Source organism: Muribaculum sp. An289 (genome assembly GCF_002159555.1).
GTDB lineage: Bacteria > Bacteroidota > Bacteroidia > Bacteroidales > UBA932 > Merdivivens > Merdivivens faecigallinarum.
Window position 1 is genome coordinate 1 of the sequence record NZ_NFIV01000012.1, and the last position, 49,350, is coordinate 49,350.

General features: G+C 47.6%; 61 protein-coding genes, 1 tRNA gene and 2 pseudogenes. 30 read left to right on the plus strand and 34 right to left on the minus strand.

What is annotated here, in order from left to right; translation table 11 throughout:
• On the plus strand, window positions 1-199 hold a 199-nt coding region (locus B5F83_RS10720), incomplete at its 5' end, for a hypothetical protein (RefSeq protein WP_204207371.1).
• Window positions 200-238: 39 nt separating this feature from the next.
• A complete protein-coding gene (metK, locus tag B5F83_RS08925; RefSeq protein WP_087279864.1) occupies window positions 239-1,501 on the plus strand; it encodes a methionine adenosyltransferase in 1,263 nt (420 codons plus the stop codon).
• A 37-nt stretch (window positions 1,502-1,538) separates the two neighbouring features.
• Here metK and smpB read toward each other — a convergent pair whose 3' ends face one another.
• Complete coding sequence (gene smpB / locus B5F83_RS08930; RefSeq protein WP_087279867.1) at window positions 1,539-1,988, minus strand: SsrA-binding protein SmpB; 450 nt, start codon at window positions 1,986-1,988, stop codon at window positions 1,539-1,541.
• 270 nt (window positions 1,989-2,258) lie between these two features.
• Here smpB and miaA point away from each other — a divergent pair, with 270 nt between their 5' ends.
• Entirely contained in the window at window positions 2,259-3,197 is a 939-nt protein-coding gene (miaA, locus tag B5F83_RS08935; protein WP_239383853.1) for a tRNA (adenosine(37)-N6)-dimethylallyltransferase MiaA, read from the plus strand.
• Window positions 3,194-6,232 (plus strand): AsmA family protein, encoded by a 3,039-nt coding sequence (locus tag B5F83_RS08940; RefSeq protein WP_087279870.1) that lies wholly within the window; start codon window positions 3,194-3,196, stop codon window positions 6,230-6,232. The genes miaA and B5F83_RS08940 overlap by 4 nt, the downstream gene beginning before the upstream one ends.
• Window positions 6,233-6,477: 245 nt before the next feature.
• Here the strand turns inward: B5F83_RS08940 and B5F83_RS08945 are convergent, their stop codons facing one another.
• Window positions 6,478-7,431, minus strand: a complete 954-nt coding sequence (locus B5F83_RS08945) for an NAD-dependent epimerase/dehydratase family protein (protein WP_087279872.1) — start codon at window positions 7,429-7,431, stop codon at window positions 6,478-6,480.
• Between the two features lie 134 nt (window positions 7,432-7,565).
• Here B5F83_RS08945 and B5F83_RS08950 point away from each other — a divergent pair, with 134 nt between their 5' ends.
• From B5F83_RS08950 to B5F83_RS08965, 4 genes are read left to right on the plus strand one after another with little or no spacing between them, the layout of a single operon-like run.
• Complete coding sequence (locus B5F83_RS08950) at window positions 7,566-8,561, plus strand: QueG-associated DUF1730 domain-containing protein (RefSeq protein ID WP_087279875.1); 996 nt, start codon at window positions 7,566-7,568, stop codon at window positions 8,559-8,561.
• Complete coding sequence (locus B5F83_RS08955) at window positions 8,558-9,502, plus strand: GSCFA domain-containing protein (protein ID WP_087279878.1); 945 nt, start codon at window positions 8,558-8,560, stop codon at window positions 9,500-9,502. The genes B5F83_RS08950 and B5F83_RS08955 overlap by 4 nt, the downstream gene beginning before the upstream one ends.
• Window positions 9,503-9,531: 29 nt before the next feature.
• Window positions 9,532-10,776: a phosphoglycerate kinase gene (locus tag B5F83_RS08960; RefSeq protein ID WP_087279881.1), complete on the plus strand. Its 1,245-nt coding sequence runs from the start codon at window positions 9,532-9,534 to the stop codon at window positions 10,774-10,776.
• A gap of 19 nt (window positions 10,777-10,795) precedes the next feature.
• Window positions 10,796-11,629, plus strand: coding sequence for a M64 family metallopeptidase (locus tag B5F83_RS08965; protein ID WP_087279884.1), 834 nt, complete (start codon window positions 10,796-10,798; stop codon window positions 11,627-11,629).
• Here the strand turns inward: B5F83_RS08965 and B5F83_RS08970 are convergent.
• The 3 genes from B5F83_RS08970 to pyrH all read right to left on the minus strand — a co-directional run bounded on the left by B5F83_RS08970 (window position 11,595) and on the right by pyrH (window position 14,024).
• Window positions 11,595-12,674: a chorismate mutase gene (locus tag B5F83_RS08970; protein WP_239383854.1), complete on the minus strand. Its 1,080-nt coding sequence runs from the start codon at window positions 12,672-12,674 to the stop codon at window positions 11,595-11,597. The genes B5F83_RS08965 and B5F83_RS08970 overlap by 35 nt on opposite strands.
• 3 nt (window positions 12,675-12,677) lie before the next feature.
• A complete protein-coding gene (gene frr, locus B5F83_RS08975; protein ID WP_087279887.1) occupies window positions 12,678-13,241 on the minus strand; it encodes a ribosome recycling factor in 564 nt (187 codons plus the stop codon).
• Between the two features lie 75 nt (window positions 13,242-13,316).
• On the minus strand, window positions 13,317-14,024 hold the full coding sequence (gene pyrH, locus B5F83_RS08980) for a UMP kinase (protein ID WP_087279890.1): 708 nt from the start codon (window positions 14,022-14,024) through the stop codon (window positions 13,317-13,319).
• Window positions 14,025-14,135: 111 nt separating this feature from the next.
• On the opposite strand from pyrH, the gene B5F83_RS08985 reads away from it, so the two are divergent.
• The 6 genes and pseudogenes from B5F83_RS08985 to B5F83_RS09010 all read left to right on the plus strand — a co-directional run bounded on the left by B5F83_RS08985 (window position 14,136) and on the right by B5F83_RS09010 (window position 19,490).
• Window positions 14,136-14,798, plus strand: coding sequence for a succinate dehydrogenase cytochrome b subunit (locus B5F83_RS08985; protein WP_087279893.1), 663 nt, complete (start codon window positions 14,136-14,138; stop codon window positions 14,796-14,798).
• A 219-nt stretch (window positions 14,799-15,017) separates the two neighbouring features.
• Window positions 15,018-15,593: a sugar O-acetyltransferase gene (locus tag B5F83_RS08990; RefSeq protein WP_087279896.1), complete on the plus strand. Its 576-nt coding sequence runs from the start codon at window positions 15,018-15,020 to the stop codon at window positions 15,591-15,593.
• A 218-nt stretch (window positions 15,594-15,811) separates the two neighbouring features.
• Window positions 15,812-16,228: pseudogene (locus tag B5F83_RS08995) on the plus strand (cupin domain-containing protein); the annotation flags it as partial.
• A 17-nt stretch (window positions 16,229-16,245) separates the two neighbouring features.
• Complete coding sequence (locus tag B5F83_RS09000; protein ID WP_143822516.1) at window positions 16,246-16,530, plus strand: hypothetical protein; 285 nt, start codon at window positions 16,246-16,248, stop codon at window positions 16,528-16,530.
• Window positions 16,531-16,538: 8 nt separating this feature from the next.
• Window positions 16,539-17,366, plus strand: a complete 828-nt coding sequence (locus tag B5F83_RS09005; RefSeq protein WP_087279902.1) for a carboxymuconolactone decarboxylase family protein — start codon at window positions 16,539-16,541, stop codon at window positions 17,364-17,366.
• 294 nt (window positions 17,367-17,660) lie between these two features.
• Complete coding sequence (locus B5F83_RS09010; RefSeq protein WP_158094206.1) at window positions 17,661-19,490, plus strand: aminopeptidase P family N-terminal domain-containing protein; 1,830 nt, start codon at window positions 17,661-17,663, stop codon at window positions 19,488-19,490.
• A 123-nt stretch (window positions 19,491-19,613) separates the two neighbouring features.
• Here B5F83_RS09010 and B5F83_RS09015 read toward each other — a convergent pair whose 3' ends face one another.
• The 23 genes from B5F83_RS09015 to rplP all read right to left on the minus strand — a co-directional run bounded on the left by B5F83_RS09015 (window position 19,614) and on the right by rplP (window position 31,762).
• Entirely contained in the window at window positions 19,614-21,116 is a 1,503-nt protein-coding gene (locus B5F83_RS09015; RefSeq protein WP_087279909.1) for a glutamine synthetase family protein, read from the minus strand.
• Window positions 21,117-21,136: 20 nt separating this feature from the next.
• On the minus strand, window positions 21,137-21,649 hold the full coding sequence (gene rplQ / locus B5F83_RS09020) for a 50S ribosomal protein L17 (protein ID WP_087279911.1): 513 nt from the start codon (window positions 21,647-21,649) through the stop codon (window positions 21,137-21,139).
• The gene (locus tag B5F83_RS09025; RefSeq protein ID WP_087279914.1) at window positions 21,636-22,658 is read right to left on the minus strand and encodes a DNA-directed RNA polymerase subunit alpha; all 1,023 of its coding nucleotides are present in this window, start codon (window positions 22,656-22,658) and stop codon (window positions 21,636-21,638) included. Before B5F83_RS09025 ends, rplQ begins: the two co-directional genes overlap by 14 nt.
• A 36-nt stretch (window positions 22,659-22,694) precedes the next feature.
• A complete protein-coding gene (gene rpsD, locus B5F83_RS09030) occupies window positions 22,695-23,303 on the minus strand; it encodes a 30S ribosomal protein S4 (protein ID WP_087279918.1) in 609 nt (202 codons plus the stop codon).
• A 33-nt stretch (window positions 23,304-23,336) separates the two neighbouring features.
• Window positions 23,337-23,729 (minus strand): 30S ribosomal protein S11, encoded by a 393-nt coding sequence (rpsK, locus tag B5F83_RS09035; RefSeq protein ID WP_087279921.1) that lies wholly within the window; start codon window positions 23,727-23,729, stop codon window positions 23,337-23,339.
• Window positions 23,730-23,743: 14 nt separating this feature from the next.
• Window positions 23,744-24,124, minus strand: a complete 381-nt coding sequence (gene rpsM / locus B5F83_RS09040) for a 30S ribosomal protein S13 (RefSeq protein ID WP_087279924.1) — start codon at window positions 24,122-24,124, stop codon at window positions 23,744-23,746.
• A gap of 31 nt (window positions 24,125-24,155) precedes the next feature.
• Complete coding sequence (ykgO, locus tag B5F83_RS09045) at window positions 24,156-24,272, minus strand: type B 50S ribosomal protein L36 (protein ID WP_087279927.1); 117 nt, start codon at window positions 24,270-24,272, stop codon at window positions 24,156-24,158.
• Between the two features lie 12 nt (window positions 24,273-24,284).
• Window positions 24,285-24,503 carry a translation initiation factor IF-1 gene (gene infA / locus B5F83_RS09050; RefSeq protein WP_087279930.1) on the minus strand — a complete coding sequence of 73 codons (219 nt, stop codon included), beginning with the start codon at window positions 24,501-24,503 and terminating at the stop codon, window positions 24,285-24,287.
• 19 nt (window positions 24,504-24,522) lie between these two features.
• A complete protein-coding gene (gene map / locus B5F83_RS09055) occupies window positions 24,523-25,293 on the minus strand; it encodes a type I methionyl aminopeptidase (RefSeq protein WP_087279933.1) in 771 nt (256 codons plus the stop codon).
• Window positions 25,294-25,322: 29 nt separating this feature from the next.
• Window positions 25,323-26,663: a preprotein translocase subunit SecY gene (gene secY, locus B5F83_RS09060; protein WP_087279936.1), complete on the minus strand. Its 1,341-nt coding sequence runs from the start codon at window positions 26,661-26,663 to the stop codon at window positions 25,323-25,325.
• Window positions 26,664-26,673: 10 nt separating this feature from the next.
• Window positions 26,674-27,120 carry a 50S ribosomal protein L15 gene (gene rplO, locus B5F83_RS09065; RefSeq protein WP_087279939.1) on the minus strand — a complete coding sequence of 149 codons (447 nt, stop codon included), beginning with the start codon at window positions 27,118-27,120 and terminating at the stop codon, window positions 26,674-26,676.
• 17 nt (window positions 27,121-27,137) lie between these two features.
• Window positions 27,138-27,317, minus strand: coding sequence for a 50S ribosomal protein L30 (gene rpmD / locus B5F83_RS09070; protein WP_087279942.1), 180 nt, complete (start codon window positions 27,315-27,317; stop codon window positions 27,138-27,140).
• Window positions 27,318-27,328: 11 nt separating this feature from the next.
• Window positions 27,329-27,847, minus strand: a complete 519-nt coding sequence (gene rpsE, locus B5F83_RS09075) for a 30S ribosomal protein S5 (protein ID WP_087279945.1) — start codon at window positions 27,845-27,847, stop codon at window positions 27,329-27,331.
• Window positions 27,848-27,854: 7 nt separating this feature from the next.
• Entirely contained in the window at window positions 27,855-28,217 is a 363-nt protein-coding gene (rplR, locus tag B5F83_RS09080) for a 50S ribosomal protein L18 (protein ID WP_087279948.1), read from the minus strand.
• Between the two features lie 14 nt (window positions 28,218-28,231).
• Entirely contained in the window at window positions 28,232-28,795 is a 564-nt protein-coding gene (rplF, locus tag B5F83_RS09085; protein WP_087279951.1) for a 50S ribosomal protein L6, read from the minus strand.
• Between the two features lie 20 nt (window positions 28,796-28,815).
• Window positions 28,816-29,211 carry a 30S ribosomal protein S8 gene (gene rpsH, locus B5F83_RS09090; RefSeq protein ID WP_087279954.1) on the minus strand — a complete coding sequence of 132 codons (396 nt, stop codon included), beginning with the start codon at window positions 29,209-29,211 and terminating at the stop codon, window positions 28,816-28,818.
• Between the two features lie 73 nt (window positions 29,212-29,284).
• Window positions 29,285-29,554, minus strand: coding sequence for a 30S ribosomal protein S14 (gene rpsN / locus B5F83_RS09095; protein WP_087279957.1), 270 nt, complete (start codon window positions 29,552-29,554; stop codon window positions 29,285-29,287).
• A gap of 10 nt (window positions 29,555-29,564) precedes the next feature.
• Window positions 29,565-30,164, minus strand: a complete 600-nt coding sequence (gene rplE / locus B5F83_RS09100) for a 50S ribosomal protein L5 (RefSeq protein ID WP_087279960.1) — start codon at window positions 30,162-30,164, stop codon at window positions 29,565-29,567.
• The gene (rplX, locus tag B5F83_RS09105; RefSeq protein WP_087279962.1) at window positions 30,164-30,481 is read right to left on the minus strand and encodes a 50S ribosomal protein L24; all 318 of its coding nucleotides are present in this window, start codon (window positions 30,479-30,481) and stop codon (window positions 30,164-30,166) included. Before rplX ends, rplE begins: the two co-directional genes overlap by 1 nt.
• Window positions 30,482-30,493: 12 nt before the next feature.
• On the minus strand, window positions 30,494-30,859 hold the full coding sequence (gene rplN, locus B5F83_RS09110) for a 50S ribosomal protein L14 (protein WP_087279965.1): 366 nt from the start codon (window positions 30,857-30,859) through the stop codon (window positions 30,494-30,496).
• A gap of 2 nt (window positions 30,860-30,861) precedes the next feature.
• Window positions 30,862-31,116 carry a 30S ribosomal protein S17 gene (gene rpsQ, locus B5F83_RS09115; protein ID WP_087279968.1) on the minus strand — a complete coding sequence of 85 codons (255 nt, stop codon included), beginning with the start codon at window positions 31,114-31,116 and terminating at the stop codon, window positions 30,862-30,864.
• 14 nt (window positions 31,117-31,130) lie between these two features.
• A complete protein-coding gene (rpmC, locus tag B5F83_RS09120) occupies window positions 31,131-31,325 on the minus strand; it encodes a 50S ribosomal protein L29 (RefSeq protein WP_087279971.1) in 195 nt (64 codons plus the stop codon).
• Window positions 31,326-31,342: 17 nt separating this feature from the next.
• Window positions 31,343-31,762 carry a 50S ribosomal protein L16 gene (gene rplP, locus B5F83_RS09125; protein WP_087280006.1) on the minus strand — a complete coding sequence of 140 codons (420 nt, stop codon included), beginning with the start codon at window positions 31,760-31,762 and terminating at the stop codon, window positions 31,343-31,345.
• 275 nt (window positions 31,763-32,037) lie between these two features.
• Here rplP and B5F83_RS09130 point away from each other — a divergent pair, with 275 nt between their 5' ends.
• Complete coding sequence (locus B5F83_RS09130; RefSeq protein WP_087279974.1) at window positions 32,038-32,718, plus strand: DUF4294 domain-containing protein; 681 nt, start codon at window positions 32,038-32,040, stop codon at window positions 32,716-32,718.
• On the opposite strand, the gene B5F83_RS09135 is transcribed toward B5F83_RS09130, so the two are convergent.
• Genes B5F83_RS09135 through B5F83_RS09150 form a run of 4 tightly spaced genes read right to left on the minus strand, consistent with a single transcriptional unit; the run spans window position 32,658 to window position 35,375 of the window.
• Entirely contained in the window at window positions 32,658-33,404 is a 747-nt protein-coding gene (locus B5F83_RS09135; protein ID WP_087279977.1) for a UDP-2,3-diacylglucosamine diphosphatase, read from the minus strand. The two genes, B5F83_RS09130 and B5F83_RS09135, sit on opposite strands and share 61 nt — an antisense overlap.
• A gap of 5 nt (window positions 33,405-33,409) precedes the next feature.
• Window positions 33,410-34,207 (minus strand): undecaprenyl-diphosphate phosphatase, encoded by a 798-nt coding sequence (locus tag B5F83_RS09140; protein WP_087279980.1) that lies wholly within the window; start codon window positions 34,205-34,207, stop codon window positions 33,410-33,412.
• Window positions 34,207-34,491, minus strand: coding sequence for a DUF3098 domain-containing protein (locus B5F83_RS09145; protein WP_087279983.1), 285 nt, complete (start codon window positions 34,489-34,491; stop codon window positions 34,207-34,209). The genes B5F83_RS09140 and B5F83_RS09145 overlap by 1 nt, the downstream gene beginning before the upstream one ends.
• Window positions 34,492-34,508: 17 nt before the next feature.
• Window positions 34,509-35,375, minus strand: a complete 867-nt coding sequence (locus B5F83_RS09150; protein ID WP_087279986.1) for a permease-like cell division protein FtsX — start codon at window positions 35,373-35,375, stop codon at window positions 34,509-34,511.
• Between the two features lie 83 nt (window positions 35,376-35,458).
• Here B5F83_RS09150 and B5F83_RS09155 point away from each other — a divergent pair, with 83 nt between their 5' ends.
• Window positions 35,459-36,310, plus strand: coding sequence for a glycogen/starch synthase (locus B5F83_RS09155; protein WP_087279989.1), 852 nt, complete (start codon window positions 35,459-35,461; stop codon window positions 36,308-36,310).
• Entirely contained in the window at window positions 36,291-37,874 is a 1,584-nt protein-coding gene (locus B5F83_RS09160; RefSeq protein WP_087279992.1) for a hypothetical protein, read from the plus strand. Before B5F83_RS09155 ends, B5F83_RS09160 begins: the two co-directional genes overlap by 20 nt.
• A 172-nt stretch (window positions 37,875-38,046) precedes the next feature.
• Here B5F83_RS09160 and B5F83_RS09165 read toward each other — a convergent pair whose 3' ends face one another.
• Complete coding sequence (locus tag B5F83_RS09165) at window positions 38,047-38,286, minus strand: acyl carrier protein (RefSeq protein WP_087279995.1); 240 nt, start codon at window positions 38,284-38,286, stop codon at window positions 38,047-38,049.
• A 165-nt stretch (window positions 38,287-38,451) separates the two neighbouring features.
• On the opposite strand from B5F83_RS09165, the gene B5F83_RS09170 reads away from it, so the two are divergent.
• A tRNA-Leu gene (locus tag B5F83_RS09170) sits at window positions 38,452-38,537 on the plus strand.
• 1,078 nt (window positions 38,538-39,615) lie between these two features.
• Here B5F83_RS09170 and B5F83_RS09175 read toward each other — a convergent pair.
• Window positions 39,616-39,810 carry a hypothetical protein gene (locus B5F83_RS09175; protein WP_087279997.1) on the minus strand — a complete coding sequence of 65 codons (195 nt, stop codon included), beginning with the start codon at window positions 39,808-39,810 and terminating at the stop codon, window positions 39,616-39,618.
• Window positions 39,811-39,944: 134 nt separating this feature from the next.
• Here B5F83_RS09175 and B5F83_RS09180 point away from each other — a divergent pair, with 134 nt between their 5' ends.
• The 12 genes and pseudogenes from B5F83_RS09180 to B5F83_RS09240 form a co-directional block, all read left to right on the plus strand.
• The gene (locus B5F83_RS09180; RefSeq protein WP_087280511.1) at window positions 39,945-40,826 is read left to right on the plus strand and encodes a hypothetical protein; all 882 of its coding nucleotides are present in this window, start codon (window positions 39,945-39,947) and stop codon (window positions 40,824-40,826) included.
• Between the two features lie 85 nt (window positions 40,827-40,911).
• Window positions 40,912-41,337, plus strand: a complete 426-nt coding sequence (locus B5F83_RS09185; protein ID WP_239383856.1) for an Arm DNA-binding domain-containing protein — start codon at window positions 40,912-40,914, stop codon at window positions 41,335-41,337.
• Window positions 41,338-42,347: 1,010 nt separating this feature from the next.
• Window positions 42,348-43,187 carry a hypothetical protein gene (locus B5F83_RS09190; RefSeq protein WP_143822517.1) on the plus strand — a complete coding sequence of 280 codons (840 nt, stop codon included), beginning with the start codon at window positions 42,348-42,350 and terminating at the stop codon, window positions 43,185-43,187.
• A gap of 11 nt (window positions 43,188-43,198) precedes the next feature.
• On the plus strand, window positions 43,199-43,621 hold the full coding sequence (locus B5F83_RS09195; RefSeq protein ID WP_143822518.1) for a hypothetical protein: 423 nt from the start codon (window positions 43,199-43,201) through the stop codon (window positions 43,619-43,621).
• On the plus strand, window positions 43,618-44,421 hold the full coding sequence (locus tag B5F83_RS09200) for a hypothetical protein (protein ID WP_087280718.1): 804 nt from the start codon (window positions 43,618-43,620) through the stop codon (window positions 44,419-44,421). Before B5F83_RS09195 ends, B5F83_RS09200 begins: the two co-directional genes overlap by 4 nt.
• 194 nt (window positions 44,422-44,615) lie before the next feature.
• Window positions 44,616-44,882, plus strand: a complete 267-nt coding sequence (locus tag B5F83_RS09205; protein ID WP_143822519.1) for a hypothetical protein — start codon at window positions 44,616-44,618, stop codon at window positions 44,880-44,882.
• Between the two features lie 8 nt (window positions 44,883-44,890).
• Window positions 44,891-45,310, plus strand: coding sequence for a hypothetical protein (locus tag B5F83_RS09210; protein WP_087280724.1), 420 nt, complete (start codon window positions 44,891-44,893; stop codon window positions 45,308-45,310).
• A 114-nt stretch (window positions 45,311-45,424) separates the two neighbouring features.
• Window positions 45,425-45,835, plus strand: coding sequence for a hypothetical protein (locus tag B5F83_RS09215; RefSeq protein ID WP_087280728.1), 411 nt, complete (start codon window positions 45,425-45,427; stop codon window positions 45,833-45,835).
• Between the two features lie 164 nt (window positions 45,836-45,999).
• Window positions 46,000-46,314: a nucleotidyltransferase domain-containing protein gene (locus B5F83_RS09220; protein ID WP_087280748.1), complete on the plus strand. Its 315-nt coding sequence runs from the start codon at window positions 46,000-46,002 to the stop codon at window positions 46,312-46,314.
• Window positions 46,311-46,742 carry a HEPN domain-containing protein gene (locus tag B5F83_RS09225; protein ID WP_087280732.1) on the plus strand — a complete coding sequence of 144 codons (432 nt, stop codon included), beginning with the start codon at window positions 46,311-46,313 and terminating at the stop codon, window positions 46,740-46,742. Before B5F83_RS09220 ends, B5F83_RS09225 begins: the two co-directional genes overlap by 4 nt.
• A gap of 328 nt (window positions 46,743-47,070) precedes the next feature.
• Window positions 47,071-48,471, plus strand: a complete 1,401-nt coding sequence (locus B5F83_RS09230; protein ID WP_087280734.1) for an ATP-binding protein — start codon at window positions 47,071-47,073, stop codon at window positions 48,469-48,471.
• Window positions 48,472-48,687: 216 nt separating this feature from the next.
• Window positions 48,688-48,861, plus strand: a pseudogene (locus B5F83_RS09240) (transposase); the annotation flags it as partial.
• Between the last annotated feature and the right edge of the window lie 489 nt (window positions 48,862-49,350).

Genomic DNA, 49,350 nt, shown 5'->3' on the forward strand with positions numbered 1-49,350 from the left:
TCTTGATTTTCCCGTAAAAATATTTGCAAATATCACAGGAATGCCTACCTTTGCCGCGTTTTTGAGGCAGAATATGCCTGAATGTGGACAGATTTGGCTGCTTGCAACCACGGTAAAAAATGCTAAAACGGGGGATGTCCGCGATGAGCGCACATCGTCATGCGAAAAGGATTTTCAAGCGGCCTTATTTTTACGATAAGGGCGCTTTAATTTTTTTATAATATTATAGGTATAGATTATGGCATATCTTTTTACATCCGAATCGGTGTCTGAAGGGCACCCGGACAAAGTCGCGGACCAGATTTCCGACGCGATACTCGATGAATTTTTAAGACAGGACCCTAACTCGAAAGTGGCTTGCGAAACATTCTGCACCACCGGCCTCGTCGTAATCGGAGGCGAAGTCAGGTCTGAAGCATACGTGGACATACAGAGCGTGGCCAGAAGGGTCATAAACCGGATAGGCTACAACAAGGCGGAATACATGTTCGACGCATATTCATGCGGAATACTCTCGGCCCTGCATGAGCAGAGCCCCGACATCAACAGGGGTGTCGTAGCCAGGGACGAGCAGGAACAGGGTGCCGGAGACCAGGGCATGATGTTCGGTTACGCCTGCACGGAAACCGCCGAGTACATGCCTCTGCCGATAGCCCTGTCGCATCAGGCACTTCGCATCCTGGCGCAAATCCGGAGGGAAGGCAACGAGATGAAATACCTCCGCCCGGACGCCAAGTCCCAGTTCACCGTCGAATATTCGGAAGACGGGAAACCGCTGCGCGTACATACCATAGTGATATCGACCCAGCATGACGAATTCATCAAGGACGATGATGCGGAAATGCAGAGGATAATCAGGAAGGATGTCGAGAACGTACTTCTTCCGCGCCTTATCGGCTCCCTTCCGGAGCAGACCGCAGCACTCTTCAAAGACGGCTACATACTCCATGTAAACCCTACCGGGAAATTCGTCATCGGAGGCCCGCACGGGGACACCGGCCTTACGGGCAGGAAAATCGTGGTGGACAGCTACGGAGGAATGGCGGCCCACGGAGGCGGAGCGTTTTCGGGTAAAGATTCGAGCAAGGTCGACCGCTCGGCAGCATACGCCGCAAGGTACATCGCCAAAAACATGGTGGCAGCCGGCGTTGCCGACAGGATGGTAGTCCAGATAGCATACGCCATAGGCGTGGCAAGGCCGCTCAGCATCTTCGTGGACACATACGGAACCTCGAAAACAGGAAAGAGCGACAGCGAAATCGCGGAAATGATAGGCAGAATCTTCGACCTGAGACCGTCCGCAATAGTGGAAAAATTCCAGCTTCTCAATCCGATATACGAACCGACGGCGGCCTACGGGCACTTCGGAAGGGAACCTTATCGGGCAAATGTGGAGTTCAGCAAGCCTGACGGAGAAAAATACGTCAAGGAAGTACAGTTCTTCGGATGGGAACTTCTCGACTCCGTAGACATGATAAAGGAAGCATTCGGACTTAAATAAAAGGAAAAACCGGCCGGGCTGTCTTAGTGCAGTCCGGTCAGTTCATTTCCATGGAACGCTTCAAATCTTTTTCTTTGATTGCCTGGCGTTTGTCATACTCGCGCTTGCCTCGGGCAAGTTCTATATGCAGCTTCGCATAGCCTTTTTCAGAAATGAACAGACGTGTGGCCACTATCGTCAGGCCTTTCTCCTTGACGGCCCGTTGCAGTTTCCTCAGCTCTTTCCTGGTAAGGAGCAGTTTCCTGTCCCGGCGAGGGTCGTGCTTCCCCCAGCTCCCCCACCAGTATTCGGCGACATGCATGTTCTTGACGAACAGTTCGTTGCCCGAAAAATAGCAATAACTGTCCACCAGCGATGCCTTGCCCATCCGGATGGACTTAATCTCCGTACCGGTAAGCACAATTCCCGCCGTAAATCCTTCGAGAAATTCATACTCGAAAGAGGCCCGCTTATTTTTAATCTCAACCTTGCTCTTGGCCTTTCCCATAAATCCAGAAATAAATCGGTGCAAAAATACAAAAAACGGCCCCGTTTTCAAAAATAAAGGAAGACACATCCGGAAAAGAAAGGAAGAAAAGAAAGGAGGATGCATCGAAACATCCTCCCCAAAAATCATGAACCTTTTATTTATGAAAAATTTACCTTTTAGGACTTTACAGCCCGGAAACATATTTTGCAAAATTCTTGCCGAAAAGGAACACTAAAATTTTTTCGTAACCCTCAAAAATATTATCTTTGAATTTTAATAGATTACATTATGTCTGCCAAAGAAATAGCGATGTCCTACCTCGGCCAGTTCCGTAACGGGGAGTATGATTTGCTTGCCGTGATAGGCCCTACGGCCTCAGGGAAAACCGGATTCGCCGTAAAGGTGGCCCGCGAAATCGATTCGCTGTGCGGGAAGGGCTGCGCCGTGATACTTTCCGCCGATTCGAGGCAGGTATACAGGGGCATGGACATCGGTACCGGCAAAGACCTCGAAGAATACGGGGAGATACCTTACCGCCTGATAGACATTGCCGATGCAGGAAGCCAATACAACATATTCGAATACCAGAGGGATTTCGAAAGGGAATATTCAAAGGTGCTCCGCGAAGGAGGAATCCCGATACTATGCGGAGGTTCCGGACTCTATATCGAAGCCGCCACCTGCGGTTACTCGCTCCCGGAAGTCCCGCCCGATCCGGCGCTCAGGGAAGAACTTGAGAAGAAAGATACGGACAGCCTCATAGCCATGCTCGCATCCATGAAGACTCTGCACAATTCGACAGACTACGATACGCGGAAAAGGCTCATACGCGCGATAGAGATAGCCGTATACGAGCAGTCGCACCCTGTGGACAGGACACATTTCCTTCCCAAAAATTGCAGATATGCAGGCATTTCCGTCAGCAGGGAGGAGCGCAATGCAAGAATCGACAGCAGGCTCGAAAAACGGCTCGGCGAAGGCATGGTGGAAGAAGTGGAAAGGCTGCTGCAAAGCGGCATCCCTCCGGAAAACCTCATTTATTACGGGCTCGAATACAAGTTCATAACCCTTTACCTGACGGGGAAGATGGAGTATGAGGAAATGAAAGGGAGACTGCGCATTGCGATACACCAGTTTGCGAAACGTCAGATGACCTGGTTCCGGGGGATGGAACGCCGCGGAATCCCGATAGAATGGATTGAAACCGAAAAACAGTGCCATATATGAAACGGGTGATTTTAAAAATTTTCCTATGGATTGTCGGCATAATCGCCTTCTTGACGATTGCCGCCGTAATAGCGATAAACATCATATTCAAGCCTTCCGTAATTATCGGCATGGCCAAGGACCTGTCAGCGGAATATCTGAACGGACGGCTTGACATCAAGGATGCGGATGTTTCGGTTTTCTCAACATTCCCGCATCTCGCTTTCAGGCTGGATTCGGTCGAGATAGACAATGCAGCCGGAGAAAGGCTCGTTTCGGCCGACAGGATAGCCGTTGCCGTAAACATAAAAAAATACATGTCCCACAAAAGGCTTGCGATAGAGCACCTCGGAATCTACGGCCCGTATATTTCATATAAGACCGACTCTACCGGAAGAAACAATTGGGACGGACTGTTCAACATGAAGGAGAGCGATGAAGGCGGCGACAGCAGCCGGATTTTCAACTCGTTGAGCAGCAGCAACCTGAAAGTCGAAAGGGCGACCGTTTCATACGACGACGGGCAGGCCGGAGACTTCATTCACATCAAGGGGCTCGACATTTCGCTCAAAGGCGGTGCGGGCAAAAGGGGAGCCGGAGGCAGGGCCTCGATAAAAGCCGGGAGCATAACCGCAAGGACCGGCGGAATCGTAGCCATGAACGACAAGCAGGCGAGCATAGAAACGAGGCTCGGTTTCAAGAGGGATTCTATGATATGCCGCTTTTCCGACACCCGGATAAGGTTCGGGGAGATAGGTTTCGGAGGACGTGGAACCCTCATCTTTGAAAACGGAGGAGGCGTCACTGTCGACATAGACTACGGGCTGAAGATAAGTTCGCTGACAGAGCTCCTCGAAATGATACCACAGGATATAATTCCGGATGCAGGCAGCGCCAAGGTCAAAGGAGAAGTTTTCTGTTCTGGAAATATCAAGGGCGAATATGCCGAAGGACGGTTTCCTGTAGCTGAAGGCCGGTTTTTAATCAAGGACGGGGCCATTGCATACAAAGGCATGCCTTCCTCGATTGACGAGCTCGACATGAGATTCGAATACCTGCTGGATGCGAATAAGGAAGAAGACTCGTTCGTAAAACTCGACACTATCGTGGTAAAGGGCGGCGGGATAAACATTTCCGGGAAAGGCCGTTTCATAAAACTTCTTGAAAACCCTGTATTCTTCAGCCTCGTCAAGGCCGATGTGGATTTGAAAAGGCTGTACGACATCTTTCCTTTCGCTCCGGGAATCGATTTGAAAGGCTATATAGACATGAACCTTGCCGCCGGTTTCAGCGCACAGGCCATCTCCGACGGGGACTTCGGAAGAATCAAGGCCGGAGGGCGGTTCGGCGTGGACTCATTAAGGGTAATCATCCCTTCCGACAGCCTTTCGGTACATATCATGAGATTCCACGGGAAACTCGGTTCCAACATGAGGAACGAAGCCTCTCTCCAGGGGATAGACCGCCTCAGGGGGGACATCTCGGCCGACAGCGTACTTATCCGTGCAAAAAGAGGGTTCCGTCTTTTCACCGACACGCTCAGCGTGGACCTGAGCACTTCACCGCTGCGTGATTCCAACATGGTGGCCACAGTATCCGCCGGCATAGAAACGGGACTGTGCAGGATTTTCCTGCGCGACACCCTTTTCCTCGGGGCTAAAGCCCTGTCCGTCAAGGCCGGCATAGAACCGGTACCGTCCCATCCGAGAATACCCCGCGTGAATGCCCGTATCCATGCCGATTCGGTAAGGGTAAGATACATACAGAACAGATTCGGGCTTACTTCGGCAGACATAGACCTGTCGCTCACACGCCTCGGGCGCAAAAGGGAAGGAAAAACCATCTGGGTACCGAGAGGGACCGTGGACATGACGGGGTTCAGGATGTTCACCCCATCCTTCCCTATCAGGATTGCCGCCGACAAGGCGACCGTAATTTTCGACCGTGAAGGGATAAAATTCGACAAGGGGCTGTTCCGTATCGGGCACTCGGACCTGCAAATGAACGGGGCCATAACCAATCTCTGGCGCGGAATGTTCAGGAGGGATACTATCAGGGCCGAGCTCAACATACATTCGCATTTTCTTAACGTAAACCAGCTCCTGAGGGCCAATTATCTTGCAGGAAAATTCAAAACCGACGATTCGCTGAAGGCCGAACTCGCTTCTGCCGGCAACAACGTGGACAGCACCATGGCCCTGACCGTAACCGACACTACGGAAACGACGGCGGGCAGGCTGTTCTTCATCCCAAGGAAAATAGACCTGAAGTTTACGTCGAGGATTGACAACATGAGACTGGCTTCGACATACATCGAAGATTTCAAGGGAGACATCACGGTAAGGAAGGGAGTGCTGAAACTCGACGAGCTTTCATTCACCTGCGATGCCATACGGCACATATCCGGAAAAGCCCTGTATACGGCCCGCTCCCGCACGGAAGGATATGCCGGCTTCGAACTCAACATGGACAACATGATTGTGGACAGTATCATTACAATGATGCCTCAGCTGGACACCCTCGTGCCGATGATGAGGTCGCTTAAAGGCAATGTGGACGTATACCTTGCGGCCGAAAGCGGGCTCGACAGTACCATGAGGCTTACGCTGCCTACCCTGAGAAGCGGCATACATATCGAGGGAAGGAACCTGACCCTGCTTGACGGAGAGACCTTTACGGAAATAGCCAAAATGCTCAAATTCAAGAACAAGAAAAGGAACCTGATAGACAGCGTGGCAGTCAACCTTTCGATTGAGGACGGTGTGATGGAAGTCTTTCCTTTCGTGCTCACGATGGACAGGTATATGCTTGCCGCAGGAGGTACGCAACGGCTCGATTCCTCTTTCGACTACCATATTTCCCTGCTGGAATCGCCGATACTTTTCAAGGTCGGAATCGACATCAAAGGCGATATGGACGGCAACATGAAGTACAAGCTGACCAAGGCGAAGTACAAGGATCTGACGAAAGCGGCACGGCGCAGCGACATTGACAGTACCGCACTGGAAATCCGCCTCAACATACTCGAAAACATCGCGAAAAGTTTCCGGGAATGACCCGCCTGCTTCAGTTTCACAATTATTAGGGCAACAGACACTTTCCAGAGAAAGAAGAATTTCCAAAGCCTGCTCCGGAAGAAAAGCGAAAGCAGGCCGGGAAACAAAAAATTTTCCGACCTGCCTCTTTATCCATTTCTGTGTCCGCCTATACGACACTGTTGCAGCATAGACCGGCGCCACCGAGAAGCCACCGAGAACCGCTTCACGACGGTCGCAGAACTGCAACAGAACTGCAACTGGGACTATTTTCTGAATTTTGCAGAAACTTTTTCAATCATGTCCGGAACCATCTTTTCCATGTTCCATACAGGATTCCAGCCCCACTCCGCGCGGGCGCAGCTGTCATCCATATAGTCAGGCCATGAATCCGCGATGGCCGCCTTTACAGGGTCTACATCGAAGCTGAACTTCGCATCAGGAATATGCTTGCGAATCTCGGTGAAAAGCTGTACCGGAGTAAAACTCATCGAAGCTATGTTGAATGCATTCCTGTGTACGAGTTTGTCAGGGTCCGCTTCCATAAGCTGTACGACACCGTTCAGAGCATCCGGCATGTAAAGCATGTCCATATAGGAATCTTCCGGAACAGGGCATACGAAGTCCTTGCCTTGTGCAAGTGCGTAGAACACCTCTACAGCATAGTCGGTGGTACCGCCGCCAGGAAGGGTCCCGTAAGAAATGATGCCAGGGAACCTCACGCTTCTCGTATCGACACCGAAACGTGTATGATAGTAATCGCTCAGGAGCTCTCCTGAAACCTTGCATACTCCATAGATTGTATTAGGACGCATCACGGTATCCTGAGGAGTGCCTTTGTGAGGCGTATTGGGACCGAAAGCCCCTATCGAACTCGGGGTGAACACGAGGCAGTTTTCTTCCTTCGCTATGTTGAGCGAATTGAGAAGCGCACCCATGTTGATGTTCCATGCAAGCTGAGGATTCTTCTCGCCGGTCGCCGAAAGAAGGGCGACAAGGTTCATGATGGAATCGATTCCATTCTTTTTCACTGCATCATGAAAACCCTGGGCATCCAAGGCATCGAGCTTTATGGACCTTGCATACTGGGACATCTTTGTCACATTTTCGTCCTTAACATCAGCTGCAATCACATTGTCATGTCCGTAAACTTTCTGAAGATGCGGAACCAATTCGGATCCGATTTGCCCGCCGGCTCCTACTACCAATATACGTTTCATATCTGTAAAATATTAATTTTAATTGATTTATCAATCAAAAAGCGCACTTTCGCGCTCATCCGGCGCAAAAATAGCAAAAAAATGAAGACGGTATCTTAGAAGCTGTTTAAATTTGCAATTAAAATAATACGGACATGCCAGAAACGGCCAGACTTATAATCGAAACAGCCACAAGGGAAGGTTTTACCGGTGCGGGCATCGCCCCTGTATCCGAAACCGCACTGCAACCATTGTCCGACTGGCTTGCCAAAGGATACAATGCCGGGATGGAGTATATGGGAAGGAACATCCGGCTGAGGGGAAATCCTGCCGGGCTTCTGGAAGGGGCGAGAAGCATAATGGTCTTTACCATGCCTTACCCGGACAGCATCACCGGAAAGTCAGGAGAGAAATACGCCGGCTTCGCAATCGGTAAAGACTACCATTATATTATAAAGGAGAGACTGTCGCGCATAGCCGCAACCTGCCTGCCATCAGGAAGCCGGTACAGGGTCTTCTGCGACAGCGCCCCCGTAATGGAACGGTACTGGGCTGAAAAATGCGGGCTCGGGGCCATAGGAAAAAACAATTTCCTGATATCCAAAGCCTCCGGAGCACGGGTACTTATCGGAGAGATACTGACCTGCGAAACTTTTGACAAGAAGACGGCAGGAGCACTGAGGGACTGGAACGACTCGAACGACAGGCTGCATTTCAACCCCGGCTTCTGCGCCGGCTGCGGCAGATGCATCGAAGCCTGCCCAAACGGCGCCCTGAAAGGCCGCGGCCTGCTCGATGCATCGAAATGCATTTCGTACCATACCGTGGAAAGCAAAGACCGCATCCCTGAGTACATGGAAACCAAAGGCTGGGTACTCGGCTGTGAAGAATGCCTGCTTGCCTGCCCTTTCAGCCGGCAGCCATGCCCGGAACAGGCAATCAGCACAGAACAGGCAATCAGGAATGCGGACAACGACGGGGCGCGACTGTGCGCCACCGAATTTTACACCAACGCCGGCCTGCTCGAAAGCCTCGGCAAAGAAGGCTGGGAAAGGATGGACAATGCAGCATTCAAGGCACACTTCAAAGGCACGGCATTTGAAAGACCGGGGCTGGAAAAACTGAAAGACAACATAAACAAAGCGAAATGACAAAGACATCGACACCCGTGGAAACCGGCCGGATGGAACGTCCCTTAGGCTACAAAGACAGGATAATGATGCTCGGCAGCTGCTTTTCGGACGAAATGGCCGTCATCATGAAGTCCCTGTATTTCAACGTGTGCAGCAATCCCACAGGAACACTGTACAATCCGAAAAGCATTGCCGCCGCAATAAAGAGGCTCGATACCGGCGAAGAGTTTACCGAAAGGGACATCGAAGAAATAGGGGCCGGAATCAAGGCCTACTCCTCGTTCCACCACCATTCGAGTTTTGCCGACACCGACCCGGGAAGATTCTTGGAAAGGGCCAATGCCTCGCTCCGTAAAGCTTCGGAGCATTTCAAGGCCGCCGATTACATGATAATCACCTTCGGCACATCATGGGCCTACAGGCACAAGGGCAGGGACATGGTGGTTTCCAACTGCCTCAGACACGATCCGAAAGAATTCGACCGGTTTTTCCTCCAGCCTGAAGACACGTCGGGGACATGGAACGCGATTGCGGCGGATTTTCCCGGCAAGACCTGGATTTTCACGGTAAGCCCGATAAGACACCTCAAGGACGGGGCGCACGGCAACTCGCTCAGCAAGGCGGCACTGCTGCTCGCCACCGAACGGATATGTGCCGCCAATACCAACTGCCATTATTTTCCCGCCTTCGAAATAATGAATGACGAATTGAGGGACTACCGGTATTATGCCGAGGACATGGTACACCCCTCTCCCCTTGCGGTAAAAATCATCTGGGAACGTTTTTGCGGGTACGCACTGTCCGCCGAAAGCAGGGCCCTGCTGCCGGAAGCCGAAGCGGTGAGGGCCGCCGTAAACCACAGACCGTTTTTCACGGGACTCCGCGAAAACGAGGACTTTGAAAAAAAGAGCCGCGAGAGGGAAAGATTTTTCATCGAAAAAACAGGAAAATGCAAATAATAAATTATTTTTGAAAAAAATATTCGAATATGCAAAACATTGACACTTACGATTTTTCCGGCAAGAAAGCCATTGTCAGGGTGGACTTCAACGTCCCTTTGGACGACAATTTTACGATAACCGACGACACCCGCATACGGGCAGCAATCCCGACTTTGAAAAAAGTGCTCGCGGGAGGAGGGGCCCTGATCATCATGTCCCACCTCGGGAGGCCGAAAGGCGTTTCTGAAAAATACTCGCTCAGGCATCTCATCCCTTGCATAGAAAAATATCTCGGCGTTCCGGTACTGTTCGCCGATGACTGCCAGAAAGCGGACAGCGAAGCCTCCGGACTCAAACCGGGACAGGTGCTTCTGTTGGAAAACCTCCGCTTCTATGCCGAAGAAGAGGGCAAGCCGAGAGGAGAATTCGCCAACGATGAAGAGAAGAACGCAGCCAAGGCAGCGCTTAAGGAAAGCCAGAAAAAATTCACGGCAAAACTCGCTTCATACGCAGACTGTTACATCAACGACGCTTTCGGCACGGCGCACAGGGCACATGCATCGACGGCCCTGATTGCTTCATATTTTCCTCACGACAAAATGTTCGGATACCTCATGGAAGGGGAAATCAAGGCCCTAGACAGGGTACTCGGCTCTCCTGAAAGGCCTCTCACGGTGATTCTCGGAGGCTCGAAGGTTTCCAGCAAAATCGGCATACTCGAACATCTCGTGGACATAGCCGACAATATGATTATCGGAGGAGCGATGACCTTCACTTTCCAGAAAGCCATAGGAGGACGTATCGGGACTTCACTTTACGAAGAGGATTTTGTGGATACGGCAAAACGCATCCTCGACAAGGCCAAGGCGAAAGGCTCCAAAATATACCTCACTACCGATGTAGTGGCCACCCAGAAATTCGACAACGACGCCCCGGCACGCATCTTCCCTGCCGGAGAGATAGAAGACGGATGGGCTGGAATGGATGTAGCCCCTGCCTGCATTGAAAAATGGAGGGAAGTCATCCTTTCTTCGAAAACATTGCTCTGGAACGGCCCTATGGGAGTATTCGAATTCCCTAATTTCGCCAAAGGAACGGAGGCCATAGCCGGAATCGTGGCCGAAGCCACCGGGAAAGGCGCCTACAGCCTTGTAGGAGGCGGGGATTCAGTAGCGGCCATCAACAAGCTCGGTTTTGCCGACAAGGTAAGCTACGTATCGACCGGAGGCGGAGCGATGCTCGAATATCTCGAAGGCATAGAGCTTCCGGGAATCAAGGCAATCAGGGACTGACAGGAGCGGAGACCTGCCGATGTTCCTGCTCGCCTTCCTCTGCTTCGCGCTGGACTTTACGGCCGTGGCCTCCACCGACAGCGCCGGACTATCGCCGGAATGCCGGATAGACACGTTGCTGTACAACGGAGAGCATGCAATCAACATGGTATTCGCGGCCGAAGGATACCGCAGCGGAGAACTGGAAGGATTCAGAAAACTGGGGCGCGGGCTCGCGGAATATTTTCTGTCGGCCCCGCCCTTTTCGGATTATACGGAGGACTTCAATATTTTTCTGGCCAATACCGTCTCCGACGAATCCGGGATTTCCTCGCCGGAAGAGGAACGGAATACTTTCTTCAAGGTCAGGGCCGGGAACCACGGTATCGGACGGCTCCTCGTTCCCGAAGACATAGGAAAATGTGAAAAGGCACTGGACGGCTTACTGCCCGGCTGGGATTTCATTTGCATCTGCGTGAATTCCAAAGAGTACGGCGGAGGCGGAGGAGACCTTACAGTCGTTACGGGACACGCATTGGCCGGAGAAGTCCTGTTGCACGAATTGGGTCATTCGATAGGAGGGCTTGCCGACGAATATTGGTCTGCTGCAGAATTTATAGGGGAGTTTCCGAACATGACACTCAGCCCGGATAATGCTCCGTGGTCCGGCATTCCGGGAACCGGCACATATCCTCTGCTGCGACCGGACGGAAGCACGGCAGCCTACATTCCTTGCAGAACAACGGAAAATTCAGCATACTGTAAAATGGGGATGCTCGGCAAGGATTTCTGCCCGGCATGTTCCAAGGCCATTTCCGCGGCCATCGAGGAAATCCTCGTCAATCGTCGCCGCAATGTTCCTGACGTTCTATAGAGGCCCTGTGTATCCTGTTGAACACATCAGTAACAAAACCCGTCTCGAGACCGTACGCTTCAGCCTGTTTCACGACCCTTTCAAGAACGGCATCCCACCTGCTTCCCTGCAATATCGGAATAGAACCGCGTCTCTTGTAACTGCCTATTTTCCCGCTTGTTTCCATCCTTTCGGCGAGCAGGGAAACCAGGCTGTCGTCTATCTCGTCGATTTTCGCCCTCAACTGGTCTATGCTCTCCCTGTAAGGGGAACCTGCACATCTGTTTTCCTTGGGCTTTATGGACAAAAGCAATGAGGACAAATCATCCGGGGTAAGCTGCTGGGCGGCATCGCTCAACGCTTCCCTGGGCTCTATGTGGGACTCTATGAAAAGACCGTCGAAATCCAAATCCATGGCCTTTGCCGCTATCTCACCCACATATTTCCTGTCGCCGGCGATATGGCTCGGGTCACAGAACATGGGCAGTGCCGGGAAACGCAGCCTCAGCGCAATCGCCATCTGCCAGTGAGGGTCGTTACGATAAATTATGCGCGAATAGGATGTAACTCCGCGATGTACGGCCGCAATCCTCCCGATACCGGAATGCCGGATACGTTCAATGGCCCCCGCCCACAATTCCAGATCTGGATTTACGGGATTTTTTATGAAAACGGGAATATCTGCACCTTTCATGGAATCAGCTATTTCCTGGACCAAAAACGGGTTCGTGACCGTGCGCGCCCCTATCCAAACGAAATCAAGTCCGGCCCCGAGTACGGCCTCCACATGTTTTCCGGAAGCCACCTCGGTTCCCACCTTCATCCCGGTAACGGCCCGGGCCTCGGCAAGCCACGGAAGGGCAGAGTCCCCCGCCCCTTCAAAATTGCCGGGACGGGTACGCGGTTTCCATACCCCGGCGCGGAAAAGGGATATGCCTGCCTTGCCTAAGGCCTCCGCCGTGCGCAAGACCTGCTCTCTGCTTTCTGCACTGCAAGGGCCGGCCACAACGGCCAGCCCCGAACAGTCCATGAAGGACTCCCATCCGTCAAACCTGCTTCTGTCCATGATTCAGACAGTCATGATATCCTTTTCTTTCGCTGCAAGTATCTCGTCTATTTTCTTTACGAAAGCATCGGTCTCTTTCTGGATATTCTGCTCATAATCCTTCACAAGATCCTCAGGCATGCCTTCTTTCTGGGCCTTCTTCAGCTGGTCTATGCCGTTCTTGCGCGCATTGCGCACACTGACTTTCGCCTCTTCGCCTGCACTTTTGGCCTTTTTGATGAGTTCCTTGCGCCTTTCTTCTGTCAAAGGGGGAACATTGCAGCGTATCTGCTCCCCGTTGTTCTGAGGGGTGAAACCTATGTTGGCATCGAAAATCGCTTTCTCTATCGCCTGGATCATCTTTTTCTCCCAAGGCTGTATGAGGATTGTCTTTGCATCGGGAACCGTAATCGAAGCCACCTGAGGCAGCGGCGTAGCCGAACCGTAGTAGTCTATCATTACATTATTGAATATGGCTGGATTGGCCTTGCCTACCCGGTAGGTCTTCAAATCTTCCTCAAGATGTACTGCGGCATCGGACATTTTCGCCTTTACGCCCGCAAGGATTTCTTTGGCTTTATCTATCATATCTCCTAAAATTTAAATTATTTTCAAATAAAATATTCATTATTGTCAAAACCGTCGTCTCGCACAGGCAGGCGCCTACGGGAGCACCAGAGTTCCGACCTTCTCCCCGCGCACTACGGCCGGAAGGTTGCCTTTTTTATTCATGTCGAAAACGATTACCGGCATCTTCCCTTCCTTGCAAAGGGCGAAAGCCGTAAGATCCATGACCTTGAGCCCCTTGTCCATCGCTTCCGCAAAAGAAAGCCTGTCGTATTTTACCGCCGAAGGGTCTTTTTCGGGATCGGCCGTATACACGCCGTCCACCCGGGTCCCTTTCAGAAGCACGTCGGCCCGTATCTCCAGGGCACGCAGCGCAGCTCCGGAATCAGTCGTGAAAAAAGGATTGCCCGTACCGCCCGCGATAATCGCCACTCCCCCGCTTTCCATAAATGAAACGGCTTCGTCCCTGTTGTAGTACCTCGCTATGGGCTCCATCGGGGTTGCCGTGAAAACCTTTGCGGACAGGCCTTCGGAACGCAGGGCCATGGCAAGGGCAAGGCTGTTGATTACTGTGGCAAGCATGCCCATCTTGTCTCCGTCCACACGGTCGAAACCTTTCCCGGTCCCCTGTATGCCTCTGAAAATATTTCCCCCTCCTATCACTATGGAGACCTGTTTTCCTTCCGAGACTATCGCCGCGATTTCCGCCGCATAGTCCGCAAGACGCTGTTCATCAATACCTACGCCATCGTTTCCTCCGAGACTCTCACCGCTCAGTTTCAATAAAACCCTTTTATAATCCATAACGTTTACGACTCAAAATGCCAAACAAAGTTATTTCTATATTATGAAATTTCCAAATTAGACTTTATCTTTGCAGGTCGTAAACAAGATAAATAATAATATATTTAAAATATGGCTACCATTTTCAAATCATCGATCGGCAAGAAGCTCATAATGAGCATAAGCGGATTATTCTTAATCTTGTTCCTGTTAATCCACGTAACCATCAATGCTTTGTCGTTGATAAGTCCGGAAGCGTTCCAGGCAGGTTGCGACTTCATGGCATTACCTATTATTACAGTAATAGTGCCGATACTCGCCCTCGGATTCATAATCCACATCGTATACGCGAGCATACTTACCCTCGGCAACCTCAAGGCACGCGGAAACACCCGCTATGCAATTTCCCACAAGGGCGCATCCGACTCTTTCGCTGCAAAGAACATGTTCGTTCTCGGCATCATCGTATTGGGAGTGCTTGTATTCCACCTTACACACTTCTGGGCCGACATGCAGTTGCAGGAATGGATGGGCAACGAGTCCGAAAATCCTAACATGCTCCTTGAGCAGACCTTCGGTTCGCCGGTGATAACCGTGATTTACATCGTCTGGTTCGCCGCACTCTGGTTCCACCTGACCCACGGTTTCTGGAGCGCGTTCCAGACCATCGGCTTCAACAACATGATTTGGATCAAGAGGCTCAAAGTGTTGGCTTACATATTCGCCACCATTATCTTCCTCGGCTTCACCGCTACCGCTTTGGCAGCATGCCTGAGGGCCAACGGCATCTTGTAAAGAAGACTATTTTTCCATATAAGGACAGGACGGTCAGGACATCTGGCCGTCTTTTTTTATTTTCAGTAAAATTATTTTCAGTAAAACCGTCACAATCCTCCGTGAAATAGTTACGTCTTTTTGCATCATATACCGCTATTTTTGCACCAAAACAACAAATACCGATATGAGGGTGAGCCTCAAGCGGAAAGGCAATTTTAAAACAATTGGTAAAATAGCATGACAATCAATGAATTCAAAGACTATGTAAAAACAGGCCGGGCTCTCGACACCGAAGAGATACATATCTTTATGGACGAGATGAGCGATGCCGCACGCCGCATTACTTTCCGGCTGAATGCGGCTTACCACACTCCGACAGAAGTCCGTGCGTTCCTTTCGGAATTATTCGGTTACGATGTGCCTTCATCGTTGCGTGTCTTTCCGCCATTCTACACGGATTTCGGCAAGAATATCGCCATCGGGGAGAATGTCTTCATCAATGCCTGCTGTCATTTTCAGGATCATGGAGGCGTTGTCATCGGCGACGGAAGCCAGATTGGGCACAACGTCGTATTCGCCACGCTGAACCACGGCCTGTCACCGGAAGACCGCAAGCACACTTACCCTGCCCCGATAGTATTGGGCAAGAATGTGTGGGTCGGCTCGAACTCGACTATCCTGCAAGGCGTGACCATCGGCGACAATGCGGTCGTGGCGGCCGGATCGGTCGTGACGAAAGACGTGGCAGCCAACACGGTAGTGGGCGGTGTCCCGGCGAAGGCCATCAAGGAGATAAAAACGAAAGAAGCATAAGAATCGTACAAATAACAGATTATTTATTAAAAAAGAAGACTTTATCAAAAAATTGGAGACAGTGTCTGTCAGTTTTTGGAAGGCACTGTTTTTAGAGAAAGAATTAATAAATCAAGAATATGAAAAAAATACTGTTTTTATTATTGGTAGCAACAATGACAAACATTCAAGGAACTATGGCACAGGAAAAGATTACACAGGCGGTTGAAGCTGACGGCAAAGCCGCCTTTCAACAAGAAATGATTTTCCCGATTGGAGAACCGAACACCGCTTACGCCAAATATTTCATCGGCAACAGCTATCTGGCTCCGATATCCAAGGAGCAGATACCTTTCAGCAATGTCACTTTCGAGCCGGGATGCCGCAACAACTGGCACATCCACCATGCGACCAAAGGAGGAGGACAGATGCTTGTCTGCGTGGCTGGCAAGGGCTGGTACCAGGAAGAAGGCAAACCTGCCGTACAGATGCTTCCGGGCGACGTCATCCACATCCCGGCCAATGTAAAGCATTGGCATGGAGCGGCAGCGGACAGCTGGTTCGCGCATCTCGCCTTTGAGGTTCCCGGAGAAAACACGTCCAATGAATGGCTGGAGCCCGTGACCGACGAAGAATATAACCGATTAGGAAAATAAAGAAAAACACCTATTACATGGTAAGCTTTACAATGCACAACCTGACAGACATGATGCCGTTGTTTTGGAATGTCGATATGGTTGTCGAATCATCGGGCACGGCACCGACCGGTTTATTGTTCTTTATGATGGCAATCAGTTATCTGATTCCTGTCATCGGATTGTTGTGCGTATCGTACATGCGGAAAACCTTTGGAGGAGTAAGCAATATCGTCTTGGCGATACTTCCAGTGATGGATGTGTTGGGCATACTGTTGGTCGTGGATTCCGTAAAATTATATAAATTCCGTAAAATTATATAAAAAGAGAGATGAAAAAATTAATATGTATAATCGCCCTCGTGCTGGCAGGGAGCCTGTCCGCGACGGCACAGACAATAGACACCATGGATAGAATCGAAACATGCAAGCAGAATTATCACACCTTGTTCGGCGGCGAAGCCCTTACCGGACAGGGTACGGACCCGGAGATGATGGATATCCTTCAGAAGTTCATTTTCGGAGAAGTATTCCAGACGGGTGAATTGACACTGAAACAGCGCGAGATGATTACCTGCATCACCCTTGCCACGATGCAGACCCTCCCGCAACTGAAAGCCCACGCCGGGGCGGCACTCAATGTGGGAGTCACCCCAGATGAACTGCGCGAAGTGATGTACCTCACCGCACCGTTCATCGGTTTCCCCAAGATGTTGAACGCCGTTACCACGGTGAATGAGGTATTCAAGGAGCGGGGCATCAGCCTGCCGTTGGAAAAACAGGGCACAGTGACGGAGGAAACACGCCACGAGACGGGCAAGGCTATTCAGGACAAGCTCTATCCCAGCGGCATCGCCCCGGTAATGGAAGGCATGCCGGGTGACATGGGCAAAGATGTGGAACGGTTCCTTACGGATTATTTTTTCGGCGACATATACAGCCGTGGCGCACTTGACCTGAAGACACGCGAGCTGTTGGGCTACTGCATACTGGCGACCTTGGGAGCCGAAAGCCAGCTCCACTCGCACTATCACGGCAATATCAACGCCGGCAACTCGCCCGAAACATTGACCGCCGCCGTCATCCAGTGCCTGCCTTACATCGGCTTCCCTGCCGCCATCAAGGCGTTGCGCATCACCAAGGAAGAATACGCCAAGTAAAACATCATTTCCCCATTTACTTACGCGCACGCCCCGACTCGGCTTTCGTAATTATAACTCACTGTAAATCAATAATAAGCATAATACCAAGCGAAAAATCACTGTGGATTCCAGCAGGTTCTTAACCCCATGAAATCCACAGTTAAAAATTATATTCACACCTTTAATACATTGATTATAAACAGAAAACAGCATCACCAAGTTAAGTCGGGGCGTGCTTTTATGACAAGACCGACTTTAACAAAATTATTCGTAAATTTGTCTTTTACTCAAAACTTATGGACATTTAAAGGCATGGACAAGATAAAGGACAGGATAGCCGCACTCAGACGGCTGATGAAGGAAAACGGATGGGATGCGGCCGTCATTTCGGGCAGTGACCCGCACTCAGATGAATACGTACCGGCAAGATGGCAGGCACGTGAATGGATTTCCGGGTTCACCGGCTCGGCAGGGGATGTAGTTGTGACGGAAACCCACGCCGGACTCTGGACCGACAGCCGCTATTTCATACAGGCGGGAAAAGAACTGGAAGGAAGCGGCATGGAGTTGCACAAAACCCGTATCCCCGGAGCCGTATACATCCCGGAATGGCTCGGCCAGGCAGCAAAGGAAAAGCCTGGATTCAAAGTAGGAATCGACGGCCTCACCATTAGCTTCACTGAAGTAGAAGCCATCGAAGCCGCCATCACGCCATACGGAGGGCAAATCGCTGACAGTCCGGATTTTATCTCTGAAATATGGGAGGACAGGCCCGAATATCCCGATGCCCCAGCCTGCACCATGCCGGTAAAATTTGCCGGAAAATCAAGAAAACAGAAACTCACATGGCTCAGGGAGAAAATCTCCGCCGAAAATTGCAGTGCAATGCTCGTCACGGCCTTAGACGAGACAGCCTGGCTTCTGAACATAAGGGGCGGGGACATCGATTACAATCCGTTGCTGCTTGCTTATACGGTAGTAACCGAAAACGGTTGCACCTTATTTGCCGACAACGGCAAATTTTCACAGTCCGATATCGAGGAACTGTACAATGACGGCATCGGCTTACAGCCATACGAAAGCGTGGACACATACCTGCACATGCTTTCTAAAGAAGGGAAACGCATCATGACCGACTCCGGCACTGTCAATTACCATCTCTACAAAAGCATCTCCGATTCATTCGGAGCACAGAGGATAACATGCCTCCGCTCCCCTATGGCAATGGAAAAAGCAATCAAGAACAGTGCGGAAATCGACGGTATGAAGAAAGCCGCAATATCGGACGGAGTCGCAATGACAAAATTTTTCATCTGGCTCGACGGGCAGATGAAACTCACGAAAAAAGGACTTGCAAAAGTTTCGGAAACAGATGCGGCAAGAAAACTGGACGGGCTGCGCAAAGACATGGGTGCTCTGGACGAGAGTTTCGCCACCATCTCCGCATACGGGGAGAATGCCGCCCTGCCCCACTACAGTGCAGAGGAAGGCTCCTGCTCGTATCTCAGACCGCGCGGGCTGTACCTTGTCGATTCCGGAGGACAATACCCATGGGGAACGACCGACATCACACGCACAATCCCTTTGGGAAGGTGCAGCAGAAAAGAGAAAAAGGGCTATACCCTCGTCCTGAAAGGCATGATAGCGCTTGCAAGGGCCAGATTCCCGGAAGGGACGACAGGGACCAATATAGATGCCCTCGCCCGCAATCCGCTTTGGCAGAACCACCTCGATTTCGGGCACGGAACCGGGCACGGCGTAGGGCACAGACTGTGCGTACATGAAGGCCCGCAGGCCATAAGGCACAACTGGGTAGATTGTCCGCTGCTCCCGGGAATGATTACATCGGACGAACCGGGGCTCTATGTCGAAGGGCAATTCGGCATAAGGCACGAGAACCTTCTGCTGTGCAAGGAAGCCGAAAAAAACGAATTCGGGAAATGGCTTTGCTTCGAGACAATCACTTACACCCACATAGACACTGCCGCCATAAACAAATCCCTGCTATCGGATGATGAAATAAAATGGCTGAACTCATACAACCGCATGGTTTACACGAAGCTTCGCAGATTCCTCGAAAGGGACGAGCGCAAATGGCTCAAAAAGCGTTGCCGGCCCATAAGGTTCCGGTCACTGCTATAAATGGCTCGCATACCTGAAATCACATTGCAGCAAATAAAAGGGAGCAACCGGTGAGGCGCTCCCTTTTATTTGTTTCCGATTCGATTTCCGGAAAATTATCACATCGGAAAATATCCCGGAAAATTATCCGCAATGGAAATATGTTTCGACTATTTCGGACATTAACGAAGAATCTTTCTTCGCTTTCGCCACGAGTTCGCGGTCATTGTATGCCTTGAGACGTGCTATTACGCCGTCTATCATCTCAGGGCTGAAGATACCGTATTTCTCGTAATATGCCCTCTGACGGGACAGACAGTCGGCGGATTCCGAACAATTGGCAGGAAGATGCTCAAGGGCGTCCGCCTTGGCCTTGTTCTCATCCTTATGGATGTCCACGTCCACATAGCAGCGTTCAGCTATTTCAAGAGCATTATCAAGCTCGAAGCCCGTCCTTACGGCAACGCAAAGGCTGGCAAGCAACTGATAAATGTCCGCTGAAGCATCCGGCGAACGCATTTCCACAGTCTGTTTTTCCGGATGATCCGTATCGTTTACCTTCTCCAACGGATTGGCGGCTGCGCACATGTCTTTTGCAGCAGTCCATCCGAGAGGCACTCTGACGAGTACGGAACGGTTCCTGTCTCCCCAGCAGACATTCGTAGGAGCTTCCTGATGAGGTACAAGACGGAAATACGAGGTAGGGACCTTGTTTCCGAAAGCCGTGATAGACGGAGCAAGCACCATCATACCGGCTATGGCCTTGCGGGCATCCTCTGAAAGCCTGCCATGGTCGAGCATCCTGTTGGCACCGTCCTTGACTATCTTCATGTGGATATGCATGCCCGAACCGGCCTTGCCTTCGGTAATCTTAGGAGCGAAAGTAACTTCGTAACCGTAACTGTGCCCCAGATTCCTGATTATCCATTTTGCAAGCATAAGCTGATCGGCAGCCTGCTCGGCCGGAACAGGAAGGAACTCTATCTCGTTCTGCTCATAAATCATCGATTTTTCGGTAAAATTCCCGACCTCGTTATGGCCGTACTTGATGGAAGCCCCGGTAGAGGCTATGCAGTACATGCACTGGGTGCGGAAATCGCCGAATTTGGAGAACGGAGCCGACTCATGGTAGCCTTTCTGGTCTTTTGCCGGATACATGCCGTCATCCTCTGCGATGACATAGTATTCCAGCTCGCCCATTGCATAAAACTCCATGCCCGTAGTATTCTTGAATGCCTCGCACGCCTTCCTGAGCGTATACTCAGGACTGCTGGACAACGGCTTCCCGTCTTTGTTGAAGAAAGAGCAGAGCATCGTGACCGTAGGTATTTCCGCAAACGGATCGACGAAAGCCGTACGAAAACGCGGAAGCACATACAAGTCGCTGCTTCCTGCTTCGATAAACGAGAACAGGCTCGAACCGTCAACCCTTTCTCCGCAAGTAAGAATGGTATTAAGGTATTCTTCATTGTTTATGACGAAATTCAGGGTCTTGAGACGTCCGTCTTCCGCCGGATACATGAAGTTTACCATCTTGATGTCATTCTCCTTTACATATTTGATAATATCCTCCTTGGTAAATTCCTCGGAGGATTTTTTCAAATAGGAAACGATTCTATTAGGATTCAATGAAATATTTTTATCCATCGCTCGTTTATATGTAATTGCTACTCTTCCTTGGCTTCAGCCGCCTCTGCCTTAGGAGCTTCGGTTGCTGCCGCTTCCTGAGCGGGAACTTCAGCTTCCTTGGTCTGAGGTTTTCTTGAACGGCTGCGGCGGGTGGTCTTCTTCTCCTCCTTTACAGGGGCAGCCATAGCTGCTTCGTTAAAGTCCACAAGCTCTATCAATGCTATTTCGGCAGCATCGCCTTTCCTGAAACCCACTTTCAGGATACGTGTATATCCGCCCGGACGGTTGGCTATCTTAGGCGCCACTACACGGAACAGTTCGGTAATGGCCTGTTTCTGTTTAAGATAACTGAAAACGACACGGCGCGAATGCGTGGTATCCTCTTTGGACTTCGATATGAGAGGTTCTACATACATCCTCAAAGCCTTCGCCTTTGCCAAAGTTGTGATTATCCTTTTGTGGAGAATCAGCGAGCAAGCCATATTGGCAAGCATCGCTTTTCTGTGCGCACTTTTACGGCCGAGATGATTTATTGCTTTATTGTGCCTCATAATTGTTATTTATGTGTTTCTTTACTTCAATATTGTACTTGCTGACATCCATTCCGAATGAAAGATTCCATTTGTCTACGAGGACATCGATTTCGTTAAGGGATTTCTTACCGAAGTTCCTGAACTTCATCAACTCGCTCCTCTGGTACGAAACCAGGTCCGCGAATGTCTCGATATTTGCAGCTTTCAAGCAGTTGAAAGCCCTGACAGACAATCCCATATCCGCCAGCTTCGTCAGAAGCAGATGGCGCATGCGGAGAGAATCCTCATCAAGTTCCTGCTGTTCGTTTTCGACAGCGGTTTCCAAAGCTATCTTTTCATCGGAGAAAAGCATGAAATGATAGATAAGTATTTTCGCTGCCTCCTTCAATGCCGTCTTAGGAGAAATCGACCCGTCTGTGGTTACTTCGAGGACCAGCTTGTCGTAGTCGGTCTTCTGCTCGACACGCCAAGGCTCGACAATCCAATTGACATTCTTGATAGGAGTGAAAATAGCATCTATCGGCAGCGTATCGACCGGAGCATTGTGATCGCGGTTTTCCTCTGCCGGGACAAAACCCCTTCCCTTGCTTATGACTATGTCCATCACCAACTTTACGGAAGGTTCCATGGAGCAGATATGAAGCTCGGGATTCAATACTTTGAACGATGAAAGAGCATTTGAAAGATCTTCTGCGGTAAACTCCTGCTTTCCGCTTATAGTAATCGTGGCCACCTCTCCATCTTCAGTATCGACCATTCTCTTGAAACGTACCTGCTTCAGATTGAGGATGATATCCTGAAGACCTTCAATAACACCGGGGATAGTGTCGAATTCGTGAGTAACCCCGGAAATCTTGATAGAAGTGATGGCAAAACCCTCTAATGACGACAATAAGATACGGCGGAAAGCGTTACCAATCGTCTGTCCGTATCCCTGCTCGAGAGGACGGAATTCAAAACGGCCAAAGGTATCGGTACCGTCGAGCATTATTACCTTATCCGGTTTTTGAAATGCTAAAATTGCCATATTTTCTTAATTTTTAGTGTTTTGCCCTTTTATCTTTTATTTAGAATACAACTCGACTATAAGCTGTTCGTTGATGTTTTCAGGAATTTCTTCCCTTACAGGATAATTCATATACTTTCCGGAGAGCTTCGACTGGTCGAATTCTATCCATGAATACTTCCTCGTAGCCGATGATGCCAGCGCGTCCTGTATCACCTCAAGGCTCTTCGAGCGCTCGCGCACTGCAATTATGTCGCCAGGCCTTACCTGTGCCGACGGAATGTTGCAGACCTCGCCGTTCAGCGTGATGTGTGCGTGCGATACGAGCTGCCTTGCAGCAGGACGTGTAGGAGCAAGACCCATACGGTAAACGATGTTGTCGAGACGGGACTCGAGAAGGATAATAAGGTTCTCACCTTTCACACCCTTCATTTTCGAAGCCTTTTCGTAAGTATTGCGGAACTGCCTTTCGAGAACGCCGTAAGTATATTTCACTTTCTGCTTTTCCCTAAGCTGCATTCCATACTCGGAAGATTTTTTACGTTTTCTGGCCAAACCGTGCTGTCCCGGAGGATAATTCCTTCTTTCGAAATCTTTATCCGGTCCAAAAATAGGCTCTCCAAACCTGCGGGCTATTTTAGTCTTAGGCCCAATATATCTTGCCATATTAAAACTACCTTTTAAAAACGTTATTTAAAATTATACTCTGCGGCGGCCTTTAGGACGGCAACCATTGTGAGGCATAGGAGTAACGTCGATAATCTCGGTCACTTCGACACCTGTAGTATGGATTGTTCGGATTGCGGACTCACGTCCCTGGCCCGGACCTTTCACATAAGCCTTGACTTTACGCAAGCCAAGATCGTATGCTACTTTTGCAGCTTCGGCAGCCGCAACCTGTGCTGCATAAGGAGTGTTTTTCTTCGAGCCCCTGAAGCCGCACTTGCCTGCTGAAGACCAGCTGATAACCTGACCAACGCTGTTGGTTATGGTTATAATCACATTGTTGAAGGTGGAAGAAATATGGGCCTGGCCATAAGCGTCTACCTTGACAACTCTCTTCTTATTTGTTGTTCCTGTTTTCTTTGCCATAATAGTGTCATTTACTATTTAGTTGCTTTTTTCTTGTTAGCGACCGTCTTTTTCCTTCCTTTACGTGTACGGGCATTGTTCTTGGTGCTCTGGCCACGGACAGGAAGTCCGATACGATGGCGGATTCCCCTGTAACAACCGATATCCATCAGTCGCTTGATGTTCAACTGTATTGCGGAACGAAGTTCGCCCTCGATTTTGTATTCCTGGGCAATCTTCGCACGGATGGCTGCAACCTGGTCATCGTTCCAGTCGCCCACCTTCGTGTCGAAATCTATGCCGAGTTCGGAAAGAATCTTCCTGGATGAACTGCGGCCAATCCCGAAGATATAGGTCAAACCTATCTCTCCCCTTTTATTTTTAGGTAAATCTACACCGGCTATACGTGCCATAATATACTCTGATTTTTAATTTTAAAATTAATTATTATCCTTGGCGCATTTTAAACTTAGGATTCTTCTTGCATATGATGTACAAGCGGCCTTTGCGCTTTACTATCTTACAGTCCTCGCTGCGCTTTTTAATGGATGCCTTTACTTTCATTTCTCTTTAAATTTATTTGTATCTGAAAGAAATTCTTCCCTTTGTTAAATCGTAAGGTGACATTTCGACTCGCACCTTATCCCCAGGCAGGATTCGGATATAATGCAACCTCATCTTACCGGAAATATGTGCTATAATCACGTGGCCGTTATCCAGTTCGACCCTGAACATCGCATTGGACAAGGCTTCGATGATCACACCGTCTTTTTCTATTGCTGCTTGTTTTGGCATACAATTATCACTCTTTAATTTAATTCTTACCGTTTTCTATATATTCGAAAGTAGACAGTACGTCCGCCCGGTCTTTACGGACAACAACCGTAAGTTCGAAATGTGCAGCCTTCTTGCCGTCCAGGGTATGGACTCCCCAACCGTTGCGGTCGAGATAGACATCGCGCTTGCCTGCATTCACCATCGGCTCTATGCAGATAACCATCCCGTCTTTAAGTCTGACCCCGTTTCCCTGTTTTCCGTAATTCGGAACTCCCGGGGATTCGTGCATGTTCCTGCCTATTCCGTGCCCTTCGAGCTCCCTCACGACGGAGTAGCCGAATTGCTCTACATACGATTGTACCGCGTGTCCTATGTCACCGGTACGGTTACCGTCAATGGCCTGCTCTATACCTTTGTACAATGATGCCTTCGTAACCTCCAGAAGTCTGCGGTCCTCTTCCGAAATCTCGCCACAGGCGAAAGTATAGGCGGAATCCCCGCAATAACCTCTGTAGGACGTACCGCAATCCACCGACACTATATCTCCCTCACGGAGCTGATAATGGGACGGAAAACCGTGTACGATTACATCATTTATGGAAATACAGAGCGAATAAGGATACCCCTCGTAACCGAGGAAACAAGGCACGGCTCCATGATCGCGAATGAAAGTCTCTGCTATCCTATCCAACTCTAATGTTGTCACACCTGGAATAACATGTTTCCCGACTTCCGCAAGCGTCTTGGATACGAGCAGCGCGTTTTCACGCAACAGCTCGACTTCTTCCGCATTCCTTGACCTTACCATTGTTACTTCTCCTATATTCTAAACCTTTATTACATTCCGGAACGTCCCTGGAGGCGGCCTGTCTTCATCAAACCGTCATAGTGACGGCTCAGGAGATGACTCTCTATCTGTGTCAGGGTATCAAGAATGACTCCGACAAGAATCAGCAGCGATGTACCGCCGTAAAAACTTGCGAACTGGTTATTGATACCGAGAATCCTCGCGAAGGCAGGAAGTATGGCGACCAAAGCGATGAATATCGAACCCGGAAGGGTTATGCGGTCCATTATGGTACCGATATATTCAGCCGTCTTTCTGCCAGGCTTCACGCCAGGGATGAAACCTCCGTTCTGCTTCATCTGCTCGGCCATCATCGTAGGGTTGATAGTCACAGAGGTATAGAACCAGGTGAATGCTATCACGAAAATGGCGAAAATGAAGTTGTACCAGAATCCGTTATAGTCGCCCAAAACGGCTGCAAGCCCCCTTGTCGCATCGAAGCGGCCGAAAATGAGAGGGAACAGCATCAGTGCCTGGGCGAAGATAATCGGCATGACACCGGCAGCATTGACCTTCAACGGCAGGTACTGGCGCACACCGCCGTACTGCTTGTTGCCGACAATCCTCTTGGCGTACTGTACCGGAACCTTTCTCGTCGCCTGCACCAGCGCGATGGTAGCGATGAATACGAAGAACAGAAGTACGAACTCTACGATAAGCAGGAGGGCGCCTCCGACATTCGCTGTGGAGAATTTCGAACCGAACTCAGCCACAAGCGCATAAGGAAGCCTTGCTATGATACCGACCATGATTATCAACGAGATTCCGTTTCCGATTCCCCTGTCCGTAATCCTCTCGCCGAGCCACATGACAAACATGGTTCCGCCTATGAGGATAAGGGTAGCCAGGAAATTGTACCAGAACGGTGACATTCCGAGATTGTTGATTGCCAGGAAAGCCGAATCAGGAACCTGCGTATGGAGATTTGCCATGTATGCAGGGCCCTGGATAAGAAGTATGATGATAGTCAGAAGCCTTGTCATCTGGTTCATCTTCCTTCTCCCGCTTTCACCTTCTTTCTGAAGCCTCTGGAAATAAGGCACCATGACTCCGAGAAGCTGGATCACAATCGATGCCGAAATATAAGGCATGACTCCGAGGGCGAATATCGAAGCATTTCCGAATGCGCCTCCGGAGAACATGTTCAGCAAGCCGACGAGGCCTTCCGAAGAAGTTTCCTGCAATTCGGCAAGCTGTGCAGGATCGATGCCCGGAAGCACTACAAAACTTCCGAGACGATAGACCAACAGCAGAAGAAGGGTATAACCGATTCTCTTGCGGAGTTCCTCGATCCTATATATGTTTTTAATTGTCTGGATCAATCTTCTCATTGCACCAGAATTAGATTGTAGTTACTTTACCTCCGGCTTTCTCAATCTTCTCTATGGCAGACTTGGAGAAAGCATTGGCCGTTACATCGATTTTGGCAGTCAGTTCGCCGTCGCCGAGTATCTTGACAAGCTCGTTGTTCTTAACGACACCGAAATTCCTGAGCACATCGATATCAATGACCGAAAGATTGTTTTTCTCGGCCAGGTTCTGGAGTGTGCGAACATTGACCCCGAAATATTCAACTCTTGTAAAATTGTTAAATCCAACCTTAGGAAGACGACGCTGAATAGGCATCTGGCCTCCTTCGAAGCCAATCTTGCGTGAATAACCGGAACGGGCCTGAGCTCCTTTGTGACCACGTGTCGACGTACCGCCATGTCCGGAACCTTCGCCACGGCCGATCCTCTTTTCTCTTCCTTTGGAACCAGGAGCTGGTTTCAAATTATGTAATTTCATTTATCTGTCCTCCTTGTTTAGATTTCCTCGATTTTGACCAAATGACGTATTTTCTCGATTCTTCCGGAACTTGCAGGGGTAAGTTCGACTTCCACGCTCTGGTGCATCCTGCGTATCCCGAGTATTTCGAGATTAGCCTTCTGCCTCTTGGTAGAACCGTTCTTGCTCTTTATCTGTGTAATTCTTACTTTAGCCATCTCAAATCCTCCTAACCGTTAAATACTTTACTCATAGGAATACCACGGAGACCTGCTACAGTATATGCGTCACGCATTTCCGAAAGTGCGGCTACGGTTGCCTTTACAAGGTTATGAGGGTTGGAAGAGCCTCTCGACTTTGCAAGCACGTTGCGTATTCCGACAGACTCGAATACGGCACGCATTGCACCTCCTGCCTTGACTCCGGTACCAGGGGCTGCCGGTTTCATGAAAACTTTCGCTCCGCCGAATTTGAATTCCTGCTCATGAGGAATGGTACCGTTCAATACAGGGACCTTCACGAGATTCTTCTTTGCGTCCTCGACTCCTTTCGAAATGGCCGTGGTAACCTCGTTCGCCTTGCCGAGACCGTAACCGACTACGCCGTTTTCATCGCCTACGACCACTATAGCAGCGAAACTGAAATGACGGCCACCTTTCGTAACCTTGGTAACCCTCTTTATAGCGACCAATCTGTCTTTCAATTCAAGCTCAGATGTCTTTACTCTTTTAACATTAGTATTTGCCATAATCACTTTAGAAAATTAGGCCGCCTTCACGGGCAGCGTCTGCCAAACTTTTTACCCTACCATGATACAGGTAACCTCCTCTGTCGAAAGACACAGTAGAGATTCCTTTAGCAATCGCACGCTCGGCTATGGATTTGCCGACTACGGCAGCCACATCCTTACCGCACTTGCCGGCGCATGCCCCTACGAGTTCCTTGTCAAGAGACGATGCGGAAACAAGCGTATGTCCTTTAGTGTCGTCAACAACCTGGACATAAATCTGTTTGTTGCTTCTGAAAACGACCATTCTCGGCCTTTCAGGAGTACCGTTAACGACTTTACGTATACGGTAATGTATTCTTTTCCTTCTTTCTATCTTATTAAGTGCCATAGTTCTGTCTCCTATTATTTAGCGCTTGCCGATTTACCAGCCTTACGACGAAGCTGTTCACCGACGAACTTGATACCCTTGCCCTTATATGGCTCTGGTTTACGCAGAGACCTTATCTTTGCGGCAACCTGGCCCAAAAGCTGTTTGTCATGGCTTTTAAGCACAAGCACAGGGTTTGCTCCCTTTTTAACGGCTTCGGCTTCAGCCTTTACTTCCGGAGGCAGCATGAAGTGTATATCATGCGAATAACCGAGGGACATTTCGAGCACCTGCCCTTTTACTTCCACACGGTAACCGACACCGACGAATTCCTGTTTGATGGTAAAACCTTCAGAAACTCCCACTACCATATTGTGAATCAGCGCACGGTACAATCCATGGAGCGAACGGTGTGCGGGATCATCAGTAGGACGGGACAATGTAACAGTGTTACCCTCAACTTTCACGGTAATGTCAGGATTTACTTTCAACGACATTTCCGTTTTCTGAGGTCCTTTAACCTTGACCGTATTGTCGGGGCTTACTTCTACCGTAACTCCGGCCGGAAGGTGTACAGGCAATTTTCCTATTCTTGACATTTCTATTATCTTTTATAAAATTAATAAACGTAACAAATGAGCTCGCCGCCGACATTCAATTCTTTGGCCTTTTTGTCTGTGATGACACCTTTCGAAGTCGAAAGGATGGCAATTCCCAGACCGTTGAGTATTCTTGGAATCTTGTCCACCGGAGCATAACGCCTCAGACCTGGAGTCGAAATCCTGCCAATCTTCTTGATTGCCGGTTTCTTTGTCTCAGGATGATATTTGAGGGCTATCTTGATGGTGTTGTAAGGCGTGCCCTCGACCACTTTGTAAGTCAGGATGTAGCCCTGCTCGAAAAGTATCTCGGTAAGTGCGAGTTTCATCTTCGACGAAGGCACTTCCACAACCTTGTGGCCTACCATATACGCATTGCGTATCCTTGTCAAATAATCTGCAATTGGATCAGTCATAATGTTTTTGTTTTTCTAAATATCGACGTTCACACGCCCGATATCCAATGTGTTTATAATAAATGATTAAAATTTACCAACTTGCTTTTTTTACACCCGGAATAAGACCGTTGCTTGCCATCTCGCGGAACTGTATACGGCTGATGCCGAACTGGCGCATATATCCTTTCGGACGGCCTGTAAGAGAACAGCGGTTGTGAAGGCGGCAAGGGGACGAATTCTTAGGAAGTTTATCCAAAGCGGCCCAGTCTCCGGCTTCTTTGAGAGCCTTTCTCTTAGCGGCATATTTGGCCACCAGCTTTGCGCGTTTCACTTCGCGGGCTTTCATTGATTCTTTTGCCATATCCTAATCTTTAATTGTTATGTTTCTTGAAAGGCACACCGAATTCACGAAGGAGCGCACGTGCTTCTTCATCGGTACCGGCCGTTGTCACGAATGTGATTTCCATTCCCATTACCTTGGTTATCTTGTCGATATCGATTTCAGGGAATATGATCTGCTCTTTGATTCCGAGGGTATAGTTTCCTCTTCCGTCAAATTTCTCGTCCACACCGTTGAAATCACGGATACGAGGGAGGGAAACAGCGATGAGCCTCTCAAGGAATTCGTACATCTTCGCCGAACGGAGTGTCACCTTGACACCGATAGGCATCCCCTTACGGAGTTTGAAGTTGGAAATATCCTTCCTTGACAAAGTCTGGACGGCTTTCTGACCGGTAATCTGGGTAAGTTCCTGCTGAGCCACTTCGATAAGCTTCTTGTCGGCAGTAGCGCTTCCTATACCCTGGTTGATGCTTATCTTGACCAGTTTCGGGCACTGCATGACAGTAGTATACGAGAACTCCTTCATCAGAACCGGAACTATTTCCTCTTTATATTTTTTCAGCAGAGTAGGGACATATCCCTTAGCAGGCAAGGCCTGATCTGCAACTGCGGTAGTCTTCTTTGCCATTATTTGATTTCCTCCCCAGATTTTTTAGCATAACGTACAAGCTTGCCGTTCTCCAGACGACGCCCGATTCTTGTAGGAACTCCCTTGACAGGATCCAGCGGGTTGAGATTGGAAATGTGGATGCTTGCTTCTTTCTTGATAATTCCGCCCTGAGGGTTCTTAGGAGACGGTTTGGTGTGCTTGCTGATGATATTCACACCCTCGACGATAGCACGCTCCTTCTTAGGGAACACCTCAAGCACCTTTCCGGTCTTGCCTCTGTCATTTCCGGAATTTACATAGACCATATCGCCTTTTTTAATGTGTAACTTGCTCATAATTAATATATTTTAAAGTACTTCAGGTGCCAATGAGACGATTTTCATGTAATTATCCCTCAATTCCCTGGCTACCGGCCCGAAAATACGGGTGCCACGGATTTCACCCTGGTTATTGAGTAAAACGCAGGCATTGTCATCGAAACGGATATACGAACCGTCTGCCCTGCGGATTTCTTTCTTGGTGCGGACTACTACGGCCTTTGAAACGCTGCCTTTCTTGGCATCGCCACCAGGCAACGCACTCTTAATGGCGACTACTATCATGTCGCCTACGGTTGCATAACGACGGCGCGTACCGCCCAGAACGCGGATGCAAAGAACTTCCTTGGCTCCGCTGTTGTCTGCCACCTGTAAACGTGTTTCCTGCTGTATCATTGTTACTTGACTTTTTCTACGATTTCTACTAACCTCCAGCACTTGGTCTTACTCAAAGGACGGGTCTCCATGATACGGACGGTATCGCCCTCACTGCACTCGTTCTTCTCGTCATGTGCTACGAACTTTGTGGTCTTATTTACGAATTTACCGTAAATAGGATGCTTCACTTTCCTATTGACAGCCACCACGATGGACTTGTCCATCTTATTGCTGACAACTATGCCTACTCTTTCTTTACGAAGATTCCTTTCCATTTCAGATATCTTTTTTAGTTCTGTTTCTCTTTTTCGGTAAGAATCGTCAACATGCGCGCGATATCTTTCCTTAATTTCTTAATCTTTGAGTTGTCCTCCAACGGGGATATGGCATGGTTGATCTTCATCATGTTGAGCTCGGACTTTGCCGACTCGATTCTGTCACGCAGGTCTGCTACAGACATATCACGAATTTCTGCTGGTTTCATCTTTCACTCCATTAATATTATTCAACATAATCCCTGCGCACGACAAACTTGGTCTGTACCGGCAATTTCTGGGCACCGAGACGAAGCGCCTCCTTGGCAATAGCCAATGGAACTCCCTCGGCCTCGATAAGCATACGGCCCGGGGTAACAGGAGCCACAAAGCCCTCAGGGTTACCTTTACCTTTACCCATACGCACTTCGGCAGGCTTCTTGGTATAAGGCTTGTCAGGGAAAATCCTGATCCAAATCTTACCTTCACGCTTCATGTAACGCACTACGGCCTGACGTGCGGCTTCTATCTGCTGACCGGTAAGCCAGCAGCTCTCAAGAGTCTTGATGCCGAAAGAACCGAAAGCGAGCTGGTGCCCCCTCTGGGCATTTCCTTTCATGCGGCCTTTCTGTTGCCTCCTGAACTTAGTTTTCTTTGGTTGTAACATCTCTTTATTACCTTTAATTAACTTTCTAATAATCAATAAATTAAGCACTTCAGTGCATAATTCAAGGGTTGCAAAGTTACGACTTTTTTTTGAAATACAAATTTTTCTATGAAAATTTTACAACTTTTGGCACAAAAAATTTCAATATTAAGAGATGAATTTTCAGCGCATTACAAATACGGAAAAAATGTTCGCGGTACGGTTTTGGCATAAAAACGGCTCCGGCAGACGAAACATTTTATATTTTTGTACCGGCGACCCCAGGACATGAGGAAATGAAAAATTTTTCAACCATAACGGCAGCTTTCCTCGCATTGCTCTTCTTCGCATGCAATTGCGGGGAACTTGCCGCACAGAACACGGACAAAGACGACTTCATGCAATACATAGTGGAGCCGGACGGAGACACCGTATACATCTCCACCCTGAAAACTGCAAAGATTTATGCCCGTATCCCGAAACAGAAAGGCTCGTACTGGAGAAAATATTACCGTGACGTGCAGAATTTCGGGAAGACCTATCCATACGCACTGATGGCCAAAGAAATCCTGATGGAAACGGACAGCACCATCTTCTCGGAAAATTTTACACGGACACAGAGGGAAAAATTCATCAGAGGTGTCGAAAAAGAACTTTTCGCGAGATTCGAAAAACCGCTCAGGAGCATGACCGTCACCCAGGGGAAAATGCTCATGAAACTGATCGACCGGGAAGTCGGAATCACCTCTTATAATATAATAAAGGACTACAAGGGAGGCATAACCGCGGGATTCTGGCAGGCTGTGGCAAAACTTTTCGGCTCCGACCTGAAGAAACCATACGACAAGGACGGCGAGGACGCAAGGCTGGAAGAACTTGTCGGAATATGGGAGGCCGGGGAATATGAAGCCCTCTACTATTCGTTGTTCTGGAAATATCCGGACTTCATCCCGGAATCCTTTTCATACAACAAATAATTACGCCCGTGCAACCAGTCCCCGAGGACGAACAATTCCCCGCCGCTTTCCACGGGCATCCTGACCTCGCAATGGTAATGTCCGAAAACATAATAGTCTATACCGCCATTTGCCGGGCCGAAACTGTCAGCGAACCGGTATAAAGGCTCGTCCGTGCCGCGGAATTCATAACGCACCCCGCGTGCAAGTCTGTTGTGTTTAGACCAATTGTTGCCGATACGGTAGGCCACCCAGGGATGCAGCATCGAAAACAGCCTCTGGGCAATCGTATTATGGAAAAGCATCCTGAGGCGCTTATACCCCTTGTCTCCAGGGCCTAATCCGTCCCCATGCCCGAGGCAGAACCTCTTGCCCGCAATGTCTACTATGAACGGCTGGTCGAGGGGAACCATGCCTATCTCATCACGGAAATAGCTGTACGTCCACACATCATGGTTGCCTTGGAAAAAACAGACCCGTACCCCTCTGTCTACCAGGTTCGCCAACGCCCCGAGGACACGGACATACCCCCTCGGGACAACATCCCTGTATTCATACCAGAAATCCCAGATATCGCCCATGAGGTACAGGGCCTCCGTATCGGAAGGCAGAGATTTCAGGAAAGCCGTAAAATCCCTCTCCCGTTCCTTGGGATTCCCGGCATTCAACCCGAGATGCACATCGGCGACAAAAAATGTCTTTCCCATGACAATCAGGCCGCAAACTCAAATATGAAACAAAACGCCGCGGCCAGTATACAATAGGCCGAAAACCAGGTCAGCTTGGCCTTTTTCACTATCGATATCATGAATTTGCAGGCAAACAGCCCTGAAACGAATGCCGCAATGAAGCCTACCAGCAGAGACAATGTACCTGCCGAAGACTCGCCGACCTCGCCGGAAACGAGCGAAAGGAAAGCCTCTCCTAAAATCGGGATTATCACCATGAGGAAAGAAAATCCGGCTACCTGGGAACGTTTCGCCCCCGAAAGAAGCCCGGCCGCTATCGTCGAGCCGGAACGGGAAAGTCCTGGCATCACGGCGAAAGCCTGGGCTATACCCATTATGATCGCATCCTTGTAATTCAGTTCATGGGATTTCGACAGACCTTTTTTCGTAATATAGTCCGACAGGAAAAGGAGCAGCGCCGTAAGCAGGAGCATGGCCCCCACTATTACGAGCCCGGAGCCGAAAACCGCTTCCACTTCGTCCTTGAAAAAGAATCCCACTATCATTACCGGAATCAGGGATACGCCTATCTTCGCAAGATATTTCGTCTGCTCATTGTATTTGAACTTGAACAGCCCGCATATCAGGTCGGCTATTTCCTTCCTGAAAACTACAATGGTACTGCATACGGTAGCAGTGTGGACCATGACCTCGAAAAGCAAATCGGTGCTCTCTATTCCGAAAAGCGCCTTCCCTATGGCAAGGTGCCCGCTGCTGCTGACCGGAAGGAACTCGGTCAATCCCTGCACCAAACCCAAAACCAAAGCTTCAAACCACTCCATCAGTCATTCTGTTTTATCCTGGGCCTGCCCATTATGCCCACAATCTCGATAACGATTCCGGCTATGATGAGAATCGGGGCAGCCACCATTCTGGTAAAATTGAACATCTCCCAATTGAAGAAATCCGGATTGTCGCTCTTGCCGCCGGCCAAAAGTATGAAACCCGAAACCATGACGACAAGCCCCACAAGGAGCAGCCTGAGGCCTCTTTCGGAAATGGCCATTTTACCGCCGTCCTGTTCTTTGCGGACCTGTTTCCGGACATTGTTTTTCTGCTGTACCATAAACTATCACTAATTTTTCACAAATATAAATCATCTTTGGAAAAGCCCACCAGCCTGTTTATAACTACCGCCGTCGATATGCAGCACACCGTAACGCCGAGAAGCACGATGAACACGAGCGTCCCCGCAATGGCTTCCTTGCTCGCGGCCTCCATTATTCCGGGAAAATCGCCCTTGACGACAAGAAGCACGGCCACAATGGCCACGGCCGCAATCAGGCCGGCAATCATCCCCTGGAACAGGGCTTGCACAAGGAAAGGCTTGCGTATGAACGCCTTAGTCGCCCCCACCAGCTGCATGGCATAAATCGTGAACCGCTTCGAATACAGGTTAAGGCGCACCGTATTGCCTATCAGCACGGAAGATATGAAAAGAAGCAGCAGGATGAAAAAGGCCAGGACTATCCCTATCTTTTCTATGTTTTCATTCAGGTTTTCGAAAAGCGTCTGCTGGTAATAAAGCCCGTCCACGTTTTCGATAGCGGTTATACGCCCTTCCAGCGTTCCGAGGCTGTCCAAATACGGAGCCTCCACCGATATTTCAAGCGATGCCGGAATCGGCGGTGTCTCGAAAACATCGAGGAAACCGCTGCCGAGCTGTTTTTCCATCTCCCTTATCCCCTGCTCTTTGGATATGTATTCAACGGACTTCACACCGGGGACGTTCCCGACGGCCTTGGCCGCCGAAAGGGCCTCGGCCTCATCCGCCGAAAGGGAAAGCTCGGCTGTTATCTTCATGTTTTCCTTAAAATAGTCCGAAACCGACCTGGCATTGGACATTACCATGGCCGCCCCTCCGACAAGGAAGAGCACCAGACTTATGCTGATTACCGACGAGAGGTACGAATGGACTATTCGCCTTGATATTATTCCTTTTTCCGCCATAGCCGAAACGAATCGCAACAATTTTCAAAGATAGTTATTTTCAAAAATATTTCGTATCTTTGTGTTAAATTTATTATCGAATCATGCAAAAAAGCGAGCCCACAAGAGTACTGTTCGTCAATTCGGAGATATATCCGTATCTTCCGGAGACATACATATCCACTATCGGCAGATATTTGCCGCAGGGAATACAGGAATGCAAGAAAGAGATTCGTTCCTTCATGCCGAAATACGGATGCATAAACGAAAGGAGGAACCAGCTCCATGAAGTAATCAGGCTTTCGGGGATGAACATCGTCATAAACGACGTGGACCGCCCGTTAATTATAAAGGTGTCATCGATACCGGCCGCAAGGATGCAGGTGTATTTCATAGACAACGAGGATTATTTCCAGAGAAAATATGTCTTCACCGATGAAAACGGGAAATTTTTCGACGACAATGGCGAAAGGGCCGTATTTTTTGCCCGCGGGGTTCTCGAGACCGTAAAAAAACTCAGGTGGAAGCCCGACATCATACATTGCCAGGGATGGATTTCCCACATCCTCCCCCTTTATCTGAAAAAATGCTATAAGGACGACCCTATTTTTTCAAATACGAAAGTAGTGCTGTCGCTGTATGACGAGTTCTTGGAAGAGAGGTTCAGTGCGGACCTGGCCGAAAAGGCGGCGCTTCCAGGATTGGAATCCAAAGACTTCGAGCTCTTCGCAGAGCCTGTCGGCATAAATCTTGCAAAATTGGCTTCTTTCCATTCCGACGGGATTATCATGGGCTCGGACAGCATCCCTGCGGAACTTGAAGGTTTCTGCAAAGAATTGGGCCGCCCTGTTTTGCCGTATTTTAAAATCGAGAATGGGAACAACGACTACATTAAGGTTTATAACGATTTTTACGACAGAATCATAGGCAACACAAATGAAGATAACGCTCAATAGACTGGCCCTGCCGGCACTGCTCCTGCTCCTTTCGGCTGCAACATCGTGCATATACACCGACCCGAACATGGGATACGGACTGATTCCGGGAGACCAGCTTCTCGAAACAAAGCAGATGACGACCTCCCTGCCGGTCACGCTCAAAATGGCCGACAGCATAGCTACCACAAGCAGCACATCCATAGTTTTCGGCTCGATAAATTCTTCCGTATCAGGGGTTTCCGAGTACGGATGCGCCACAGTCCTTGTCCCTTTCGTCGATTTGGACTCCGCACTGGATGTCGGAACCAACAGAAGAATCAAGGAATTTTACCTCGGCCTCGCCCTGCGCCGCACGGAATGCATGGACGAAAGGAGCCAAAACATCATCCAGAATATCAACGTTTACCGGATGGTAAAGGATTTCGACTCCACGACGGTCTACAACTGTTCATTTTCCGAAGACTACTACGACAGGAGCAAACCGATATCGGTAAACGGCATCACATACAACGGGAGCGAAGATACGCTGAAAATCGTTTTCACTGAAGAATACGCCAAGGAAATACTCGACAGCCTGTCTAAGAATCCCTCCCTGCTCGACACGCTCAGCAGCTACAACAAGGCGTTCCACGGAATCTATTTTACGACAGCCTCCTCGATACCGGGAGTGGATGAAGGAAGGATAAACAACTTCAAGATACAGAGTTACGGGATGCTCCATTATACGGCAGACTTCGGAGACCGCAAGGACGTGGACACGAGCCTGCTTTTCGCCACCGGCATCACGTCGAACACAGTGGAATCGTATTTTGCACTGAATACGAGCACGATGAAGTCATCGGCCATAAACAATACGGATCCGACCCGGAAACTCATAGTCGAAGGTAACGCCGGAATAAAACCGGTAATCAGCGCATCATACGTAATCTCCGAACTCGAAAGGCTCGTTGCCGGGGAAAACGTCACGCCCGACCGCATAATGCTTTCACGGGCGACATTGCGCCTGCCTTTCGAATTCCCTCAGGACTACACCATACTCGACAATTCGTATCCGGCAATATTGAGCCCGAGCATCAGAATGCATACTGAAAGCGGCAGGGTCCTCTATACCTGCATCAGCGACGTAAATATATCCGGAGAAGATCCTGGAGAGATAAACAGGTCCTTGGGATATTATTCCCCGGACATAACGCACTATCTTCAGAGACTTCTCAAAAAAGAGAAGGACGAGCTGTCCGAAGACGATGACATCTGGCTGATGCCGACTACCAACGAGCCGGACGAGAACGATGAAGACACATCGAGCTCGGAAGACTATTATTACAACTACAATCCATACTATTACTACGACCCTTACGAGTATTACGATTACGGATACGGGTATGGATACGGTTACGGAGGTTATTATAACCCTTACGGGTACTACGGCAACTACTATTACGGCTCGACCAGTTCCGAGAGCGAAAGCAGCACAATCACCCTTGACAACATTTCCTACGTAAGGGCTGAGCTCAACGGCACCGATTCGGAACGGAATCCGCAGCTAATCATCACATATTTTATCCTTCCGGAAGACGAATAAGAATCTGTTTAAAATTTCAGAAGCTAGGTATTAAAATTTTAACAATTAGCTTCTAACCAGCCTCTAAGGACATAGGAAAAGCCCGAAAAAAAAAGACTGCCCCGTTTACCAGGACAGTCTTGATTTTTATATCCAGCTTACTCCAAACTGGAAAAGAAATTCCGTAAACCGCTTATTTGAGCCTTTCTTCGATATAATTGATGGCGTCCCCTACTGTAGATATCTTTTCAGTAGCATCCTCATCAGGTATCTGAATACCGAATTCGTTCTCAAATTCCATGATCAAATCGACTGTATCCAAAGAATCAGCGCCGAGATCATTTGTAAAACTTGCACTAGGAGTAACCTCCGCAGCATCAACGCCCAATTTGTTTACGATGATTTCTGTAACTTTTGAAGCAACGTCTGACATTGTGTTTACTGTTTAATTAATAAAATAAGTTTAAGTATATTCACGTTAATTGTCGTAAAACCAAAGTGCAAAGTAAGTAAAAATTTCCCGAAAATGAAAGTTTTATCAAGTATTTCTGATAAATATTGCAATTAGGTAAAATTTAAGTATTTTTGCAATCACTTTGCTTTGGTGGTGGAATTGGTAGACACGCAGGACTTAAAATCCTGTGGGCAGCAATGTCCGTACGGGTTCGATTCCCGTCCGAAGCACAGGGCAGAAGCCGGACGGAAAGCCTCATGGTTTCCCGTCCGGCTTTCATCTTTGTACCCGACATACCCTTCAAGGTCAATATACCTTCAAAGCAACAGGCTCAACCTGATAGCTGTTGCGGCCGTGGCCGTTGTGGTTATTGCTGTTGTGGACATGGTTGCTTGGTCATGGATGTTCAGTAATGGCTGTTGCGACTGAATCGCACCATATCACCATATCATACCACCACATCATACCACCACATCATATCAAGCTCCGTCCCCATACTTTTTATTGCTGCATTCATTGCCACGCTCATTGCTGCACCCATTGCCGCATTCTAAGTGGACTGGGTCACCCTACCTTGCATACTCCGACCGTCTTCATGCCTCGGCCGCCTTCCCCACAGTTTTCCGGCATTTTCCCTGTGTAGGTTCCCTGTAGTGCTCTGTAGTGTACGGATGATCATAGGGGGAAAGTGCCGCGAATTTGTTGGGATACGGTTCACTTTCCGGGCGTATTAAACAGATAGAATGGCATATGTGGGCATTGTATTGGAATGTAGCCCGGGAAAGTGCCATGAATTCGTGGGAATTTGGTTCACTTTCCCGGGATTGAGAACGAAGCTTTGGGTTCAGAGCACACCCCGACTTAACCTTCCTTGTTGTAATACATTGTAAATCAACGATAAATAGCATGTGGAAGGAAAAACAACTGTGGATTTCAAGGGGTTCGGAACCAGTCAGAATCCACACTTGAAAATTTTCACCGAGGAGTTAATTTGTTGTTAATCAGCGTATAGCGATGCGTTTGAGTTAAGTCGGGGCGTGCCCGGTTTGTCTTCTTGCATGCCGCGATTCCGTTTCCGGCGGCCTAAGAAACAACATCTCTGCCTAAAGAATGACGGGAAAAGGGGTGGAAGTGGAATGAGGAGGAAAAATAGGAATTTATCGTGTCATTTTTCCACCCCATAGCCATCCGGCCTCTTTCGGAATAATTGACAATCAATAACTTACAAAAAAACCAAGCTGTCTTTGGGTGCCTCAGAAAGTACCCAAGCGCAGGGGTAATTTTAACAAGACATTGACTATCAACACATTACAAAAGCACAAGATGGCTATGGGGTGAAAACGGAAGATTCCGACCGAAATTCGCCCGGTCCTCCGGGAGAAGGACCTTCTTCTCGTCCAGCCAGATGTCAAAGCGCTCCGGGCTTTTCTCGTATCTTACTATGTCGAAATTGTCTATCAGGATCTCGGGCAGTATCGCCCGAAGGAGGTTCTCTGCTTGCATGGAGCAAAGATACGAAATTTAGGTCTAGTTGACAAAAAGTAGGATAAAATCCCTGCAATATGTTGATTTTAATATATTTGCAGAGATTATTATTGATATGGCAAAAAAAATGCTTTTTTTGTGGGTCGTCCAATGTGTTCAGGAACGGCCTAAGAGGCAGGAAACAACAGTATAAATGCAAAGATTGTGGCCGCCAGTTTTTAGGCGGTTTACGGCGCGACAAGTCGCAAGTCATCTCTGACTACATTGAAGGCAAGCAGACACGGAGGCAACTTGCAGATAAGTACGGAGTGTCAGTCAGGACGATAGAACGGGACCTGGAAGGGATGCGTTATGTACAGAAAGTTTCAAAGGACAAGAAAGTCGTCATCCAGATGGACACGACCTACTGGGGCAGGGATTTCGGCCTGATGGTTATAAAGGACGCCTACAGGAACAAGATCCTGTGGCGCAAGTACGTCAGGTACGAGACGATAGCAGGCTATATTGAAGGAGTGAGCTGGCTCAGGGAGCACGGTTTCAGGATATACGGGGTGGTCATAGACGGCCTACGCGGCCTTGCCGAAGCACTGAAGACATATCCTGTCCAGCACTGCCAGTTCCACCAGATGATGACGGTAAGGCACTATCTCACAGGGAATCCCGACATTGAGGCTTCGCGGGAGCTTCTCTCCCTCGCCGGCAGCATGACCAGGATGGACAAGGAGAGTTTCATCGGGGCTTTCAACGGATGGTACGTCAAATATAAGGATGTCCTTAACGAAAGGGTGCAGGACAGGAGGATGAAGACCCCTCCTTATATGAGACCGAGGCTCAGGAGCGCATATCTCAGCCTTAAAAGGAACATGGGACGGCTATGGACCTTCTATGACTACAAGGACAGAATTATTCCGAATACAAACAACGGACTTGAGGCGGTATTCGCTGACATCAAGTCAAAGGTAAGAGTCCACAGCGGACTCACAAGAGAGCATAGGATAAAACTCATTGACGAATATATATCACGCCATTATTGACACTATTATCATGAATTTTGTCGACTAAGAAATATTTATTCGTGTGCCATCATGAATTTTGTCGACTAGGCCAAAAAGGTTGAAAATGACTGGAAAATGGGGCTTTGTTTTCTCCAATGTTTTAACCAAAATGACAACAGTAGATGTGGTTTGCTATAAGTACAAACCATTGAAGAATGGAGAATTACCTCTCAAAATCAAAGTATGCAAAGACAGAAAGACAAGGTATATCAACCTTGGTGTTTCTACCAAACCTGAAAACTGGGACTTTGAGAACAACAGGCCAAAGGAAACCTGCCCTGACAAAGAAATGCTTGAAAGCCTTATATCTAAGAATATAAGTGAGGTCAGAAGCAAGATTGTAGAACTGAAAAAACGGACTTTACTGGAGAATTATCTACAGGCATCTGCAAGGCTCTTGAGGGAGATAATGAATACTCCTCATGGTTCATCAGGTAGTCACTTGCTCTATCATAGGATACAGCCAGTCTGTATATATCCATTATGTTAGGATATATACATACATTGCACACTAATGTATTTTTATAATAATATCTATTAGTGTGTATATGGTCCTTCGGTCTCATGGATTAATGTAGATGTATTCACTTCTTTTTGGAGACTGGAGTAGTGACAAAGATAAACCCATGTGACTTGCTTCTGCTGTTGTGAGCCTTGGATATTATATGGTATTCAAGGCTTTTTTGATAATTAATCAGTTCAAACTATAGACAATGATTGTCCAAAAGAAAATTTAAGCCGAACTTTGACATTCAATACTCCATGAGTGTTGTTCATTTGTTGGAAACATTTTATATCTTTGTGGTGCTGAGTAGTCAGCATACATACTGATGAAAGTGTTTTCATAAGTCCTTTATAGAAAATGTGGTAGTTTTCAAGGAAGAAAGGGCAAAATGGACAGCACTCATTTCTTGTTTAGACAAGGCAAGTTATACCCTTATTGGTATAACTGTATGTCATATCTATACAAGTGTGGGGTATTGGGTGTCATTTGTCTTCTTCCGGGTTCTACCACAACCTTCTATAAGCCAAGTGAAATCAGCTCCACACTTTCTTTTTTACTAACCACCAGAGTTTAGAAGCCGTTTAAAATTTTTTCAAAGTTCTTTGTGACACCATTCCGTCATCTTTCCGTCATTTTTCTCGTAAAATCTTTAAGGGCGTTTCAGAATGCGATTTTTTGGAAGTAGTTATCTCTTTCGGAGAGAGGGATTTACAAATGCAAAATTAAGTAAAATATTGCAAACCAGAGAAGACAAACCTATAATTTTCCTTTTACAAGAAAATAAGTATTGAAATATTTACAAAAAGGCAGATTTGTTATTTCAGAAATTTCTGATTCCCAACATCTGACACACCACTCCCTCTCTCCGAAAGAGAAGGATTTAAGCACATTAAGAAAACAGTTCCGTACTAACCTACGTAAAGGCCTCCTGTTTTCCGCAAATTAAACCTCTTATCGGGGCCGTAAGAGCTTAAACTTAATAAATTTAAAAAGTAATGCACAAGATTCTAACAACATTGTTCTTCACTGCTGTTGTAGCAGTGGGAGGACTGTCGATTCCGGCAAATGCGCAGATTACCACAGGAGAACCTACATCAAAGGTCATAAGGACAGGAAACAGGGCGAGTGCCGGAGATTTCGGACTTTACTTGGGATTGACCAGTACGATGGTCGGGGACATGTTCGATGGAAGCGTAAAACTTTCCGCGCTGCCTCTTATCAACTTGAAATACATGATGACTGACAAGGCCGAATGGAGGCTGGGGCTGGAACTTTACAAGACTTCCAGCAGGAACGAGGGCGTTATCAGCCAGACTTGGGAAGATAACATGTACGACCTTCCCCTTACGTCCAGGAACTCCAGTTCAAATGCTATGTTCTATCCGGGATTTGCATGGCATTTTTCCAGCAAAAACATACTTGATGTTTATGTCGGGGCCGAATTGCCTATAGGCTGGGACAGCAGTACGGAATATAGTGAATACGGCGAATTGGATATATTCGAAAATCCTTCTCTCCCTAATGTCCTTGATGTGAAAAAAATCTTGTCGACAAATAAAGTCACTAAGAGGTCATTCGTCATAGGGCTTGGAGCTTTTATAGGTCTACAGGCGTATATAGCCGACCTTCCGCTTGCGCTCGGACTCGAGCTTGGCATAAGTTCCAGATTCGATACCGGACTTAAATACAAGCATGAAATAACAAATACCGGCTCGGAAGACCAGATATATTATACGACATCTCTGGACTCGGACGTAAGGTATGACAAGTTGAAAGCCAGAACCGGTGAAATAAACGGAGAGGTACGTCTTACATTGACTTATTATTTTAAATAATGAAACCCGCTATGAAGCTGTTCTGTAAATATCTGTTGCCTGTAGTTTTCCTAATCAGCCTCACTGCGTGCAGCGTAACGAAACACAGGCCATACTCCTTGAACGAAACAAGGCTGAATGTTTGCATGGATGATCTTGAGTATATCGGTGAAACGGAGATAAGTGCCGATTATAGACAATATGTCGGATTCATTTTCGCTCTCGATTCGCTTAACGGTGAGGTTTACGACAGGGCGCATAAGCATACGGTCGAATTGAGCAATGTGCCGAACGGGCTTTACAACTACCTGGACCGCGCATCGTACAAACTGCTCGAGGAATTCCCCGATGCCGATTATTTTATCGTTGTCTCGCAGAATAAATCCATCGAAAGGCTCTATTTGGGGAGCATGGTATCTGTAAGCGCAAGAATCAAGGCATATAAATTCAAATGAGATACACGGTTTTATCGGCTCTGGCCATTGCAACTTTATTATTCGGATGCGTCTCGGAAAAAGACGCATCCGATGTCATCTTATTGTTGGACCAATCCACATATACTGTCACCGAAGGTGATCTTGTCAGATTCGGCATTGAAACATGGACAATAAATGACCGTCTGGACAGACTTGAAATATCATCTTATGACAGGGTAAACGGAAAATCCGAACTTGATACAATCCATATAGGTTCAGCCCGTTATGTCGGAGAATACCTGTGCCGGGCTCCGGAAACGGATACCGACAGCCTCGTTGTCGAACTTACTTTTATATCATACGACAATACTTCCCATTCGGCACAGGTCCATACTTACCTGAACGTCATAAACAAGGATGCCTTGCTCGCAGAATCTGCCACATCGGTCCTCATGTATTCCCCGGCATCGGGAAAACCGGACGGTTTCTCGTTGCATGCTCTCCAGTCTGTATATGTTTCATCTGCCGATGATGCCGACATAGACATTTATGTGCCTGCATCGTCCGAACCTGACCGGCTTAGCGACGAATGGAAGTCCAAATCGGGCTTGAAATTCGTCAAAATGAGTGGTGTGGATTATTCTACCATTACGCGCGACAGATTATGGGCATTGTATTCGAATGCGATGAAATCGGATGTCGTCAAAAATATAGTGACGGGAGATGTCATAATGGTCGGGATGGATTATGCTGCTGCCGGAATAATTCTCGTTACGGGAGTATTTGATGAAGAAGGTGCAGGGAATGACCGGTATATGTTCAATGTAAAAATGCTTTAGAAGCTGTTTAAAATTTTTTCTCAGAAAATTTGAGACATGCTTCCATGCAGAGTTTTGCCGTTTTTTGAAGAGAATAGCAGCGCTATTTTACGATAAAAACGGCGGAAAGATGCCGGAATGGTGTCACAAAGAACTTTTGAAAAAATTTTTAAACAGCTTCTTAGGAGTTGGGCTGGGCCATTATTTCTATTTCTATGGAAGAAAAGAATTTATTGATTGAGCAAGGATACGCTCTGCTTTCTAAAGTGTATCAAGAGGATGTGTTTCATTGTGGTTCAATGGAGGACGTAGCCTCTGATGAGGTCATTGAAAGTTTCGAAAGGTGGAGGTTATCTGTAAAGACTTGTCTGTACGGAACACCATTGTATGAAGATTTCCAAAATCTTGATTGGATAACCGATGGTAACAGAGTTTCTGCAGAACGAGTAAAAAAGATTATTAATTTATTGAAAATCAATTGAGAAAAGTTATGAAAAATAGATTGTTTATTTTAGGGATACTTTCATTATTATTGGTATCTTGTTCAAAAGAAACTGCTGAAATACCTGGAATTACAGGCGAATACATTGGTACTTATAAGTACATAAACGAATCGGCACATTCTAACAATGAATTTCTGCACATATATAGCTCGTCCAATTGGCCATCAGCAGAGGCTAAAGTTACTGTCAGTATAGAATCTGACAATACGATGAAAATTATAATACGCAGTTCATTGAGGAACGCGAAAATAACAGGGGAATATAAAGTGACAAACGGCACATACAACTGCCAGGGAGTAGAAATTTCAAATGGGTATATATATTACTCCAAGTTAGAGTATGGTGTAAATTCCGGTAACAACGCAGGTGGATGGGTTAGAGGCGAATATCTGTATGCCTTCCAGTAATAATAAATGTATCCACATTAGAATTAAGTGACTTGTTGAAAAGTCCCCCCCCAATATAACAATCTCAAGAAATCGAATTAAGATAAAAGTATCAACCCATTAAATTAATTTACAATGAAAACAAAATTATTTATTATGACAATGCTGCTTCTTCCACTTATGTTTGGATGTAGCAAGGAATCTAACACTATTGTAGGAGACTGGTATATCTGCTTAACTGAATATTCAGACAGCAGTGACCCTGATGCATATCATTCAAATGCTTATACCAAAGAACATACAATTGGAATTATTTCATATACAGCAGATGGCAAAGGTGTGACCAAGGGTCTTGATGAAGAAAACCATAGTGTGTTGTCTGAAATGAAATTTCATTGGACACTATCCAAAGATAAATTGACTATAACACTTGAGGGAACTAATCTATCAATTGGCACTGATATAATATTTGAGGGAAATAACAAGTATTACACAGTTGTTCAGCGTGGAACAGTTACTGAAAAGATGGGCTGGCAGAGGATGTAAAAGTCTTCAATAGTCTGATTTATTGAAAAATAAATCACAAGCAGATGTATTCATTTCTTTGAAGTTATTAAGGAGAAGTGAATACATCTTTTTTGTATAGGAATTGTGGTAGGTAAGAAATTTGATTAAAAATAACTATATTAGCAGCATAAATGATAGAAATCATGAGAAGGGAGGAAATAGTAAATCAGATTAAAGAAATAGTGCATAGGGTTGCTCCTACTGCAAAGGCTATTCTTTATGGGTCAGAGGCCAGAGGGGATGCGAGGGAGGACAGTGACATTGATTTGTTGGTCCTTCTTGATAATGATAAACCTACCTATGATGAAGAAAATGAGGTCAGATGGCCTTTGTATGAGTTGGAAATCAAGACGGGCGTATCTATCAATCCTTACATAATTCCCAGAAAATCGTGGGAAAACAGGCCATTCAAGACTCCATTTTATGTGAACGTAGTAAATGAAGGGGTTGTATTATGAAAGAAAGTCTTGACCAAGAGAGCAGGGATTTATTGATTGCCTACAGGATAGAACGGGCTTATGGCAGCCTTAAGGAAGCAAAACTTATGGCACAGGGAGGGTTCTATAATGCATCAATAAACAGGTTGTATTATGCTTGTTATTATATGGCTGTAGCCCTGCTTTTGAAAAATAATATTTCAGCACAAACGCATAGTGGGGTAAAAACAATGCTTGGAATGCATTTTACTTCAAAAGGTAAACTTTCAATATCAGCAAGCAAGATATTTACGACACTTTTTGAGAAAAGGCATAGCAGTGACTATGATGATTTTGTTTATTGTGACCAGGAAATGTTTGATGAACTTTATCCAAAGGCTGAAGCATTCATTGAAGAGATAAAAAAGTTGATTGAAAGTAGTTGTAATACTACAGAAAAGGATATATAAGTTTAACCAAGAAGACACTCTCTGTTTTCTAAAAAGTTTTGACCAGTTCATGGTTTTGCTTGCATAAAGTAGTGAAACTTAAACTAATACTACTTTATCAGCAAAGGACTGAAAATCCTTGTGTCCCCGGTTCGATTCCTGGTGGCACCGCAGTGAGAGTCAGAGAGTTGCAGAAATGTGGCTCTTTTTTTTGTGCCGTTTTATACCCTGTTTCACGGCTGTTTGAGGCTCAAAGTTAAACTGAGAGTTTTTGGATAAACAATAGTATCATACCTCGCTATATCAAACAAAAAAGGTTATCTTTGTATCTCAAGTGAATTTTTTATGTATGACTATCGAGTCCCAAAACATAGAATTCAAAGAATCTTGGCGCGACGAATACCAGAAATGGATTTGTGGCTTTGCCAATGCACAAGGCGGTGTCCTTTACGTGGGCGTAAAGGATAATGGTGAGGTGTGCGGTGTGCGGGGGGCCAAGAAGCTGATGGAGGACATTCCTAACAAGGTGCGCGACATGATGGGTATCTTGGTGGAAGTCAATCTGAAAGAGAAAGACGGGAAGCAATATCTGGAGATTGTGACGGAGGCTTATCCTTATCCCGTCAGTTTTCGTGGCAAGTATTACCAACGGAGTGGCGCAACCAATCAGGAACTGAAAGGGGCGGCTCTCGACCGCTTCATGCTTCGTAAACAAGGCAAGACTTGGGACGGTGTGCCTGTGCCTTATCTGAAAGTGGAGGACTTGGATAATACCACATTTGATTTGTTCCGCAAGTATGCCAAGCGGAGCGGACGCATGGAGGAAGCGGACTTGATGGATGACAATCACGGATTGTTGGAGAAACTCCGGCTTTATGAAGGCAGTTACCTGAAACGTGCTGCCGCCTTGTTGTTCCATCCCGACCCGGAAAAGTATGTGACCGGAGCATTTGTAAAGGTCGGCTTCTTCCGTGAAGGCATGGATTTGGTGTATCAGGACGAAGTGCATGGCAATCTGTTCCAGCAAATCGTGAAGCTGATGGATTTGCTCTGTACCAAGTACATGAAAGCTATCATTAGCTACGAGGGTATCCAACGGATAGAAACCTTGCCCATGCCTCGTGAGGCTCTGCGTGAAGCGTTATTGAATGCCTGCATCAACAAAGACTATGCGGAACCTTCTCCTATCCAAATCCGTGTGTATGAGAACAAATTGGAGATAATAAACGGTGGGGTACTGCCCGAAGGGTGGACGGTGGAAACCTTATTGTCCTCACATCGAAGTATGCCTTACAACCCTGATATAGCCAATACGTTCTTCCGCGCAGGTGAGATTGAGGCATGGGGACGCGGCATCGAGCGTATCATTACCTCCTGCAAACAGGATGGTTTCTCTACGCCAGAGTTCCGCTACGATGCTTCGGGGATTTGGACTACATTCAAGTTCGAGTATCCCGAAAGGGCTACGACCCAAAGCGACCAGAAAACTACCCAGAAAACTACCCAAAAGACTACCCAAAAGACTACCCAAAAGACTACCCAAAAAGCCATACAAAACCTGACGGAACAGCAGCAAGCTATCCTGTCATTCTTAAAAGGACATCCGGAAGCAACCCGAAAAGAGATAAGCGAAAGCCTTTCCAACATTACAGAGGATGGTGTAAAGTACAATCTTTCCCGACTTCAAGAGCTCGGCTTACTGAAACGTATAGGAGGCAGGAAGCAAGGATATTGGCAAATTATAGAATAAAGGATTATAGACGATTTGGAAGAATTTGAAAGTTGGCACGAGGATTTAATGGCATGGGAACGCTTTACTACTTGCCTATTTATAAATCAAAGATATTCAGCCACTTGAACGAATAGTTCGATTCCTGGTGGCACCACAGTGAAAATCAGAGAGTTGTAGAAATGTGACTCTCTTTTTTCCAGTTTTATACTCTGTTTCAATGCTGTTTGAGGTTCAAAGTTCGCAAAAGTACTGGAGACCTTCGAGAACCACAACGAGACTATCATCAACTACTTCGTGGACAGGCTCACAAATGCCTCCGCGGAATCATTCAACGCCAAGATCAAGGCATTGAGGTCGCAGTTCAGAGGGGGAGGTGACATCAGGTTCTTCATGTTCAGTCACGCATAAAGTTCGTATCTTTGGGATCAGCGGATAATTCTTTGCACAACCGGGAACAGGTCAATTTTGGTTACGTCTATGTAATTTATTGATTTGTAATATTTTATGAAAGTATAGTAAATTATCCTTGTTCAGAGCGGCATCCACGTGGACTTCGCTGGAAACAAGAATTTTTGATAGGCTTCCGGTGGCCCGAGAAACAACATCTCTGCCTAAAGAATGACAGGAAGCGGGATGGAAGCGGAATGAGGAGGAAAAATAGGATTTTGTCGTATAATTTTCCACCCCACAGCCATCTGTCTTCTTTTGTAATGATTGATAATCAATAACTTGCGAAAATACAAGCTGGCTTTGGGTGTCTCAGAAAGCACCCAAACGCAGATGTGATTTTTAGGTCTAGTTGACAAAAAGTAGGATAAAATCCCTGCAATATGTTGATTTTAATATATTTGCAGAGATTATTATTGATATGGCAAAAAAAATGCTTTTTTTGTGGGT

Bases quoted from the DNA above. Each gene is read 5' to 3' on its own strand.
- metK (WP_087279864.1), top strand. From the start codon at position 239: ATGGCATATCTTTTTACATCCGAATCGGTGTCTGAAGGGCACCCGGAC.
- smpB (WP_087279867.1), bottom strand. From the start codon at position 1,988: ATGGGAAAGGCCAAGAGCAAGGTTGAGATTAAAAATAAGCGGGCCTCT.
- miaA (WP_239383853.1), top strand. From the start codon at position 2,259: ATGTCTGCCAAAGAAATAGCGATGTCCTACCTCGGCCAGTTCCGTAAC.
- B5F83_RS08940 (WP_087279870.1), top strand. From the start codon at position 3,194: ATGAAACGGGTGATTTTAAAAATTTTCCTATGGATTGTCGGCATAATC.
- B5F83_RS08945 (WP_087279872.1), bottom strand. From the start codon at position 7,431: ATGAAACGTATATTGGTAGTAGGAGCCGGCGGGCAAATCGGATCCGAA.
- B5F83_RS08950 (WP_087279875.1), top strand. From the start codon at position 7,566: ATGCCAGAAACGGCCAGACTTATAATCGAAACAGCCACAAGGGAAGGT.
- B5F83_RS08955 (WP_087279878.1), top strand. From the start codon at position 8,558: ATGACAAAGACATCGACACCCGTGGAAACCGGCCGGATGGAACGTCCC.
- B5F83_RS08960 (WP_087279881.1), top strand. From the start codon at position 9,532: ATGCAAAACATTGACACTTACGATTTTTCCGGCAAGAAAGCCATTGTC.
- B5F83_RS08965 (WP_087279884.1), top strand. From the start codon at position 10,796: ATGTTCCTGCTCGCCTTCCTCTGCTTCGCGCTGGACTTTACGGCCGTG.
- B5F83_RS08970 (WP_239383854.1), bottom strand. From the start codon at position 12,674: ATGGACAGAAGCAGGTTTGACGGATGGGAGTCCTTCATGGACTGTTCG.
- frr (WP_087279887.1), bottom strand. From the start codon at position 13,241: ATGATAGATAAAGCCAAAGAAATCCTTGCGGGCGTAAAGGCGAAAATG.
- pyrH (WP_087279890.1), bottom strand. From the start codon at position 14,024: ATGGATTATAAAAGGGTTTTATTGAAACTGAGCGGTGAGAGTCTCGGA.
- B5F83_RS08985 (WP_087279893.1), top strand. From the start codon at position 14,136: ATGGCTACCATTTTCAAATCATCGATCGGCAAGAAGCTCATAATGAGC.
- B5F83_RS08990 (WP_087279896.1), top strand. From the start codon at position 15,018: ATGACAATCAATGAATTCAAAGACTATGTAAAAACAGGCCGGGCTCTC.
- B5F83_RS09000 (WP_143822516.1), top strand. From the start codon at position 16,246: ATGGTAAGCTTTACAATGCACAACCTGACAGACATGATGCCGTTGTTT.
- B5F83_RS09005 (WP_087279902.1), top strand. From the start codon at position 16,539: ATGAAAAAATTAATATGTATAATCGCCCTCGTGCTGGCAGGGAGCCTG.
- B5F83_RS09010 (WP_158094206.1), top strand. From the start codon at position 17,661: ATGGACAAGATAAAGGACAGGATAGCCGCACTCAGACGGCTGATGAAG.
- B5F83_RS09015 (WP_087279909.1), bottom strand. From the start codon at position 21,116: ATGGATAAAAATATTTCATTGAATCCTAATAGAATCGTTTCCTATTTG.
- rplQ (WP_087279911.1), bottom strand. From the start codon at position 21,649: ATGAGGCACAATAAAGCAATAAATCATCTCGGCCGTAAAAGTGCGCAC.
- B5F83_RS09025 (WP_087279914.1), bottom strand. From the start codon at position 22,658: ATGGCAATTTTAGCATTTCAAAAACCGGATAAGGTAATAATGCTCGAC.
- rpsD (WP_087279918.1), bottom strand. From the start codon at position 23,303: ATGGCAAGATATATTGGGCCTAAGACTAAAATAGCCCGCAGGTTTGGA.
- rpsK (WP_087279921.1), bottom strand. From the start codon at position 23,729: ATGGCAAAGAAAACAGGAACAACAAATAAGAAGAGAGTTGTCAAGGTA.
- ykgO (WP_087279927.1), bottom strand. From the start codon at position 24,272: ATGAAAGTAAAGGCATCCATTAAAAAGCGCAGCGAGGACTGTAAGATA.
- infA (WP_087279930.1), bottom strand. From the start codon at position 24,503: ATGCCAAAACAAGCAGCAATAGAAAAAGACGGTGTGATCATCGAAGCC.
- map (WP_087279933.1), bottom strand. From the start codon at position 25,293: ATGGTAAGGTCAAGGAATGCGGAAGAAGTCGAGCTGTTGCGTGAAAAC.
- secY (WP_087279936.1), bottom strand. From the start codon at position 26,663: ATGAGAAGATTGATCCAGACAATTAAAAACATATATAGGATCGAGGAA.
- rplO (WP_087279939.1), bottom strand. From the start codon at position 27,120: ATGAAATTACATAATTTGAAACCAGCTCCTGGTTCCAAAGGAAGAGAA.
- rpmD (WP_087279942.1), bottom strand. From the start codon at position 27,317: ATGGCTAAAGTAAGAATTACACAGATAAAGAGCAAGAACGGTTCTACC.
- rpsE (WP_087279945.1), bottom strand. From the start codon at position 27,847: ATGGCAAATACTAATGTTAAAAGAGTAAAGACATCTGAGCTTGAATTG.
- rplR (WP_087279948.1), bottom strand. From the start codon at position 28,217: ATGGCACTTAATAAGATAGAAAGAAGGAAAAGAATACATTACCGTATA.
- rplF (WP_087279951.1), bottom strand. From the start codon at position 28,795: ATGTCAAGAATAGGAAAATTGCCTGTACACCTTCCGGCCGGAGTTACG.
- rpsH (WP_087279954.1), bottom strand. From the start codon at position 29,211: ATGACTGATCCAATTGCAGATTATTTGACAAGGATACGCAATGCGTAT.
- rpsN (WP_087279957.1), bottom strand. From the start codon at position 29,554: ATGGCAAAAGAATCAATGAAAGCCCGCGAAGTGAAACGCGCAAAGCTG.
- rplE (WP_087279960.1), bottom strand. From the start codon at position 30,164: ATGGCAAAGAAGACTACCGCAGTTGCAGATCAGGCCTTGCCTGCTAAG.
- rplX (WP_087279962.1), bottom strand. From the start codon at position 30,481: ATGAGCAAGTTACACATTAAAAAAGGCGATATGGTCTATGTAAATTCC.
- rplN (WP_087279965.1), bottom strand. From the start codon at position 30,859: ATGATACAGCAGGAAACACGTTTACAGGTGGCAGACAACAGCGGAGCC.
- rpsQ (WP_087279968.1), bottom strand. From the start codon at position 31,116: ATGGAAAGGAATCTTCGTAAAGAAAGAGTAGGCATAGTTGTCAGCAAT.
- rpmC (WP_087279971.1), bottom strand. From the start codon at position 31,325: ATGAAACCAGCAGAAATTCGTGATATGTCTGTAGCAGACCTGCGTGAC.
- rplP (WP_087280006.1), bottom strand. From the start codon at position 31,762: ATGTTACAACCAAAGAAAACTAAGTTCAGGAGGCAACAGAAAGGCCGC.
- B5F83_RS09130 (WP_087279974.1), top strand. From the start codon at position 32,038: ATGAAAAATTTTTCAACCATAACGGCAGCTTTCCTCGCATTGCTCTTC.
- B5F83_RS09135 (WP_087279977.1), bottom strand. From the start codon at position 33,404: ATGGGAAAGACATTTTTTGTCGCCGATGTGCATCTCGGGTTGAATGCC.
- B5F83_RS09140 (WP_087279980.1), bottom strand. From the start codon at position 34,207: ATGGAGTGGTTTGAAGCTTTGGTTTTGGGTTTGGTGCAGGGATTGACC.
- B5F83_RS09145 (WP_087279983.1), bottom strand. From the start codon at position 34,491: ATGGTACAGCAGAAAAACAATGTCCGGAAACAGGTCCGCAAAGAACAG.
- B5F83_RS09150 (WP_087279986.1), bottom strand. From the start codon at position 35,375: ATGGCGGAAAAAGGAATAATATCAAGGCGAATAGTCCATTCGTACCTC.
- B5F83_RS09155 (WP_087279989.1), top strand. From the start codon at position 35,459: ATGCAAAAAAGCGAGCCCACAAGAGTACTGTTCGTCAATTCGGAGATA.
- B5F83_RS09160 (WP_087279992.1), top strand. From the start codon at position 36,291: ATGAAGATAACGCTCAATAGACTGGCCCTGCCGGCACTGCTCCTGCTC.
- B5F83_RS09165 (WP_087279995.1), bottom strand. From the start codon at position 38,286: ATGTCAGACGTTGCTTCAAAAGTTACAGAAATCATCGTAAACAAATTG.
- B5F83_RS09175 (WP_087279997.1), bottom strand. From the start codon at position 39,810: ATGCAAGCAGAGAACCTCCTTCGGGCGATACTGCCCGAGATCCTGATA.
- B5F83_RS09185 (WP_239383856.1), top strand. From the start codon at position 40,912: ATGACTGGAAAATGGGGCTTTGTTTTCTCCAATGTTTTAACCAAAATG.
- B5F83_RS09190 (WP_143822517.1), top strand. From the start codon at position 42,348: ATGCACAAGATTCTAACAACATTGTTCTTCACTGCTGTTGTAGCAGTG.
- B5F83_RS09195 (WP_143822518.1), top strand. From the start codon at position 43,199: ATGAAGCTGTTCTGTAAATATCTGTTGCCTGTAGTTTTCCTAATCAGC.
- B5F83_RS09200 (WP_087280718.1), top strand. From the start codon at position 43,618: ATGAGATACACGGTTTTATCGGCTCTGGCCATTGCAACTTTATTATTC.
- B5F83_RS09205 (WP_143822519.1), top strand. From the start codon at position 44,616: ATGGAAGAAAAGAATTTATTGATTGAGCAAGGATACGCTCTGCTTTCT.
- B5F83_RS09210 (WP_087280724.1), top strand. From the start codon at position 44,891: ATGAAAAATAGATTGTTTATTTTAGGGATACTTTCATTATTATTGGTA.
- B5F83_RS09215 (WP_087280728.1), top strand. From the start codon at position 45,425: ATGAAAACAAAATTATTTATTATGACAATGCTGCTTCTTCCACTTATG.
- B5F83_RS09220 (WP_087280748.1), top strand. From the start codon at position 46,000: ATGAGAAGGGAGGAAATAGTAAATCAGATTAAAGAAATAGTGCATAGG.
- B5F83_RS09225 (WP_087280732.1), top strand. From the start codon at position 46,311: ATGAAAGAAAGTCTTGACCAAGAGAGCAGGGATTTATTGATTGCCTAC.
- B5F83_RS09230 (WP_087280734.1), top strand. From the start codon at position 47,071: ATGACTATCGAGTCCCAAAACATAGAATTCAAAGAATCTTGGCGCGAC.